This window comes from Paenibacillus lacisediminis (assembly GCF_046567315.2).
The window spans coordinates 461,371-519,041 of record NZ_JBKIAX020000004.1 but is presented as its reverse complement, the minus strand read 5'-3'; the positions used below and the strand labels follow the sequence as shown (position 1 = coordinate 519,041).

38 protein-coding genes and 3 riboswitches (2 of these 41 only partly in view) are annotated in these 57,671 nt (G+C 55.7%); of the genes, 34 read left to right on the top strand and 4 right to left on the bottom strand.

Annotated elements, in window-relative coordinates; genetic code table 11:
- The 9 genes from dhaL to ACLD72_RS11030 form a co-directional block, all read left to right on the top strand.
- Window positions 1-516 carry the 3' portion of a dihydroxyacetone kinase subunit DhaL gene (dhaL, locus tag ACLD72_RS11070; protein ID WP_410997031.1) on the top strand. 129 nt of this gene lie to the left of the window's left edge, so 516 of the gene's 645 nt are visible here — the last part of the coding sequence; its start codon lies off the left edge, out of view; the stop codon is at window positions 514-516.
- A 13-nt stretch (window positions 517-529) separates the two neighbouring features.
- Window positions 530-1,528: a dihydroxyacetone kinase subunit DhaK gene (locus ACLD72_RS11065; RefSeq protein ID WP_410997033.1), complete on the top strand. Its 999-nt coding sequence runs from the start codon at window positions 530-532 to the stop codon at window positions 1,526-1,528.
- A 220-nt stretch (window positions 1,529-1,748) separates the two neighbouring features.
- Window positions 1,749-2,384 (top strand): 3-hexulose-6-phosphate synthase, encoded by a 636-nt coding sequence (hxlA, locus tag ACLD72_RS11060; RefSeq protein WP_410997045.1) that lies wholly within the window; start codon window positions 1,749-1,751, stop codon window positions 2,382-2,384.
- A 94-nt stretch (window positions 2,385-2,478) separates the two neighbouring features.
- The gene (hxlB, locus tag ACLD72_RS11055) at window positions 2,479-3,042 is read left to right on the top strand and encodes a 6-phospho-3-hexuloisomerase (protein ID WP_410997047.1); all 564 of its coding nucleotides are present in this window, start codon (window positions 2,479-2,481) and stop codon (window positions 3,040-3,042) included.
- Window positions 3,043-4,058: 1,016 nt separating this feature from the next.
- On the top strand, window positions 4,059-5,189 hold the full coding sequence (locus tag ACLD72_RS11050; protein WP_458475758.1) for a glycosyltransferase family 2 protein: 1,131 nt from the start codon (window positions 4,059-4,061) through the stop codon (window positions 5,187-5,189).
- Window positions 5,190-5,193: 4 nt separating this feature from the next.
- Window positions 5,194-6,438 (top strand): oligosaccharide flippase family protein, encoded by a 1,245-nt coding sequence (locus ACLD72_RS11045; protein WP_458475757.1) that lies wholly within the window; start codon window positions 5,194-5,196, stop codon window positions 6,436-6,438.
- Window positions 6,419-7,645: a glycosyltransferase family 4 protein gene (locus ACLD72_RS11040; RefSeq protein ID WP_410997050.1), complete on the top strand. Its 1,227-nt coding sequence runs from the start codon at window positions 6,419-6,421 to the stop codon at window positions 7,643-7,645. Before ACLD72_RS11045 ends, ACLD72_RS11040 begins: the two co-directional genes overlap by 20 nt.
- On the top strand, window positions 7,611-8,498 hold the full coding sequence (locus tag ACLD72_RS11035; protein WP_410997052.1) for a glycosyltransferase family A protein: 888 nt from the start codon (window positions 7,611-7,613) through the stop codon (window positions 8,496-8,498). Before ACLD72_RS11040 ends, ACLD72_RS11035 begins: the two co-directional genes overlap by 35 nt.
- A 25-nt stretch (window positions 8,499-8,523) precedes the next feature.
- Entirely contained in the window at window positions 8,524-13,002 is a 4,479-nt protein-coding gene (locus ACLD72_RS11030; RefSeq protein ID WP_410997054.1) for a hypothetical protein, read from the top strand.
- A gap of 4 nt (window positions 13,003-13,006) precedes the next feature.
- Here the strand turns inward: ACLD72_RS11030 and ACLD72_RS11025 are convergent, their stop codons facing one another.
- Window positions 13,007-13,699: a response regulator transcription factor gene (locus ACLD72_RS11025; protein ID WP_410997055.1), complete on the bottom strand. Its 693-nt coding sequence runs from the start codon at window positions 13,697-13,699 to the stop codon at window positions 13,007-13,009.
- Window positions 13,700-13,825: 126 nt separating this feature from the next.
- Between ACLD72_RS11025 and ACLD72_RS11020 the strand changes: the two genes are divergently transcribed.
- From ACLD72_RS11020 to ACLD72_RS10995, 6 genes are all read left to right on the top strand, one after another.
- Window positions 13,826-15,214, top strand: a complete 1,389-nt coding sequence (locus ACLD72_RS11020; RefSeq protein WP_410997057.1) for a sugar phosphate nucleotidyltransferase — start codon at window positions 13,826-13,828, stop codon at window positions 15,212-15,214.
- Window positions 15,215-15,235: 21 nt separating this feature from the next.
- On the top strand, window positions 15,236-16,315 hold the full coding sequence (locus tag ACLD72_RS11015; RefSeq protein WP_410997059.1) for an ATP-binding protein: 1,080 nt from the start codon (window positions 15,236-15,238) through the stop codon (window positions 16,313-16,315).
- A gap of 38 nt (window positions 16,316-16,353) precedes the next feature.
- Window positions 16,354-16,434, bottom strand: a riboswitch (cyclic di-GMP riboswitch).
- Window positions 16,435-16,651: 217 nt separating this feature from the next.
- Window positions 16,652-17,428: an ABC transporter permease gene (locus ACLD72_RS11010; protein ID WP_410997061.1), complete on the top strand. Its 777-nt coding sequence runs from the start codon at window positions 16,652-16,654 to the stop codon at window positions 17,426-17,428.
- Between the two features lie 203 nt (window positions 17,429-17,631).
- Window positions 17,632-18,369, top strand: coding sequence for an ABC transporter permease (locus tag ACLD72_RS11005; protein WP_410997386.1), 738 nt, complete (start codon window positions 17,632-17,634; stop codon window positions 18,367-18,369).
- Between the two features lie 96 nt (window positions 18,370-18,465).
- Complete coding sequence (locus ACLD72_RS11000; RefSeq protein ID WP_410997063.1) at window positions 18,466-19,623, top strand: ATP-binding cassette domain-containing protein; 1,158 nt, start codon at window positions 18,466-18,468, stop codon at window positions 19,621-19,623.
- A 560-nt stretch (window positions 19,624-20,183) separates the two neighbouring features.
- Window positions 20,184-20,576, top strand: coding sequence for a VOC family protein (locus ACLD72_RS10995; RefSeq protein WP_410997065.1), 393 nt, complete (start codon window positions 20,184-20,186; stop codon window positions 20,574-20,576).
- 60 nt (window positions 20,577-20,636) lie between these two features.
- Here ACLD72_RS10995 and ACLD72_RS10990 read toward each other — a convergent pair whose 3' ends face one another.
- Window positions 20,637-26,102 carry a S8 family serine peptidase gene (locus ACLD72_RS10990; RefSeq protein WP_410997067.1) on the bottom strand — a complete coding sequence of 1,822 codons (5,466 nt, stop codon included), beginning with the start codon at window positions 26,100-26,102 and terminating at the stop codon, window positions 20,637-20,639.
- Window positions 26,103-26,715: 613 nt separating this feature from the next.
- Window positions 26,716-26,823, top strand: a riboswitch (glycine riboswitch).
- Window positions 26,824-27,030: 207 nt separating this feature from the next.
- Here ACLD72_RS10990 and sdaAB point away from each other — a divergent pair.
- The 15 genes from sdaAB to ACLD72_RS10915 all read left to right on the top strand — a co-directional run bounded on the left by sdaAB (window position 27,031) and on the right by ACLD72_RS10915 (window position 44,965).
- The gene (sdaAB, locus tag ACLD72_RS10985) at window positions 27,031-27,696 is read left to right on the top strand and encodes an L-serine ammonia-lyase, iron-sulfur-dependent subunit beta (protein ID WP_251590991.1); all 666 of its coding nucleotides are present in this window, start codon (window positions 27,031-27,033) and stop codon (window positions 27,694-27,696) included.
- A 19-nt stretch (window positions 27,697-27,715) separates the two neighbouring features.
- Window positions 27,716-28,597, top strand: a complete 882-nt coding sequence (gene sdaAA, locus ACLD72_RS10980) for an L-serine ammonia-lyase, iron-sulfur-dependent, subunit alpha (protein WP_410997069.1) — start codon at window positions 27,716-27,718, stop codon at window positions 28,595-28,597.
- An 808-nt stretch (window positions 28,598-29,405) separates the two neighbouring features.
- Window positions 29,406-29,996, top strand: a complete 591-nt coding sequence (locus ACLD72_RS10975; RefSeq protein WP_251590641.1) for a TetR/AcrR family transcriptional regulator — start codon at window positions 29,406-29,408, stop codon at window positions 29,994-29,996.
- A 51-nt stretch (window positions 29,997-30,047) separates the two neighbouring features.
- Window positions 30,048-31,391 carry an HlyD family secretion protein gene (locus tag ACLD72_RS10970; protein WP_458475756.1) on the top strand — a complete coding sequence of 448 codons (1,344 nt, stop codon included), beginning with the start codon at window positions 30,048-30,050 and terminating at the stop codon, window positions 31,389-31,391.
- Entirely contained in the window at window positions 31,388-32,650 is a 1,263-nt protein-coding gene (locus ACLD72_RS10965; RefSeq protein ID WP_458475755.1) for an ABC transporter permease, read from the top strand. Before ACLD72_RS10970 ends, ACLD72_RS10965 begins: the two co-directional genes overlap by 4 nt.
- A gap of 114 nt (window positions 32,651-32,764) precedes the next feature.
- Window positions 32,765-33,454, top strand: a complete 690-nt coding sequence (locus ACLD72_RS10960; protein ID WP_251590638.1) for a response regulator transcription factor — start codon at window positions 32,765-32,767, stop codon at window positions 33,452-33,454.
- Entirely contained in the window at window positions 33,427-34,626 is a 1,200-nt protein-coding gene (locus tag ACLD72_RS10955) for a sensor histidine kinase (protein ID WP_458475754.1), read from the top strand. The genes ACLD72_RS10960 and ACLD72_RS10955 overlap by 28 nt, the downstream gene beginning before the upstream one ends.
- Window positions 34,627-34,733: 107 nt before the next feature.
- A complete protein-coding gene (locus ACLD72_RS10950) occupies window positions 34,734-35,438 on the top strand; it encodes an ABC transporter ATP-binding protein (RefSeq protein WP_410997075.1) in 705 nt (234 codons plus the stop codon).
- Window positions 35,435-37,960, top strand: a complete 2,526-nt coding sequence (locus tag ACLD72_RS10945; protein WP_410997077.1) for an ABC transporter permease — start codon at window positions 35,435-35,437, stop codon at window positions 37,958-37,960. The genes ACLD72_RS10950 and ACLD72_RS10945 overlap by 4 nt, the downstream gene beginning before the upstream one ends.
- A gap of 576 nt (window positions 37,961-38,536) precedes the next feature.
- Window positions 38,537-39,301 carry a methionine ABC transporter ATP-binding protein gene (locus ACLD72_RS10940; protein ID WP_410997390.1) on the top strand — a complete coding sequence of 255 codons (765 nt, stop codon included), beginning with the start codon at window positions 38,537-38,539 and terminating at the stop codon, window positions 39,299-39,301.
- Window positions 39,294-39,974 carry a methionine ABC transporter permease gene (locus ACLD72_RS10935; protein ID WP_410997079.1) on the top strand — a complete coding sequence of 227 codons (681 nt, stop codon included), beginning with the start codon at window positions 39,294-39,296 and terminating at the stop codon, window positions 39,972-39,974. The genes ACLD72_RS10940 and ACLD72_RS10935 overlap by 8 nt, the downstream gene beginning before the upstream one ends.
- A gap of 114 nt (window positions 39,975-40,088) precedes the next feature.
- Complete coding sequence (locus tag ACLD72_RS10930) at window positions 40,089-40,955, top strand: MetQ/NlpA family ABC transporter substrate-binding protein (RefSeq protein ID WP_410997392.1); 867 nt, start codon at window positions 40,089-40,091, stop codon at window positions 40,953-40,955.
- 182 nt (window positions 40,956-41,137) lie between these two features.
- Entirely contained in the window at window positions 41,138-42,424 is a 1,287-nt protein-coding gene (locus tag ACLD72_RS10925) for a LysM peptidoglycan-binding domain-containing protein (protein ID WP_410997081.1), read from the top strand.
- 128 nt (window positions 42,425-42,552) lie between these two features.
- A riboswitch (FMN riboswitch) is annotated at window positions 42,553-42,723 on the top strand.
- Between the two features lie 237 nt (window positions 42,724-42,960).
- Entirely contained in the window at window positions 42,961-43,950 is a 990-nt protein-coding gene (locus ACLD72_RS10920; protein ID WP_410997394.1) for a DMT family transporter, read from the top strand.
- A gap of 592 nt (window positions 43,951-44,542) precedes the next feature.
- On the top strand, window positions 44,543-44,965 hold the full coding sequence (locus ACLD72_RS10915; protein WP_410997085.1) for an SRPBCC family protein: 423 nt from the start codon (window positions 44,543-44,545) through the stop codon (window positions 44,963-44,965).
- Window positions 44,966-45,474: 509 nt separating this feature from the next.
- Here ACLD72_RS10915 and ACLD72_RS10910 read toward each other — a convergent pair.
- Window positions 45,475-47,610 (bottom strand): glycoside hydrolase family 52 protein, encoded by a 2,136-nt coding sequence (locus ACLD72_RS10910; protein ID WP_410997087.1) that lies wholly within the window; start codon window positions 47,608-47,610, stop codon window positions 45,475-45,477.
- Window positions 47,611-47,749: 139 nt separating this feature from the next.
- Between ACLD72_RS10910 and ACLD72_RS10905 the strand changes: the two genes are divergently transcribed.
- From ACLD72_RS10905 to ACLD72_RS10895, 3 genes are all read left to right on the top strand, one after another.
- Entirely contained in the window at window positions 47,750-48,736 is a 987-nt protein-coding gene (locus tag ACLD72_RS10905) for an AraC family transcriptional regulator (protein WP_410997089.1), read from the top strand.
- Between the two features lie 64 nt (window positions 48,737-48,800).
- A complete protein-coding gene (locus tag ACLD72_RS10900; protein WP_458475766.1) occupies window positions 48,801-49,238 on the top strand; it encodes a beta-xylosidase family glycoside hydrolase in 438 nt (145 codons plus the stop codon).
- 396 nt (window positions 49,239-49,634) lie between these two features.
- The gene (locus ACLD72_RS10895; protein ID WP_410997091.1) at window positions 49,635-54,977 is read left to right on the top strand and encodes a choice-of-anchor I family protein; all 5,343 of its coding nucleotides are present in this window, start codon (window positions 49,635-49,637) and stop codon (window positions 54,975-54,977) included.
- Between the two features lie 362 nt (window positions 54,978-55,339).
- Here the strand turns inward: ACLD72_RS10895 and ACLD72_RS10890 are convergent, their stop codons facing one another.
- Complete coding sequence (locus ACLD72_RS10890; protein ID WP_410997093.1) at window positions 55,340-56,986, bottom strand: glycoside hydrolase family 9 protein; 1,647 nt, start codon at window positions 56,984-56,986, stop codon at window positions 55,340-55,342.
- Between the two features lie 487 nt (window positions 56,987-57,473).
- On the opposite strand from ACLD72_RS10890, the gene ACLD72_RS10885 reads away from it, so the two are divergent.
- Window positions 57,474-57,671, top strand: partial view of a spore germination protein gene (locus tag ACLD72_RS10885; protein ID WP_410997095.1) — the beginning only. 1,359 nt of this gene lie beyond the right edge of the window; 198 of the gene's 1,557 nt are visible here — the first part of the coding sequence; its start codon is at window positions 57,474-57,476; its stop codon lies off the right edge, out of view.

Sequence of the window (57,671 nt, the reverse complement as noted above, 5' to 3'; positions counted from 1 at the left end):
AAAGGCTTCTCCATCGCCGGCGAGGAGCTTAGCAAGCAGCCTGACACCGATATGAGCACAGGTTTTCTTACGATCAGCACCGTGTTGGTCGGTAAAATCGGCGGCTCAATGGGCCCATTGTACGGCGGTTTCTTCCGCGGCCTGGCCATGGCATCCAAAAATGAGCCGATCATCGATGCGGTGGTCATGGGGAACATGCTGCGGAAGGCTTACGACCGGATCGCCATGTTGACGGACGCCGTGGTTGGGGACAAAACGCTGATCGATGTGCTGGACCCGGCGGTGCGGGCATATGAGGAAGCCGCGGCCGGCGGCGATTTGGAGGCTTGTCTGGGCCAGATGCGGGAAGCCGCGCGGAGCGGGCTCGAAGCGACGAAAGGGATGGCGGCTAAACTCGGCCGCGGCAGCCGCCTGGGAGACCGCGCGATCGGGCATCAGGACGCGGGCGCAACTTCCTGCTATATCATTCTGGAGGCCTTGGCCGAAGCTTCTCTCCGGCTGGCCAAAACCGGTTAAGGAGGGCATAAGAATGCAGCGTTTTGTAAACCATCCCGATCTGATCGTGGACGATATGCTGAAAGGATATGTCAAAGCCCATGGAGATACGGTCAAACTTTCGAACCGCAATGACCGGGTGGTGAAGAGAATACAAGCCCCGGTGGAGGGCAAGGTAGGCATTGTCACCGGCGGCGGCAGCGGCCATGAGCCGGCTTTTCTCGGTTATGTCGGCGAAGGGCTGGCCGATGCGGCCGCGATTGGCGAGGTCTTCGCTTCACCGCCGGCCCAATCGTTTTTTGACGCCATCGTCGAAGCCGATTCCGGCCAAGGGGTGGCCTGCCTGTTCGGCAATTACGCGGGCGACAACATGAACGTCAAAATGGCGGTGCAGCTTGCGGAAGACGAAGGGATTACCGTGAAGTATGTCACCGCCACGGACGATATCGCTTCCTCTCCGCCGGAAACCCGGGAGAAGCGGCACGGCATCGCCGGCGGCCTGTTCATGTGGAAGGCCGGGGGCGCGCGGGCGGCGCTGGGCGGCTCGCTGGATGAAGTTGTAGCCGCTGCGCAAAAAGCCGTCGACAACACCCGCAGCATCTGCGTCGGGCTTGGCTCCTGCACGATTCCGGCGGCCGGTTCCCCCAATTTCACCATTGAGGAAGGAAAAATGGAGTTCGGGATCGGCCATCACGGCGAGCCGGGGATCCGGGTGCAGCCGCTGGGGACGGCGGACGAAATCGCCGCGGAAATGACCGAAGCCATCCTGCGGGATTTTGACTTTGGCGGGCCGGAGAACCTGGCTGTCATGCTGTCCGGTTTGGGCGCTACCCCGCTGATGGAACTGTATGTGCTTTACGACAAAGTAGCAGAGATCCTGACGGGACAAGGGCACCGGATCGAGCGCACGTTTATCGGCAATTACGTCACGTCTCTGGATATGAACGGCGCGTCGCTCACGATTGTGCGCCTGGACGAGGAATTGAAGGAGCTCCTGGATTATCCGGGGCAATGCCCTGCCGTCAAATACTAATAGTGCGAGTTCAAATAGTGTAGTTCAAAAAGTCAGGTTTTCAGGACCGAGAAGGTTGGATGAAGCTAGGGACTGAGTAGCGGAGCGTAGGTGAGCCTACGTGAGCAACGGAAGGCCCGGCTGAATTCAAGATTCGACGCCCGATCCACTTCATGAGCTGCTTCGTCATGGAAAGATGACTTTTTGAACAACCTCTAAAAATTGGAGAGGGGATAGGAAGATGAAACTACAACTGGCATTGGATGAATTGAAACTGGAGGAAGCGCTGGAATTTGCCGAAAAGGTGAAGGACTACATCGATATTATCGAAATCGGCACCCCGTTCGTCATCGCCGAAGGCATGAACGCGGTCAGAACGTTTAAGGAGCGTTTTCCGGACAAAGAAATTTTATCCGACGAAAAAATTATGGATGGCGGATTTTTTGAATCGAAACTGGCTTTCGATGCCGGGGCCGAATATGTAACGGCGCTTGGGGTTACCGATGCGCTGACGATCCAAGCCTGCCTGAAGGCGGCGGACGAGTTCGGCAAGCAACTGGTGGTCGACATGATTTGCGTGGACAATCTGCCGGACAAAATCAACGAGCTCGAAGGCTTAGGCGTTCATGTGCTGGCTGTCCATACGGGGGCTGATCAACAGGCGGCCGGCAGACGGCCGATCGATGATCTGAAGGTGATGAAGGCCCATGCCAAATCGGCCAAAATCGCCGTCGCTGGCGGCATCAACAGCAGCACGATCGACAAATATGTCGCGCTCGAACCCGACATCATCATCGTGGGAACGGGGATCACCCATGCGGCCGACCCGGTCAAGGAAGCGCGGCTGATTAAAGAAGCAATGGCGCGAAGAGTGTGAAAATGCTTGTGAGGATAGTGAGTTGAATTGTAAGTAAGTAAGTAAGTTTGATGAAGATGGGGAATACAGTGAAAACGTAGGGAGAGATGCGGTAATGAAACCATGCGGTAATTTGCTGGCGATATTGGAAGAGCTTGCGGAGGACGCAAAGCAGGTTGACGGTGGGGAGGTCGAAGCGGTTAAGGACCTGATTGCCAAGGCCAAGCGCGTGTTCGTGGCGGGGGCGGGCCGTTCCGGGTTCGCCGCCAGGGGATTCGCCAACCGCCTGATGCATTTGGGGTTTAGCGCTTATTTTGTCGGGGAACCGACGACACCGTCGATTCAGCCGGGCGATCTGCTGATCATCGGCTCCGGCTCCGGCGAAACGGCCAGCCTGAAGGCAATGGCGCAAAAGGCGCTCGACCAGGGGGCGACGCTGGCCACCTTGACGATTTTTCCGGCGAACACGATCGGTTCCTTGGCTTCGGCCTGCATCAAAATTCCCGGCGTCACCTCCAAGGTGGACCGGGAAGCGGGCAAAGCGGCGTCGATCCAAACCAAAGGCTCCTCCTTCGAACAGCTAAGCTGGCTGATCTACGACAGCATCATCATCGACTTGAAGCGGGAGACCGGACAAACCGACGAAGACATGTTCGCCCGCCATGCCAATCTGGAGTAAAGCAGGATTCGGGCGTCGGGTCCTCGGATAGTTGAATATTGCGCAATAAAAGCCCTTAAATCACCCTCGGGGAGATTTAAGGGCTTTTTGTGGGTACGGGGGAGAACCCACGGCCTGCGTTTTTGTAAAGTTCCTGGAAATAACGGTGAAAAATGGACCTATTTCCTCCCAAAAAGGGTATACAGCAGAAATAAAGGAATTTTTGATCGCTATTTTAGATAGATGGCGTCAAACAGATGCTTTTTCCCAGCTTAATCCCCAAATAACGACGAAAATTTCCGCTATTTTGCCCAGGAGGGGGGTAATCTCAAAATAAGTACACAAATTGTCTCTATTTCCAGTAGAGATTTGTTTTGCCCATCAAAGGGACCGCCGGAGGAATTCGTTCCAGCGGTCCTTCTTACAGATGACATTGCCATTGGATATATCCAATAGAATTGGAAATTGAATGGAAAATACAGCCGTTTGATTGGATATTTCCAATAGATGAGGCTCGGCAGGGCGGAAAACGGGAGATTTGGGCGTAATCTATTGGAATTTTTCCAATGAGAGTTCAAAAAGGAGTATGGTTTCCGTCAATCTATTGGATTTTTTCCAATCAAACTACCTGTTCCCCTCCTAAACTCAAGTAATCTTTCTTGATTACCGCTCCGGGCTGCGTTAAGTGATACGCTCCAGCTCGTGGATGCCTCGCGGCGCGTCAAGTTATTCTCCCAAGGTTTACGACCGATTTATTTCATCCTGTAAAAAAGCGGGGTTTTTGCCCCAAATCGCCCCCATGACTCCTCACCGCAAGATACGAACATCGGCCTGGTGGCTCCAGGATGGGGCAGTCCTCGTTTACGGCGCCGATAGTTCAACAATTTTCCGCCAGGGTTCGCAAGTTATCTTATCAAATAAGCTCATAAATTGTTAAAAAAGCGCAAATAAACTTCATAGTTCCTTTATATTTTGACACAAATCTTTTTAAAATTCATTTCGCACAATGGAAAGGAAAGGTAATGGAGGTTTTCATTGTGAGAGATATCGTAATTTTCACGGACCGCGAGAGAAAAATTTCGTTTACGGAAATTGACCGTTTTTATGCGGTTAAATATTTCGCAGAACCGCGCGCGGACATCCTGCTTCAACCCGTGCTTTGCTGCATTATCGATTATGCGGACCCCGAACGGGCTATTGCCGCCTCCAATACCATCCGCGCTTCGTTGCCGGAGGTTACTTTGCTGATCATCACAGATATGGGAGCCGCGTTAAGCGATAATGATCTCATCCGTATTCGCGGGGTGGGAAGAATCAGTCTGATCCATTGGAAAGAGAATTACCGGAGCAAACTGCTAATGGAAATTCAGCGGCATTTCCATCCGGAGTTTCTCTCGGAAGGCCCGCATACCGCTTTTATCCTCTCCGTTTACAATGAAGAACAGCGCTTTAGGCATGTGCGCCGCTTTTGCGAACGTCTGCAGACCTATATTCAGGCCCATCTCATCGAGGGCTCGATTTATTTGATCGACGATGGCAGCGAGGACCGGACATTGGAACTGCTTGAAGGGATTGAGCGGGAGACAAACCTGGCGGTAGGCCGGATCAACGATAATGATAACGAAAACGTCATTCCGTTGGTGAACGCCAGAAAATTGGGGAGAAATACCCGCAAGGCCGGCACCTATCTTGAAGGGATGCGCACCATCGAAGCGGATTATTTTGTGTTTGTGGACGCCGACGATTCCTTTTTTATCGAGGATATTGCCCGGATGATCAATATTGTCAAAATGGGCTATTACGACATCATCATCGGCACAAAAGACAACTCCGCGGAGAACCGGCCGTGGTTGAGGTTTTGGATCAGCAAATGCAAACAGATTGTGTCCAAGCCCTTTTTGCCCGCGGGAGTCATCGACTCGCAGACCGGTCTGAAGGTGATGAGCGCCGTCGCCGTGCGGCGGATATTCCCGCATTTAAAAGAAGAGCTGGGCTTGGCCGTTGATTTGGAAATGATGTTCATCGCCAAGAAGCTCAAACTTCGGGTGCTGCAGCTGCCCGTCGAGTGTATTGACCGCGACGGCTCGCACATCGAGGTGTGGCGGGATTCCGTCCGGTTTGTGCGCTCGCTGGTGGATATTTGGCGCCTTGATCGGCGGATTAGGTAGCCCTATGCTGCGGAGATGGCGTGCGCTCGTTTTTCCGTTGTTTAATGTGCTGCTGAATGCCTTCAATTTCTTCTTCCATATGGCCGCAAGCTGGTATTTGACCCAGGATCAGTACGGGCAGGTCAACGCGCTGTTGGCTTTGTTCGCGCTGCTGTCCGTACTCGGCTTATCCGTCCAGCTGCTAGCGGCCAAGCTTGTTTCGCAAAACGAAGCCGGCGGCGGGTTTCCGGGGGGAGCGCTTGTTCCGGCGCTGACCGCTGCCGCTGTTTTTGCTGCGCTGGGCGGCGTCCATCCGCTGCTCGTTCACTTGCTCAACGTGGACAGCGGAGCGCTGATCCTGTTGTACGCAGTGGTGTCCATGCATATTCTGGTCAGCCTGTTCAGAGGGAGCATGCAAGGGCGCGAGCGGATGCTGGCGCTGAACGTCAATTTTTACCTCGAGGTTGGCGGCAAGCTTGCTGTCATCTTCCTTTGTGTCCCGTTGGGGCTGGAAGTCTGGAGCTTGATGCTGGCGCTTGCCGCGGGCATGATTTTAGCGCTTGTGCACGGTTGGCTTACGGAACGAAAAAGCGCCGGACCCGCATCCGCCGCGGACGGTTCGCTTCGCGGCAAACCGCTGAAGAGCCTGGGCCGGGAATGGATGGACACGCTGCTCATGAATCTGTTCATATTGTTTTTCACGTCGATTGATATGCTCGCCGTGCAGCGTTATTTACCGGCCGCTGCCGGCGCATATGCGATTGCGCTCAAGTACAGCCAGCTTGTTTATTTTGTGGCGTTCAGCGTGATCACGGCATTTGTGCCCAAACTTGGTGCAAAGGCGGGAGACAGCGCCGCGCTAAGGAAGCTGGTTTTACTGTTCGGGGGATTTATGCTGAGCTGCGCGGGGTTTGTTTATGCCGGTTCCGCCTGGTTGTTTCCGTTGTCCATCCCGTTGCTGTTCGGTCCCGGCTATCAGGCGGCAGAGCGGTATCTTCCGCTCGGAGGCGCGGTGTACTGGCTGCTGGCGGCCGTGCTGTTTTTCGCGCATCTGCATGTGCTGACCGGGCGCAGACGTTTTATGCTGTGGCTGGCGGCCGGGGCGGCGGCGCTGCTGCTATGCTTCGGCCTCCGGCACCGCACACCGGAAGATTTGCAGCTGGCGCAGCTTACCGTATACGGGGTGTTTGCGGCCGGTTTTGCCGCCGATGCCGCGCTGGGCTTTAGACGGATAAAGGGGAGGGCTATGTATGAGAAATATCCGCAGTAATTCCGGGGAAACGGTCATTTTGCTGCTATCGTGGCGGGATGTCTTCTCTCCTAAAAGCGGCGGGGCGGAGATATTCACGCATGAAATGCTAAAGCGCTCGGCGAATCCGCGCTTGCGTTTTATTCATTTTTCGCCGCGTTTCCCCGGCGCCAAAACGCGGGAAGAGGCGGACGGTGTAACTTACCTGAGAGCCGGCAATACGTTTAGCGTGATCGTGCATGCGATGCTGTACTACTGGCGTCACCGCAAAACCATCGATTTTGTCGTCAATCAATGCAATACCCACCAGTTTTTCACCCGGTTTTGGGTGCCGGGGGCCAAACGCATCTTTTTCATTCACCAGCTAACGAGAGAAATCTGGCTGCAAAACCTGGGTCCGCTGCTGGGCGCCGCCGGTTATGTACTGGAGCCGTTGCTGCTCCGCTTGGCCAGAAAAGACCGGGCGCTGACGGTTTCTCCCTCGACCCGCAACGATTTGGTGAAGCTGGGCTTTCAGCCCGGCCGGATCCAGATCATTCCCGAAGGGATCGAATTCGAGCATTGGCCCGAGCAGCGCTTTTTGCCCAAGCAGCGGCGGCCTACGTTTCTGTATGTGGGGCGGTTCGTCCAATATAAAGGCATCGATCTGGCGATTCAGGCTTTCGGGCAGTTCAAGCAAAAATACCCCTACGCGGTGCTGTGGATCGCCGGAAAAACCGACAAGGCGTATGTGCAAAAGCAGCTGCGGCCGCTGATGGAACAGTACGGCTTACGGAGCGCGGAAACGGACGACCGTAAGGAAATCGCGCTGGAGGCGGACGTTTTCTTTCACGGTTTTGTCTCGCAGGAGAAGAAGCTGGAGCTGATGAGCCGCTGCCACGCGCTTGTTTTTCCTTCGCAGCGGGAGGGCTGGGGGCTGACCGTGACGGAGGCCGCTGCGGTCGGTACGCCGAGCATCGTCAGCAACACGGCGGGACTGATTGACGCGACCGATTTCGGCAAATGCGGCTATTTGACAATCCATGGAGACGTGTACGGTTTGGCGGCGCAAATGCAAAGAGTGGTCGAAAACCCCGACGAATATGAAGCGATCCGCCAGCGGGCGCATCAATTTTCGCGCCAGTTTCATTTCAACAATACCGGAGCCGTGTTCGGCCGCTGGATGGACAGCTTGACGAAAGGAGAACAGCATTATGAAGAAAGCGGGGATCGTGTTTACGACGTATAATAATGCCTCTAGTGTGGAGGCGTGTCTGGACAGCTGTATGCGCCAAAACTACCCCGGACTGGAAATCTTTATCGCGGATGACGGCTCCTCGGACGATACGGTCGCGGCCATCCGCAGCAAGGCGTCCGCTGCTCCCTATCCCGTTACCCTGCTCGAACTGCCGCATGGCGAACGCGGCGTGGCCCGGGTCAAGGCAGTGGAAGCGGCACGCCAAGCGGGCGCCCATTATTTGCTCGTGATCGATTCCGACATGATTTTGGAAGATCATTTGCTGCGCGGCGGGATCGATTACTTCGCTGCTCATCCGGAAGTAGGCGCGCTTGTGGTGCCTGAACAGGCGTTTACGCATGCCGGCAATTTTTTTTCCAAAGTCAAGGTGTTTGAACGGAATGTCGTCAACAATGCCGGGGAAGAGCTGGGAAAAAGGTCGATCGAGGCGGCGCGTTTCTGGAGAATGGAAGCTTATCTCTGTACCGGGGGATTTAAGGCGGAGCAGATTTCGTTTGAAGAGATTCAGCCCACCCTCCGCTATATTGAGCAGGGCGGGATTGTGCGGCGCGCGACGTTCGGCAAACTCTATCATGATGAGAAAAAAGTGCTGCTGCGCGAATTGCTCAGAAAAAAAGCTTACTATTTTTCTGTGATGGACCGTACGTTGACTTCCGAGCCAGGAGGCTTCCGCAAAGCGCTGGAACGCTGGTATTTCTTCCGTCCGGTGCTGTACCGTCCGGCCAACCTGCGGAAATATGCCAAGCATCCGGTATTGACCGCCGCCATGTTGTATATGTATGTGTGCTTAAGTTTTATTGGAATCGCAGCTTTGTTGAAATCACGGTTGTTGGGGGGCAAATAGCTGCCGCGGATAGAGGAGGACACCAGTGAAGCGGTGGATTTACATATATCGCTACGATTTGATCGCCGCCGGAGCGATCCTGCTGATTGTTTTATTGTTTCTGGCGCCCATTTACGGCCGGGGGCAAATCGTGTTCAGCGATTTGGCTTTTGGCGGCCGTTCGGACCGTTACATGGAGGAAATTGTCGGCGTTTGGAATGAGCGCTGGTCTACGTCGACCCTGCTCAACGCGCCGAGACTGCTGTATATTTTACCGTTTTATGCATTGTCTCTTGTCTTTGGAGGAAGCGGCCCCGTCCTGCTCAAGTCATTTGTCACCTGTCTGCTGCTGGTATCGGCGCTGTCGATGTACCTGTTTACGAAACGGCTGGTTGGGGTGTACTATTCCGCCGACTTTACGCTGGTACGCATGATGGCCTTGCTTCCGGGGGCGCTGTTTTACGCGCTTAACCCTTGGGTTGTGTTTCGCATTCAGCACATTTATTTATTGTGCGGCTACAGCTTGTTCCCGCTTGTGCTGATGCTGTTCTTCAGCGCGTTTGATCCGAAATTTCAGCGCCAGCGGATCGAAAATTACGATGTTCGCAGGCTGTACCGCCGCAACGTGGTTGACTTGTTTCTGCTTGCCATCGTTTTTACCGTCAGCGCGGCGGCGATCCACTACTTTTTTTACGGCCTGATCTATTTGGGGATGTTTGCGGTGTTACTGGCGATCAAGCTGGGCTGGGTTTACCGCAGCGGCGGCTGGTCCGTACTTAAGGTGCTGTACCGGAACTTTCTGCTCAAAGGAGTGATCTTTGGCCTCTTTTTCGGGCTGCTCAGCTTCTATTGGCTGTCCCTGTATTTCGGCAGCATCTTGATGGATGCGCAGGTGTCCCAGAACAACATCAATGTGGTCGACACCTTGTCCCTTTTCAGCAGGAACAGCAGCCTGGTCAATGTGCTGTACTTCATCAGCTACTGGTGGCCGATGTTTCCGCTGGAGCGCTTGCCGCTCTCCTTCTACGTTGGCGGCGGCGTGCTGCTGGCGCTGATCGCCCTAAGCATGCTGACGGCGTCACGCCGGTTTTCCATCATTTTGATGTTTACGCTGCTGACGATGGTGTTTGCGCTCGTGGCGACAGGGGTTAAAATCCCGTTGTTTGCCAAGGCGTTTGTCCTGCTGGTGACCAAGACGCCGATCATCGGCACGATGTTCCGCGATCCGAACAAAATCGTCGGACTTCTCGCCGTCAATTTCAGCGTGCTTTTGTCCTTTGGCGTCATCCGGGCGTTGGAGTGGCTTAAGCCGCCGCGCGTTTCCTGTGTTGTGAGAACGGCGGGGGTGCTCATTGTGCTGGGCTGTTTATGGATTTACGTCAATCCGCTGCGCGAAGAGTTCATTAAAGGCTACTACAAGCCGGTGCAAATTCCCGCGGAATACGGCGAACTGGCCGCCAAGCTGACCGATCCTAAGCAACTCGGGAGCAAGGCGCTTTATTTCCCTATCGCCGACAATATGATTCAGAGCTATAACGGTGTAGCTACACCGGAGTGGAATCAAGGAAATACGTTCATGGAAAAAGCGACCGGCGACTTTCAGGTCTATTCTTCGCCCAAAAACACCTTGTTTCACCATGAGGGGAACGCGCCGAGCATTACGTATTATATGAATTTTCTTCAATACTTGCTGGATAACGGGCTAAGCAGCAAGCTGGGCAAGCTGTTTGCGCCCTTCGGCATCGACCAGCTTGTCTATCATCAGGAATACGCCGGACAGGAAGAACGGCAGGCGTTTAACCAAGAGCTGCTGAAGATGCAGGAAGGCTTGGACAATACGTACAATAACCAATATTTCTCATTGTATCGGCTGGAACATGCGCTGCCCTACATGTATGTCGTCCCGCGCAAGGTGGTAACGCCTTACGGCTTCAGCCGCATGGAAAGCTACAGTCATCAACCCGGTTTCGACTTCTCCGCTTTCGCGGTGCTGTTCACTGGCTTAAACCCTTCACTGCCGATTTTGCCGACCGTGAACCAAGGGGATTATCTGGAGGCCGCTTCCTTTGATGATCTGATGTTGTCCCAGCTTCCCGCTGAATACTACTTGCGTCCGTTCGATGCCATCGAGGACGGGAACGCTTATCTGAAATGGTCGAAAACGCTGGTTTCCAACAATGATTGGCTGTGGTATTTGGCCTCGCAAAATATCGGCAATTATCCTTTTGATATGGACCTGAACGCCGGTACCGCCGTTACTTTTGCTACCAGCAAGCTGGATGTCGCTCCTTATATGATGGACCGGATCAAAGGGAAGACGGTGCTTGATCTTGACGGCATGCTCAGCGGGAACCAATTTTTTACCGCCGATAACCCGGACCTGTTCAAGATTCAGGCGGCTCCCTCAAGTACGGCGGAGCGGTTGCCCAAACTGTACGGAGAGATTATGAAAGGAGAACCGAAGAACATCTGGCAGGTGGCCAAATCGGGTTTACTGGAGGCGAAGGAAAACAACCCGTATCAATTTTCCATAACGGCGTCAGGCAAGGGGACAAACCAATTGCATTTCAAGGTCCGTTTTTACGATGAAAACAAAAATGAGCTCGGCATCCATTATGTTGTCGCTCCCACGACGGAAAGCGACTTTGACGGGGCCCGCTTTTACGGGGAATTTATCACACCGCCCGGCACCGCGCGGATGCGGATCGACCTTTTGACCCGGCAGCGGCCGGAGCAAAATACCTATTGGCGGATACATGCGATTGATCTGGCCGATCTCGGGGCGTATAAGAAACCAAACACTTTTGTCATGCATAAAACGATGGACAAGCAGCAGCTATCGCGGATCTACGCGCGGGTGCTGGTCAACAAAGCGGGGGGGAGCATCCGTGTTACGCTGCCGGACGGGACGGTCGATGTGCCGACCAAAGACGACAGCATCAATCAGTTTCAATGGGTGGACTTGGGACAGCATCTGCTGCCGCAGGGGGAGGTGAATGTTTCGGTAACCAATGTTCAGGGATTTAATGCCGTCAATACGCTGGCGATTGTTCCTGACGAGAAGCGGGAGGAACTGGCGCTTCCCGTGGAGCGGGCGATCGAACGGGCCAAGCTGTTTTTGGTGCTGGAGGCGGAGCACGATTTTATGGGATTGGGGAACGTGCAAAGCGAAAGGGCATACCCGAAATTGAGCTTGGGCCGCGGGATCAGCTATCAGGAAGGAGAACTGCGCAGAACCGTGGAAATTTTGCGGGACGGCGATTATTCGGCGGCGCTGCTGGCCAATTTGCCGTCCGGTCACCGCGGCAAGTTGACGGTAACCTTGACCAATCAGGCGACCGGAGAAGTGATAAAACGCACCGTACAAGCGGCAGGCCCGAGTATACTACGAGCAGAGGATACGGTGGTCGAAACCGATCATTTGCGGGAGACCTTCACCAAAAAGCTGCTTCGCTTGCCCGAGGTATTGACGGATTACGGGCGCCAAGAAATCCGGGATTTGCACTTGGCTAAAGGAACTTATACGCTGTCGATCGTGTTTGACAGTTCGGTTCCGTCGCTGAGCTCGCCGGCGGATTTTCAGCTGCCGAAGCGTGCATCCGGCCAAGCGGTGCAAGCGGCGGCCGCTACGGCGGATGCTCCGTTGGATGCGCCGTCCGATATGCCGCCGGATGCGCCGGCGGGCGCGGAAGAGGCGTGCGTCCGTATCCCGCTGGGCCGCTCGGAGCTGAAAGCTGCGAAGGGCCAGCTGGAAATCCGTTATTCGCCCACCGCTTCCTGCGCCTGGTACACCTATGAATCCGCCTTGATGCCCGCGGAAGCGAATGGAGAGTACTTGGTAAGCTTTGACGCTGTATCGGAGAATGCTCCCGGCCGGCATTTGAAAGTGGTGTTTTTTAACGATCAAGATGAAGTGATTGCCACTTCTTACGTTGATGAAGTCGAAGAGAGCTACAAAAACAAGTGGAACCATTATGAGCAGATCTTTACCGCGCCCGAAGGGGCGGCGGGGATGCGGATTCAAGTGCTGGCGAAGGGGGATCGCCGGGACAAAGGATTGTTCCGGATGAAAAATTATTCAGTCATTCCGTATAAGGACATGATTCTGCTCGATCAATTTATTCTTTTTGAAGGGGACGGCAGCGAAGCCTTTTTCACCTCTCCGCCGCATCCGCCCGAGGTGACGGTTCAGCGCGTAGATGCGATGAGCCGCAAGTTCACGCTCCACAATCCGCAGCATGAGCAGGTGCTGATCAATGAGAGTGAGTCGCCCCATCCGCTGTGGGAGTTTGAACTGAACGGAGAGAAGCAACGGGCTCGCATCGCCGTAAACGGGGTAACGACCGGGTTCATCACGAGCGGGAGCGGAAGCGGCAAGATCGTCGTGATTCTCCGCCGCTTCTATCTAGTTGGAATCGTTTTGCTAGTGTTATGCATGGCGGTTGGTGCGGTATGTATTTTTGCGTTTGGCAGGCTGTTCTTCCATAAGAATTATCAACAAGGCCAAAGGCGGTTTTTTTCGTAAAACCTTATAAAGCGTACTTGTACCCGGCCCCCCATACGGTCAAAATGTGACGCGGATTTTTCGGGTCGGGTTCGATTTTTTTGCGCAAGCTGGAAATATGCACATCGATGGTGCGGTCCAAGTAGGCGCGGTCGCTGCCCTTAATCCGGTCAAGCAGTTCGTTGCGGGTGAATACTTTGCCGGGAGAACTGGCCAACTGTTTCATAATTTCAAATTCAATATTCGTCACTTCGATCTCTTCGCCGTTTACAAATAAGCTGCGTCTATACTCGTTAACGGCGATTTCGCCTTTTTTGGCCGGAATGTGCGAGGCGTCCAGCGATTCCCGGGCGGTCTGCGATCTTCTGAGCAGCGCTTTGATTCTGGCATCCAGCTCCTTTAGGCTAAACGGCTTGCACAGAAAATCGTCCGCCCCGTTTTCGAGCGCGCGAATCCGTTCATCAAGCAGGGTGTTGGCCGAAATCATCAGAACCGGTGCGGAAGTATGAGTGTGAAGCGCCCGGACCAGCTCGTTGCCGTCCATCTCGGGCAGCATCAGGTCGATGATGATCACGTCGGGCTCATCTTGCTTCAGCATTTGCATCGCTTCCTGGGAATGATAGAAGCTATTCACCTGGTACCCGTTCTCTTCAAGGAAGAGAGCGATCATATCGGTTAGATTTTTCTCATCATCAACAAGTAGTACTTTAGTATTCATCCATAAGTCACCCTCCTATTCTATGAAATGATAAAGGAAAAATTAATATTTGCAATATATAAAATAACAAAAATGATTAATATTTGAAATATTGTGACAATCATCAATTTAAAGGTGGGAGAAAAAATGCGTCTAATTTTATTGTCAGGCGGTGCGGGGAAACGGCTATGGCCTTTGTCGAACACGAACCGCCCAAAGCAGTTTTTGCCCGTGTTGCGGCATGAGGGGAAAGCGGAAAGCATGCTGCAGAGGGTTTGCCGCCAGCTTACCGACGTGGGGTTGGCGGAGGCGTTGTTGTTTTCGGCCGGCCTAGGACAAAAGGAGCTGATTCAAGGGCAGGTTGGTGATCTGGCGCCGATTCTGGAGGAACCGGAGCGGAGGGACACCTTTCCGGCCATCAGTTTGGCCTCCGCCTACTTGCATAGTAAGGAAGGCTGCGATCCTGACGAAATCGTAGGGGTTATGCCGGTCGATGGTTATGCGGAGGATTCCTTTTTTCAAGCCTTGGCCAAACTGCCCGGTGTGTTGGCGGGCGCTGGCGCCGATCTGGCGCTTTTGGGCGTTGCTCCCGACGCGCCTTCGGATAAATTCGGTTATATTGTCACGCAGCAACCGGCCGAAGCGGACGGAAGCATGCGGGTCCGGGCGTTTGTGGAAAAGCCTTCCGCGGCTCGGGCCCAAACGTTAATTGACGAAGGAGCCTTGTGGAACTGCGGCGTGTTCGTGTTTCGGCTTGGATTTTTGCTTAGCGGGCTTAAGCAAAGGGGCCTGCCGGCAGATTACGATGAGCTGTTCGGCATGTATAAGCAGCTTCCCCGCCAAAGCTTCGACATCGAGGTGGTAGAACGAACGAAGCATATTGTAGCCGTACCTTATCAAGGCCGCTGGAAAGATATCGGCACATGGAATTCGCTCTCGGAAGAAATGGAGCAGCAGGTCAGCGGGAGCGGTTATGTCTGTCCCGATTCATCCGGCTCCCGTATTGTCAATGAGCTGGATATCCCCGTAGGCGTATGGAGAGTACCCAACATCGTTGTGGCCGCAGGACCTGACGGGATTCTGGTCACCGACCGGGAAGCGTCGACCGGCATTAAAGATATGGTGGATCAAGTCGAAATCACCCCCCGTTTCAAAGAAACCTGGTGGGGCCGGAAGACGGTGCTGACCGCAAGACAAGCGGGAGAAACGGAATCAGTGACCAACCGGGCCGTTATTTCCGCAGGCCGTTTTATCGGTTATCATGAACATGAGCGGCGCAAAGAAATCTGGATCGTGATTGCCGGCGCGGGCGAAGCGTGTATTGACGGCCAACCGTTTCCCGTAGAAGCGGGAAGCGTTGTTGTCGTTGAGCCCGGCATGAAACATGCGCTGTTGGCGTACAGCGATCTGGAATTGATCGAATTGCAAATCGGTCTAAAAATCGAAGACAGCGACATTATCCGTTATGCCGCTCCTTGGATGGCGAAGGAGGGAAAGGGGGAAGAGCAAAACCATGAAGTGCCGGCCAGGCGGTAAAACCGGACAAGCGGTTGGCGAATGAGAGAAAAAATGGCTGAGGAACAACACGACATTGATACGTACTACTTGGAATCATTTCAGGAAGGTATCCTTAAATGCGATACTAGGGGTATGATCGTGTTTATGAACCGCAGGCTCAGAGTTCTGTTCGGCTTGGAAGAGATGACGGGGCAGGACATTTCGGTTTTTACAAAAGCGATGGATGCGAACATTCAGCAGGAGGAGCATAAGCTTACCAAGATAATACAAGCGTTTCGGAAAGGAGAGGTGAACAGGAACGAAGGGAAATTCCTATATGCCAAAGGGCCTAGGTGTTTATTCTCGTTTTATGTAAATCCGGTATTGGATGAAGCGCAAACAGCGTGCTATGGGTATTTATTAGTATTTCGGGAATGCGGCGAAGAGGAGGCGGCCGATAAGCAGAGACGCGAAATGATCAGCGTGGTCTCCCATGAATTAAGGACACCCCTGACGACGCTGCTGGGCTATGTGGAAATGTTGATGCAGTACGATATTTCTCCGCAGAACAGGCGGCGCTACATGGAAATCATTTTTGCGGAAGGGAAGCGGTTGTCCAATCTGCTTGAGGATGTTTTGGACAATGAGCGGCTGGAATCGGGAGTGCTTAACTATCATAAAACTTATGTACCGCTGATGGAGCTCATTTACGAAGTGGCTGAACGGTGGAATTTGAAATCATCGCATCTCATTCACGTGGACTCCGAGGTTGAAGACGCATTTATCTACGCGGACCGGATCAGAATCACTCAAGTCTTTGACAATTTAATCAGCAATGCGCTTAAATATTCTCCCGGCAAAGAATTAGTATCCATCCGAATCGCGGAAGAAGCAGGCGATTATGTCATCGAGGTGACGGATTGCGGAATAGGAATTCCCGCGGAAATGCATGCGCGGCTGTTCGATAAATTTTTTCGAGCCGGCCATTCCGGCTCCCGCCAAATTAAGGGCAACGGTTTGGGACTTTATATCGTCAAAAAAATTGTAACAGACCATGGAGGGACAATTAGCGTAACCTCGGAAGTAGGACGAGGAAGCACATTCCGCTTGCATATGCCAAAACCCGTTCACTTGGATTAAGTCTTATTTGTACATATAAAAACAAAAAAAGCCTTCTGTTCGGTAGCTGGCTGCCATCCTTGCGGGAAGGCCCTTTAGCTTTGCGTCGCTGCCTTTCGACAGGTTTGCCGTTTATCGTAGCCGCTTTTTCACAAAAAACATCGTATCACGATTCCAAAAAACATGCAAACCATTTCCTGGTAAGCCGGGTGCGCAAGATTTCTCTTGCCACCCTTGGAATATTAAGGTATGATAGTATCCTTCTTGCAAAATCGCCTTGTCTGAAGTGGACGGGTCCGCCGTCTATGAGGGGATTCATTTCCCTCTAATTATGCTTATCGGAGGTGTTTTAACCGCATGCTTTATTTCACGCTGGCTTCCAAAGCCTATGCCCGCAATTTTCAGTATCGCGGAGCCCATATGGTGCACAACCTCGCGAGTGCGATGTTCGGATTTATGTACGCGTGCATCTGGATCGGTCTGGGGAAGGACCACTCGCTGGGAGTGTACGGAACGCAGGGGATGGTGAATTACATCGCCTTCACCCAGGCATGTCTGTGGATCACCAGTTTCATTACTAGTGGGCTTGGCATACCCCAATCCGTCAGGACCGGGCAAATCGCGCTTGACCTGATGCGTCCCGTCCATCTATTCAGCCATACGATGGCCAGGGAATGGGGGCAGATCGCCTACCAGTTCGTTTACAAATCCATCCCGATTTATCTCTTGTATTTCTTCGTTTTCTCACTGCAAGTTCCGAATCAATGGACCGCCATGCTGTTCACCGTGTTAGGACTGCTCGGAGCCTCTTATTTGTCGATTTGCATAAACTATTTGATCGGCGTAAGCGCCTTGTGGACGACGGAATCGTCCTGGCTCTATTGGGCCAATAGCGCGCTGATCAATTTGCTCGCCGGCTTTTTCATCCCGCTGGAATGGCTGCCCGGACCGCTGGAAAACCTCGCCTGGATGTCGCCTTATCCCTACCTGCTGTATGTTCCCACAACGATTTATCTTGGAACAGGAAGCGGCTCCGCCTTATGGGGAACGCTGGTTTGGTGTGTCCTAATGACCGCCTGCTGTCTGCTGGCGACTCGGCTGCTGCGGCGGAAAGTGGAGGTGCAGGGCGGATGAACAAAAGGAAGAATCCTGGCGCTGAAAACGGGCAGAAGCCGAAGAGCAGGATGGGCGGCACACGCGAAATCGACGGTAACATTAACGGCGGGGGCGACAGCATCGCCAGCGTCACTACCGGACCGACCCGGCCCACCGGCGCGAAGCCAACGTCCTGGCTGAACCTGTACCGGCTGCTGATCCGTACAAGCATAAAAAGCCGGATGCAATACAAGTTCAATTTTTTGCTGGGCACGGTGCTGGCAGCGTTGATCCAAATCTCCGAATTTTTGATGATCGCGATCGTTCTGGACAAGTTCGGCGCCATCCAGGGCTGGTCGGTTTACGAGATCGGGTATCTGTTTGCGGTGATGACGTTGTCCAAAACGCTGTACCGCACGTTTGCCGATGAGGTGCATCATCTGGAAAAATACCTGGTCGGTGGAGAGCTCGACCAGTTGCTGACGCGGCCGATGCCGGTGCTGCTCGCTTTAATGCCGCAGAACTTCCGGCTGATGCCCGGCGAACTGCTGCAGGGCGGTTTCATCCTGTGCTGGTCGCTCGGCGCGATGATGCGCGGCGGGCAAGTCGGCTGGACCGCGGTGCCGTTTACGCTGCTCATTATCGTTACCGGCGCGGTCATTTTGTTTTCTATCGGACTCGCCACGGCTACGCTCGGTTTCTGGACGACCCGGATCAGCGAACTGCAAAATTTCACCGAGGATGCCGCCCACACGGCGGCGCGATACCCGCTTACCCTGTATCCGAAATGGATGTCTTCGCTATTTTTGTTCGTGATCCCGGTCGGCTTTGTCAATTACGTACCATCGCTGTATATTTTGCGGGGCGAATGGGGGCCGTGGATCCTTGCGGCGACGGCCGGGGCAGCGGCGGTTTGTCTAGCCGCCAGCCTAAGGTTCTGGCAGTTCGGCATCACTAAATATCAAAGCACGGGAAGCTAAGCGTCCAGGGAGAGCAAGTACGGAAGGCCGAAGTACAAGGAGCTAACCGTACGAGTGAGCGAAAGCATACAGGAACCGAAAAGGAGGGAGCGGCTTATGATCGAAGCCAGCCATTTATATAAAGAGTTCAAAACGCCTGTCGTGCGGGAGGGGAAGCTGTCCGGACTGCGCACGTTGTTTTCACGGGAATACCGGCTGAAAGAGGCGGTCCGGGGCATCAGCTTTAACATCGAGCGCGGGGAATTTGTCGGCTACATCGGGCCTAACGGGGCGGGCAAGTCGACGACGATCAAAATGCTCACCGGCATTCTGCACCCGACCTCAGGCACGGTTACGGTCGGCGGCCTGAACCCCCACCGCGACCGGCGTCGAGCTGTCCGCAGGTTGGGCGTCGTGTTTGGGCAGCGCAGCCAGTTATGGTGGGATTTGCCCGTAAAGGATTCCTACGACATCCTGGCGGAAATGTACGGTGTAAGCCCGGCGGAAAAACGGGAGCGCCTCGACCGGTTTGCCGAGCTGCTGGATCTGCGCGAGTTTTGGATGACGCCGGTGCGCAAGCTGTCGCTGGGCCAGCGGATGCGGGCCGACATTGCGGCCGCCATGCTGCACGACCCGGATCTGCTGTTCCTCGATGAACCGACGATCGGCCTTGATGTGCACGCCAAACGCAACATCCGGCAGTTTTTGCAAACCTTAAACAAGGACTTCGGGAAAACGATCCTGCTCACCACGCACGACATGGACGATATCGAGCAGCTGTGCAGCCGCGTGATGGTGATCAATCACGGCCAGCTCGCCTATGACGGAACGATCCGCTCACTGCGGGACATGATCGGCTTGCCAACGGTATTCCGCGTAAAGTTCCGCGGCGGCTTTCGGGTGCCGGAGCAATGGAGAGAGGCGGGACATGTTGCCGGGAACCAGGAGGAAGGGATCAAGGCGCGGCATGTTACCGAGAACCTGGAGGAAGGGATCGAGGCGCGGCATGTTGCCGGTTCCCCGGATGGCGCTGCCCGGGCCGGATTCGTTCAGGCCGCGGCGGGTTCGAGGGCCGGCCGGGCCTCGCTCGACCCATCCGGCCTGCCGTTTCGCGTCACCGGCATAGAGGAGAACATGGTCATCGTCGAAGCGGACCGGCGCGAGATCGGCACCATGGAGATCATCCGGGAGCTTGGCAGCTGGGGAGAAATCGACGACGTCGACATGGAGGAGCCCGATTTCGAGGAGGTTATCCGCAGCTTTTCGGCGTCGTAGGTTCGCTGAGCTGCTGCTGGCCGCGGTGACTAGTGAAGCGGGCCGTCGAAGGGCAGCGGCAACGAAGGCGGCAGGACTGTGACGACTCTTGCAGTGACAGCTGGAGCGAGGAGTACTCGTGTAGCGACAACTCATTGTAAAGATGATTGGTGTAGCAGTGACTAGTGCTCGGCTGCGGGTCCAACCACATCCGGCAAGCGGCTAACGGACCGGAGCGACGTTATTTGTCCCCAAATAGGGAGTTTTAATTTCTAACGGACAGAGGTGCACTTATTCACTCAAAAAAAGCTGAAAACGGGCTCTGTACTGCCAAATAAGGTCTGTGGTGTCCGTTACATTCTCCAGACTGCTGATTTTGCCGAAATAGCGGCGCTGGTGTCCGTTAGAATCGGCAGACGCCGACGTTTAGGATAGGTGAAGCCCAGTCTCGGATAGATACAGCCAATCTCCCATAAACTATGTCCGTTCGAAGGAAAAAATAATGAAGAAGCCGGCTATGAGTTACGAAGTGATAGTTACGAAGTGATGTTGTAAAGTTACAAAGCGATAGGAGTGAAAACGTGAAGAAGATAGGGCATGTTACGTTGCTGGTGAAAAATTACGATGAAGCGATTGAGTTCTACACGAAGAAGGCGGGCTTCGTCCTGCTCTCGGACAACGCGTTCGGAGGCGGGATGCGTTGGGTGACCGTTGCTCCGGCTCAAGATGCCGGAACAGCGATCGTTTTCGTTGAGGCCGATACAGCCGGCAAAGCGGCCAGAGTCGGCAGCCAAGCGGCCGGTCACGTTTTTCTGACCGTTCAGGCCGACGATTGTTATCGCGATTACGAGCACATGAAGGCAAACGGGGTCAAATTTTTCGGCGAGCCAAAGGAAGTGCCGTGGGGGATCGAGGTCGTATTCGAGGATCTTTACGGAAATCGCCTGGACTTGGTCCAACATAACGGAATGTAAGCAAAAAACAAGGCGGCCTTGGTTCGAATCTCTCGAGCCAAGGCCGCTTGCTTTTCCCGCTTACTTGATCTTGATCGTGTGAACGGCGGTGCCGGTGGCGCCGCCATCATCGATGACCGTCAGCGTGACGGTATAGGTTCCGGCGCGGTCAAAGCGGTGCTTCACTTTCGCCCCGGACGCGCTGCCGCCGTCGCCGAACTGCCAGCTGTAGCTGACGATGCTGCCGTCCTCGTCCGAGGACCGTCTGCCGTCGAATTCAACCTGCTTTCTCTTCTGCGCGTGATCAACGGCCTTGATCACGGCTTTGGGGGCCAGATTGTCGTCCGGCGGATTTTGCCCGGGGTCATCCGGGTCTTCCCCGGGGTCTTCGCCCGGATCTTCACCCGGCGGGTTGCCGCCCGGCGCGGCGACGAACAAACGGCCCGCGGCCTGGAAGTCGCCTTCATTCCCGGCTTCGTCCCGTACGCTGACGACGATCACCCCGCCGTCAATCACAAGCGATGCCGGCGTGACATAAACGCCTTCATAATGCCCCGGCGCAGTTTCGTCCAGAGCGATTCCGTTGCCGCCGCTGCTCGCCAGCGACACCGGCAGCTCGATGCGGAACGAGGCATCCAGCCCCGGAACGCTGTCAAAAGATACAGCGAGCGCTTCGCCGGCTGTCAAATGTACGTCTGCGGCCGGGGAGAGGCCCGTGATTTCGGGCAGCTCAAGATCGACATAAACGGCCCGGGTGACCGTCGTTTCGTTGCCGGCCAGGTCGGTGGCCGTAACCGTAACGAGATTTTCGCCGGCATTAATCAGCAAACGGTGGGCGAAGGAGCCCGCGTCTCCGGCGGCAACCTCAGTGCCGTTAACGGTTAGCTTGCTCAGATAATCGTCCAGCGCGGTACCGGCCACATTCAGCACTTCCGAATTGGTGCGGAATCCGTCTCGCGGCGAAACGATGTCGAGCTGCGGTGCGGCGTTATCGAGCGTCACCGTCAACGGGAGCGAACGGTCGGTCGTTTTGCCGTTTACGATGACCTCCGCGCTCAGCTTGTTCACGCCGGGATGCAGTTCGATATTCAAGCTGAACTGCCCGTTTTCCACGGCCGCCGTACCGGCCGGTTCCGTGCCGTTGTACAGCTTAACCGTCGCTTCATTCGCCGGCGACGTTCCCGTTACGGCAATCGTCGGCTGATTCGTAAAGGAGCCGGCCGCCGGCGAAGTGATGACCGGCGCGTTCACCGGGTAGCGCACGATGGCGCGGATCATGATGTTGCCGTCTTCCTCGTCCGTCTGGCTCCAGACGCCGCTGACCCGCTGCCAGCTGCGGCTGGCGTTCGGACCGTTCTCATCGGCCGCCAAACCCGGCGCGCTGGTGCCCGCCAACGTTTGGAGATACACGATGTAGAAATCGCCCTCGACCGTCACCGGCTCCGGCAGCGCAAGCGTTGTCCACTGGTCGTTGCGCAGCGCCGTGCCGTCAAACGGTCCCGCCAACTGGCGGCCCGGCGAGCCGTCCGGCCCGGAGGCGTCGAATACGGCGTACTGGAACGCCGTTCCGCCCGGTACAGGCCATTGTTCGTTCCAGAACCGGATAGAGGCGCCAGTCACTTGTGCCGCACCGGATTCCGGCGTCATCCTCACCGCCCAGGCGTTGCCTGTGGAGTTAAAGGACCAGGCGTTTTCCGCCGTGCCGTCGTCATAGCCGATTTCGCCCGGCAGGCCGATGAACGGCTTCAGCGCGAGCGATCCGTCGGCGCTGCCGTCCGGCGGCACGGTGACGGTGATCGTGCCGCTGTAATAGTCGCTCGCCGTCACCGCCAGCGTGTACGTTCCTTCCAGCACCTCCAGCGAGAAGCCGCCGTCCTCTCCGGTACGCTGCGGGGCGATCGCCGCGTCCTCAAGCACGATTACGGTAGCGTCAGCGATCGGCTCGCCGCTGCGTTCGTCGGTAATCGTACCGGCAATTTGCCCTTTAGGGATCGCCTGCAAATTAAAGTTGGCTTTCGCGCTCTTCTGATCTTCAATCTTGACCGGCAACGTTTGCGGGTAATAACCGTAGGCTTCCGCTTTTAACGTATAATCGCCGGCCACATGGGTCAGGCTGTATTTTCCGGACGCGGGGTCCGTTTTTACGGAACGTCCCGTTTCCACGACCGTCACGGTTGCGCTGGCCGGCAGGCTGCTGACGCCGGCTTCGCCGCTGCCCTCCGTTTTGCCGGCTGCTTCGTTATATTCGCTTTTGGTGGTGCGAATCAGCTTGTAGGCGGAGCCGGGTTTGTCCGCTTTGGATTTTTGCGCGTTGATCTCGGCAACCACGTCTTGGGCAATCTCCGTCTCCGGCGCATTCACACTGAGCACCTGGACGTTGTCGATATACCAGCCCGCCTTCGTGACGCTGTTATCCGTCTTCAGCCGGAAGCGGATTTTTACCGCTCCGCCGGCATATTCGTCCAGGCTGTAGTATACCGGGCTCCACTGATTGCCATTCGTGCTGTGCGAAAATTTGCCCAGCTGGATCCAGGTCGCGCCGCCGTCGGAGCTGGCTTCCACGTACCCATAATCATAGTTGCTTTCGATTTCAAACCAGTGATCGAAGGCCAGCGTGGCGTTGTCCACTCCGCTCAGATCGATGGCGGGGGACACGAGCGAGTAGTCCGCTCCATTCGCGTAGGTTCCGTCAAGATCCGTGCCCCACACGTTCGGGGGAGATACGGCGCTGCTTGGACCGGGCGCGGACGGTGTGCCGCGTTCCCATTTGTCCTGCGTGCCGCTATGGGTCCAGCCGCCGTCATCGCCGCCGTCAAAATCGTCGCTGAACAGACTGACCGGACGTTGGATCGTCAACGCAATTTCGTTGGATTTTTTGCTTTCGTTGCCGCTGTAATCGGCCGCGGTGACGGTATAGTAATACGTGGCTCCGGTCACGGTGGAAGCGTCCGTATAAGCCGTTTCCGCCGTCGTGGCGATCGCTTCGTAGCCCGTTCCCGAAGTCACGGAGCGATACACCGTATATTCTTTCACGTCTTCATCGGCCGGGGCAGACCAGGAAAGCTCCGCGCTGCCGACGAAATTGACGGAACCGCTGAGCCCGCCGGGAGCCGCCGGAGCAGTGTCGTCCGGAGCTTGCAGCGACAGGTCGTCAAGGTACCAGCCGGCTTTTTGCACCGAACCGTCGGACGTTAGATTGAATTGCAGGTAAACCTGCTGGCCGGCATAAGGGCGAAGGTCGATATATTGCGTTTTCCAACCGCCGCTCGTTCCCGTAAATTCGGCTACCGGCGCGAAAGCGTAATCGCTGTCTTCGGAGGCGATATACACTGTGCCGTAATCCCGGTTACTTTCAAGATCGTACCAATGTTTAAAAGAAAGCAGCGCCCCTTCCGGACTTCCGGTCAAGTCGATCGGAGGCGCCAGCAGGTAGGAGTTGGCGTTGGCGGCGTAAGTGCCGGTCAGGTTCGTCGCGTACACTTTTTCCCCGGAATGGGCGCTGCCCGGGCCGCTAACCGGCGTTCCCCAGGCCCACGTGTTTCCGGTTCCGCCGGTCGCATATCCGATCGCATCGGTCTCAAAATCCTGCTCGTATCCGGGCTGAATTCCGGCCGACACGGTCACGGAATACGGGTCGCTGTCAAAGCCGTTGCCCCCGTAATCGCTGACCCTGATGTAATATTCGAGCCCCGCGGTTCCGACCAGGAAGGACGGGACGGTGGCTTCATAGACGCCGTCCTGGCTCGTGCCCGACACACGCGTCGCCGGCAGGTATAAATAATGGCTGGTTCCTGCCTCCCGGGCGTAAAATTCAACCGAGGTCACAGCGATATTGTCGGTCACATGGGCGGTTAACGTTACGTCGAAACCTTCATATATTAATGATGGCGGAGTATGCTCCAGCACCGGCTCTTCGAAATCGTCACCGGCGGTTACGACCCGGCCGGACACCGATCCGACCCCTTCGAGCACGGAACCGACAGCATCCAGCGCGTTAACGATGCCATGGCCGTACCCATTGTTCGGCGTGCTCGGGAACTGGCTGTCCGTGCGCGGTGTCGCCGTGTCGGTCAGGATTTGTTCGAGATCGTCCACCGTCAGCGAATGGTTGGCCTGCAGCAGCAGCGCGGCGATCGCGGTCGTATGCGGACCGGCCATCGAGGTGCCGTTCCAGCCGCCTTCATAATCGCCGCCGGGTACGGAGGAGCGGATGTTGACGCCCGGTGCGGAAACCTCCGGCTTGATCTCGCCGTAAGGCGAAGGGCCAAGTAAGGAGAAACCGGCCAGGTTGCGGTTGATGTCCGTCGCCCCTGTGGCGAATGCCTCCGGATAGTTGGCCGGATTGGCGACGGAACCGGGACCGCCCGGATTGGTGAGAGTCGTATTTCCGGCGGAAAATTCGGGGAAAATCTGCGCGTCCCGCCAGGCTTGTACAATCGGGCGGAACCAATCGTCCCGCTCTGGCCCCCCGCCCCACGAGTTGTTGACAACATCGGGAGCGAGCTCGGGATGGAGGTTGCCTTCCGCGTCCACCGGAGCGAGCAGCCATTGCCCGCCGTCCAGGATGATGGCGTCGGTGGTCGACGGGTTAAAAATGCGCACCGCGATCCATTTTGCCCCGGGCGCTACGCCGATCTGGTTCGAGCCGTCGGGCTCCGATCCGACCATTGTGCCCATCGTGTGGGTGCCGTGCCCGTCGCTATCCACCGGCAGCGATGCGTGGCTGTGCGGGTCGTACCAGTTCAGCTCGGGATCGACGATGTTCCCGGAAGCATCGAACCCGCGCCATTTAGCGCGCAAAGCCGGATGGGTGTATTCTACGCCGGAGTCGAGGTTGGCGACGACGATCCCGCTTCCGTCAATGCCTTGGGCCCAGACCTCGGGGGCGTTGACCTGGGCGATGTTCCATTCGACGCTGCTCGGCTTGACAGCTGCCGCCCCGGCGTTATCGGCCACGGCATCCTTGATGGGTGTCCCTTGACCGGCCGCCGCCTCCTGCTTGTCGATTTCCACCTTATCCAGAAACCGTTCTTCGTTGGGGAGAATCTTTTCTACTTCAGGAAACAGGGCGACTTGGTCAAGCACCTCTTTTGTGCTTGTCACCGCCATGGCGTTTACGATAAAGTAGCTTTTATAATCCTTAACCTCTCCGGACTTTTGCTCCTGACTCAAATAGTTATCCAGGCTGACCTGGGTGCGTGAAGCCGTTTCACGCAGGGCGCTGATGACGGAAGTCCGGGCCGACATTTTAGCGGCCGAAGGCGTCGCTTTTTCGGTTGCGGCTTTTTGCAGGGCCAGCTTGGAAACCGAGGCTGTATCGGTTTGTTCTTTTAATTTAACGAGATAAGTCACGTAATCGTCCTGCTTGAACTGCGTCGTCAGTTTGCCATCGATCTTGGCTTCGGCGATGTGCGGCGCGCTGGATTTTAGACTGGTTTTGGCCGCAGCGCCGTTGGTTTCGGCATAGGTCACAGGAACAAAAGTAAGCACAAGGAGGATCGACATACCGAGTGAGAAATTTTTACGGAATCTTTTGAATCGGATCAACTTCTTCACTCCCTTTACTAGGTTAATGGTTCTTTCGAGAAATCCTCTTGTGGCAGCCCGGAGAATTGCTGGCTGTCAGTTAAAACCGGACACGACCTGAGCGACTTTGCGAAAAAAAACGAATGATATCTACGTAATTCCAAGCATCACCTCCTTTTATGGGAGAAAAATTAACATGAACAAATCTCTGAGTTGGGAAAGAGAGTCACTTCGGGTAGCGGGCAGTAGAAATTTGGCGTTTGGGCCCGGTTTATAACACAGGCCGAATAGGACATAACCAAAACGTGAAGCGGAAAACGGTGAGGTATCGGCGATAAATTCAGGCTTTCGTTGAACTACCGATGATGTTGAGGTTGGTCGAATTATAAAATCGATAGGAAAAGTAGGTTATTTTCAATAAAAAATAAAAATAGGTAAATAATGGTTTGTTTTGGAAATAGTATATCTTTGAAAATGAAAATGTACAAGTAGGATTTTGCGAGAATATACATATTTTCATAGAAAAATAGGAATATTTTACTATATTATTTGGCGTTTAGTTGAAAATGTATGTTAGATATATTGACATATAGTGTTTTTCGTTTTACATTAATTACAAAATGATAAGGAGCGAATGAGGGTCATGGGAGAGTCCGCTTGGGAAAGGCGGCACCGAAGGAGCAAATAGCCGGCCATGCGGGGCGGCTTTGAATCTCTCAGGTACAAGGACCATGGCCTGACGCGACTCTGGAGAGAGCGAAAGCCACCCAAGGGGTACGTGTTTCCGGCTCACGGACACATTAAACTCTCAGGTAACGGGGACAGAGAGAAGGCAGCAGGCCTTTTTTCTGTCCTTTTTAACGTTGAGGACTGTCATGTTAGGGAAAACTGAAAGTAAGATTTTTGCAAAATGGTGAAAACAAAGATTTGGGGAACGGGGAAGATGACCATGCGGTTTAAAAATGTATTTTCGATTATTGGTCCGGCGATGATCGGGCCGTCCAGCTCCCATACCGCGGGGGCGGTGCGGATTGGGCGTTTTGCGCGGCAACTGTTGGGAGAGGCGCCTTACGAAGCGCGGATTTGTTTCTACGGCTCGTTTGCGGAAACGTATCAGGGGCACGGCACGGACCTGGCCATCGTCGGCGGAATTTTGGATTACCGCACGGATGACGAGCGCATCCGGAACTCGCTGCAAAACGCGGAAGAAATGGGGATGAAGCTTGATTTTACAACCGGTGTTCAGCCGGGGACCCATCCCAATACGGTAAAAATCGCGCTCACCGCCGGAAACGGCAAGGCCGAGGTGACGGGGGCGTCGATCGGCGGCGGGAACATTGCGATTCAGGGCATCAACGGGTTTGAGGTCAAGTGTTCGGGCGAACTGCCGACGCTTGTGATTGAGCATGCCGACCGCCAAGGCATGTTGGCCGGCATCACCGCGCTATTCAGCCGGGAGGACGTGAACATCGGCTATATCATTACCGACCGGAAAGGAAGGACCGAAGAAGCCCTGACCGTCGTCGAAGCGGATGGCGCGATTCCGGGCACTCTTATTGATGAGGTTAAAAAGCTTCCGCACGTAAGCCGGGTGGCTTACATCGATTTAACATAAAGTGAAGGAGTAGGTAAACATGCGTTTTCGGAATTTGCGGGAGCTCGTCGCTTTGTGCGACAAGGAGTCCCTGACGATTTCGCAAGTCATGCTGCAGGATCAGGCGGCGGAAAGCGGCCAGAGCGAAGCGGAAATCATGGCAGCGATGGCCGAGTATTATCAAATAATGAAAGAGGCCGTGCGCAAAGGTTTGACGGAGCAAATCACCTCAACGAGCGGGCTGACGGGCGGCGATGCCAAAAGGGTAAACGAATACCGCGGCAACGGGGAGCCCGCCGTGGGGGACATCGCCTGCCAGGCGATGGCTTACGCTTTGGCGGTTTCCGAGGTTAACGCTTCGATGGGGCGGATCGTGGCCACCCCAACGGCCGGTTCCTGCGGCATCATTCCGGGGGTGTTCGTCAGCGCCCAGGAGCGCTTCGGCTGGGAGGATGAGCAGCTTGTGCGCGGTTTGTTCTGCGCCGGGGCGATCGGGTACGTGATCGCCAACAATTCGTTTATCTCCGGCGCGGAAGGCGGATGCCAGGCGGAAATCGGCTCCGCGATCGGCATGGCGGCGGGCGCGATGGTTGAGCTGCGCGGGGGAACGCCGGAGCAGGCGGTGCACGCCGTCGGCTTGGCGCTGAAAAATACGCTGGGCCTGATCTGCGATCCGGTTGGCGGCCTGGTGGAAATCCCCTGCATCGTCCGCAACGGCTTCGGGGCGGTAAATGCGCTCGCGGCCGCCGATATGGCGCTTGCCGGCGTGCGCAGCGCGATTCCGTCCGACGAGGTCATCGACGTCATGCTGGAGGTCGGCTCCGCGATGCCCAGCCGGCATCGGGAAACGGCCCAGGGCGGCCTGGCCCAAACGCCTACCGGCCGCAAAATTATGAAGGAGCTGCGGAACCGGAGAAAATAAGCAAGTAAGAGTCCTGGTCCTCGTAAAAGAGGGCCGGGACTTTTTTGTGTTGAGGCTGCAGAGGCGCATCGCAATGTGTGATCGGGGCGTTGCCGCACGGGACGTGGCCGCACTGCGATTGCCGCACTGTGATGTGTCGTACTGTGATGTGTCGTACTGTGATGTGTCGTACTGTGATATGCCGCACTGTGATGTGTCGTACTGTGATGTGTCGTACTGTGATGTGTCGTACTGTGATGTGTCGTACTGTGATATGCCGCACTGTGATGTGTCGTACTGTGATGTGTCGTACTGCGATGTGCCGCACTGTGATGTGTCGTACTGTGATATGCCGTACTGTGATGTGTCGTACTGTGATATGCCGCACTGTGATGTGTCGTACTGTGATATTGCCAAACTGCGGTGTTGTCGAGTTGTGGTGTTGCCTGCCGCACCTCGTTGATGAGGCTGCGCTTCTAACGGACTCCAGCGACCTTAAACCGCCCAGAATGAAGGCGAAAAAATTCTAACGGACCGAGAAGACGTTATTTCCTTCAAACCGGCGTAAAACATGTCATTTTGAACCAAATAACGTCATCTGTGTCCGTTAGAGCGGGAAATACCAGGGAAATAAGCGAATAACGTCTCTCCTGTCCGTTACGGGAGCTGTCGTTTGAAGCACTTCATCTCAGGTCGAGAAATTTTCGAAATTTTTTTGCAAAAAATACCTTGCCATCCGTCTTTGGAAGGAGTAAAGTAAAAATCGACTAATTGACTATATTCATATTTCGGTCAATTGGTCATTTCTTGGAGGGAGGCGCGATGGGGATTGGCTCAAATCAACCGGCGGGAATTGGTGATTGAAGCCGCCGTGAAATGTTTTTCGCTGTTTGGCTATAAGGCGACGACGATGGAGCAAGTGGCTAAAATCGCCAATGTAGCCAAGGGGACCATTTATACTTTTTTCACCAACAAGGAAGAGCTGTTTGATGAAATTCTACTTTCCATCATTGCGGATATGAAACAGCTCACAGCGCAAAAGGTGGATGTGAACAAGCCGTTTTTCGAGAACCTCTATCAAAGCATGGATGCCTTGCTGGAGTTCAGACGCGAGCATGAGCTGTTGGCCAAACTGTTTCAGGAGGTGCGCAATTTCGGCACCCAGCAGGCGCGGGAAGGCTTGGAAAAAATCGAAAACGCCATTCTGGATTATCTGGAGCGGCAAATCACGCTGGCCGGACAGCGCGGTGAAATTCGCGCTTTTGATCCGAAGGTCGTCTCTTTCGTCATGCTGAAGTTGTACATAGCGTTAACGTTGGATTGGAGCAAAAACCACGAGCCGCTGGACAAGGAGCAGATCAAGGAGTCCTTGCGGATTTTGCTGGCGGGAGGCCTGTCGGCAAATCGGCCGGTCTATTAACTATTAACGGTTCAAATTTAAGCGAGATGATATTTGGAGGGGTAGAGGAAGATGGAAAAACTAAAAGTGCTGATTATACCCAGGGTGTTAGTTTATGTTGCGATCGCTTTGCTCATTGCGGGTGGGGTCTGGATTCTGAACTCGAACCAGATCACTTCCGGCAGGGAAAAAGCGAACCGCCCGACGGCGTTTATCGAGGCCAATCAATCGAGCGCGAGCTTTAAAGTCGGCGGGCGGATCGTCGAGCTGCTGGTGGAGGAAGGCGATGAGGTCAAAAAGGGGGATATCCTGGCCCAGATCGAAAGCGATGAGGTCAAAGCCAAGGTATCCCAGGCCCAGGCGGCGGTGGCCGCGGCCGAAGGCCAGATCGGGCAAGCGGCAGCTTCCGTGAATGCGGCGAAATCGAAAAGAGCGGAGGGTGAAAGTGCGGTTTTCCTGACGGCGGAAACGATCGACAAACAGATCGCGCAGGCGCAGGCGGTGGTTCAGGCGGCCCAGGCCAAGGTTAATGGACTCAAAGCGGGAGCGCGCCCGCAGGAGCTGAAGCAGGTGAAAGTCCAGATGGAAGCGGCCAAAAAAGCTTACGATATCGCCAAGGACAATTTGCAGCGGACCTCAAGCTTGTTTGCCGAAGGGATAGTCAGCCAGGCCGATATGGACAAAGTGAACCTCTCCTATACGCAGGCGGAAGCGTCTTACAACGCCGCGGTTGAACAAAACAACTTGGCGAAAGAAGGCGCCCGCCAGGAGGAGATCGACGCCGCCGAAGCCCAGCTTGAGCAGGCGAAAGCAGCTTTGGCGCTGGCCGAGGCCAACAAGGCGCAAATCGAGATTAAGCGGCAGGATGTGGATGCGGCGGCGGCGATGATCGAGCAGGCCGAGGCGGCCCAGCGGACGGCCGAGTCCGGCAAGAAGCAAGCTTCCGCGGCGCTGCAGGAAGCCCAAACTTATTTGGGTTACACGAAGCTGGTTGCCCCCGTAGACGGGGTTATCGTGTCCCAGTCGGCGGAGCTCGGCGAAATCGTAGGTTCCGGGTTCCCTGTTTTCACGGTTCAGCAAACCGATGCCGTTAAGACGGCGAAATTTTATCTGCCCGAAACCGAGATGGCCGGCCTGAAAAAAGGCGATATCGTTAACGTGAAGCTCGTATCCGACGGCAGCATGCAACAGGCTAAGGTTGTTACGGTAGCACAGGCGGCGACGTTCGCTTCGCAAAAGGCGACGCAAAATACGGGGGATCTGGACATTCGCTCCTTCGGCATTAAAGTTCAATTTATCGATTTGCCGGACACCGCTGCGACCGGGATGACCGTGGAATGGTACGGCAAGGACGGCGAAACCTCCGGCCAGGGAGGAACTGCGGATCAAGCGGACAAAGCGGGTGAAGCCCAGTGAACGGAAGGATTACGTTAGGCTCCATGCTGGCGGAAGAATGGAGGAATATTTTCAGAGACCGGGTGGTTTTCGTCATCCTGTTGATCGGGCCGATTTTTTATACATTTTTTTTCGCCTCCCTTTACAGTCATCGGGCTGTTTTGGATGTGCCCACGCTCATTTACGATGAAGATCAGAGTCAATTAAGCCAGGAAATCATCCAGGCGCTGGATGCTCATCAGTCGATCAAAATCGTTGGGGAAGTCCATTCGAGCCAGGAACTGCGGCAAGCGATCGATAACGGCAAAGCCAGAGCCGGGGTGATTATCCCGGCCGATCTGGAAGCCAAGCTGAAGCGGGGAACGCCGACACCGATCATTGCTGCGGTGGATGGCACCAATCTGATGATCACGAACGCTGTCGTCAAGGGCGCCAACGAAGTGGTCACGACGTACAGCTACGGGACGACAACGAAAAGGCTGCAGCAGCAAGGAATGAAGGATGAGCAGGTGAGCGCGACATTATCGATCATCCCGTTCACCTCGCGCACGCTTTATAACCCGACCTATGATTACGTGGATTTCCTCGTAACCGGGATGGCGGGAACGACGCTGCAGCAAGTGATGTTCATGGCCGTTGGGATGGCGGTTGCCCGGGAAAAGGAAGAGCGGACCTGGAGCCGCTTCGCCGTCTGGAAGAGAAGCCCGTGGAAAATCATGTTCGTCAAAATGTTCCCCTATTGGCTCATTGGCATTTTGAACGTGTTTGTTGTCATGAACATTTTGACTTCCGTTTATCAACTATCGTTCCGCGGATCGGCGTGGTCGATTTTATTGATCGCCGTGGTCTTCTCTTTTACCGTGGCGTCCATCGGTTATTTCCTTAGCCTGGTTTCTCCCAACAAAATCACGGCGCTGCAAATTTCGATGCTGGTCGCGCTTCCTTCGTTTTCATTGTCGGGACATTCCTGGCCGATGGAAGCGATGCCCAAATTTCTGCAGGTGATCGCCCATGGCCTGCCGCTGACCTATTTTCTTGAGGCGGTGCGCGCGGTGATGCTGAAGGGGTTGACGACCGCCCAGATTGTGAAGGACTGTATCGCAACCGGCTTGATCGGTTTGATCGCTTTGCTGGCGTCGCTGCTGTATTCCCGCTTCATCTCGTTCAGACATACTGCGGATCACGATGCGGACCAGGAACTGCCGCTGCCGGCTCCGGCGTTCACGGAATCCTCGCAGCCGCCGGTGATGGCGGCCCAAACGACGACAACTCCGATGTAGGATGGACGATGCACTAATTTGTTGTTATGTAATTCGTCACCCCTTCCCCGCCCTGATTGTGTATAATGATTCCATTCTAAACATGACGGCGGAAGGAAGGGGAGCATACATACCATGACGACCATTCTGATCGTGGAAGACGATATAAGCTTGAACAAGGGGATTGCGCTAACGCTGGCCCAGGACGGGATTTCGATCGAACAGGCCTATGATTTGGCCGGCGCGGAGCGGCGGCTTGCCGCCGGGGGCGTCGATTTGATCGTGCTCGACGTGAATTTGCCGGACGGGAGCGGGCTTGATTTTTGCGAAAAAGTAAGGGCGGGGTCGCGCGTGCCGATTATTTTTTTGACCGCCAACGATATGGAGTCGGACATCGTCATGGGTTTTGAGCTCGGCGGGGACGATTACATCACCAAGCCGTTCAGCCTGATGGTGCTGCGCTCCCGGGTGATGGCGGTGCTGCGCCGCTGCGATTTCGGACAGGAGGACAAGGTTGCTGTTCCCCCGTTTCTGTTCGACTTCGGGAGAATGGATTACCGCAAGCAGGGGCAGAGCATCGCCCTCAGCATCACGGAGCAGAAACTGCTGAAAACGCTGGTAGCCAACCGGGGGCAAATTTTGACGCGGGAGCAGTTGATGGACGCCGTGTGGCTGCGGGAGGCCGAATTTGTGGATGAGAACGCTCTGACGGTGACGATCAAAAGACTGCGCGCCAAAATCGAAGACGACCCGTCAGCGCCGAAGTACATCAAAACCGTATACGGCCTCGGATACATATGGGCCGACGCGGGGGTTCGGCATTGACCGGCGGCGGATTTGGCGGAGCAGCCGGCCAGGGCGGGCAAGGCGGACAAGGCGGGCAAGCCGGCCAAGGCGGGCAAGGCAGACAAGACGGCCAAGGCAGACAAGGTGGACAAGGCCGAGCTGGCGCGCAAGCCGGGTCCCCGGGCCGGAACGCCCTTGCTTTCACCTCGGTCTATGCGGCGTACGGGACGCTGTTCGGTCTGCTGGTGCTGGGTTACCCGGTTGCGGCCTGGTATTTGGCCGGGGAGGTGTTCGGCCCGCCGCTCTGGCTGCCCGTGTCCTTTGCCGTCGCGATGTTCCTGGCGGCCGTCTCTTTCGCCCTGATCCTGAGGGCCAGAGCAGCAGCCGCGATCCAAGCGGCCTTCGACATTGTAGACGCGGCGATCGGCGGACAGCGACGGCTCACCGGTTACCAGGAAACGAATCTTTCCGCGCTGGAAAACAAAGTGTTCCGCTATGTCGAGCTGACTCGGGCGCACGAACGGCAAATCGAAACGGAACGAAGCAAGATCAAAACGCTGATCTCCGACATTTCGCATCAGACGAAAACGCCGCTTTCAAGCATCATGCTGTACGGCGAGCTGCTGGAGGAAATCCCGGATCTGCACGAGGATGCCCGCCAGTACGCGGCTCAGATCAAACTCCAATCGGCGAAGCTGGACTGGCTGATCGGCTCGCTGGTCAAAATGTCCCGGCTCGAGGCGGGCATGATCTCCCTGCAAACCGCCGTGTCCCCGGTGATCCCCACGATTACGCAAGCCGTATCGCATGTGTATGCGGCGGCGGAGCGCAAAGGCACCCGGATCGCGATTGACTGTGATCCGGCGGCCGCGGCGAAGCACGATCCCAAATGGACCGCGGAGGCACTTTTCAACCTGTTGGAGAATGCGGTCAAATACAGCGAGCCCGGTAGCGGCGTGCATATTTCGGTTCAGGCGGGCGAAATGTTCACCCGCATCGATGTCGCCGACCAGGGCATCGGCATCGCGGAGAGTGAATGGAACGATATTTTTAAACGCTTTTACCGCAGCAAGCAAGCGGCGGGGCACGAAGGCGTCGGGATCGGCCTGTATCTGGCCAGGAAGATCGTTACCGCCCAGGGCGGGTACATCAAGATGTCGTCCAAGCCCCAGGAAGGATCGGTGTTCTCATTATTTTTGCCCGTGGTGTAGGAATGTGACAGTAGTGTTATTATTCAGACACCCGGGAGTCAGATTGATCTGCTACATTTAGTCCTGTACGTGCGTACAGGTTTTTTTATTGGGGGGAGGAAAAGGACATGCCGATTCTGCAAATCGATGGGCTAAAGAAATATTACGGTCAAGGAAGCACCGCCGTAAAGGCGTTGGACGGAATCGACCTAAGCGTCGAAAAAGGCGAATTTGTCGCGATCGTCGGCACGAGCGGCAGCGGGAAAAGCACCTTGCTTCATATGCTGGGCGGGCTGGACCGCGCGACCGAAGGCAAGGTGTACGTCGACGGAAATGATATTTTTGCGATGAATGACGAGAAGTTGACGATATTCCGGCGCCGGTCGATCGGATTTGTGTTTCAGAGCTATAATCTGATTCCGATTCTGAATGCCTACGAAAATATTGTACTGCCGATCGAACTGGACGGAGCCCGGGTGGACAAGGGGTATGTGGATCAGGTTATCGGCGCGCTTGGCTTTGGCGATAAGGTGAACAATTTGCCGGCGAATTTGTCTGGCGGGCAGCAGCAGCGGGTGGCGATTGCCAGAGCGCTGGCGACCAAACCTGCGATCATACTCGCGGACGAGCCGACCGGAAACCTGGACAGCAAAACAAGCCAGGAAGTGATGATCCTGTTGAAGCAGATGAGCGAGCGGTTCAATCAGACGATCGTGATGATTACCCATAATGAAGAGATCGCGCTGACCGCGGACAAAATCGTCCGGATCGAGGACGGCCGTATCGTTAGCCGCTCCGGCCGTGCCGGGGGGCAGGAGGCGGGTTCGAGATGATGGCGGCGAACAACCGTACAGCGGTCGCCCGCATCGCCGGGCGAAGCCTGAAGGCCAACCGGCCGCGCAATCTGATCATCATCAGCGCCATCGTGCTCACGACGCTGCTGCTCACCTCCGTGTTTACGATGGCCTTCAGCCTCAACAAATCGATGCAGCTGACGAAAATGAAAACGTCCGGCGGCGATTTTCACGGCAGCTTCAAATATTTGAAGCCGGAGGAGGCGGACCGGCTCCTGCAGCACCCGGCGATCAAGGAGTACGGCAAATCCGTGCTGGTTGGGTTCGCGGCGGGCGATGCGTTGCGCGGCAACACGCTGGAAATCAACCATATTGACGAAAACGAGGCCAAGCACAGCTTCATCCAATTTACGCAGGGCGGTCTGCCGCAGGAGGAGAACGGAATCGCCATGAGCGCCTGGGTGCTCGATATGCTCGGCGTGCCCCGTGAACTGGGCGCCAGGGTAAAGCTCGATCTGGATATCGACGGCCAGGTGGTCCCCAAAGAGTTTGTGTTGTCGGGGTATTTTCCGGCGGACCGCAACTTGTCGATGTCGGGGCTGGCTTTTGTATCGGAGGCGTTTGTGCAGCGGAATATTTCACAGATCGACCCCGAGCGGTCGCGGCTGAGCGGCAGTTATGTCAATACGATCCGGCTGGACGTCATGTTCGGCAATTCCTGGGACATCGAGAAGAAGCTGCAACAGGTGCTGTCCGACACCGGGCTTGATGTTCCTTACGGAGTCAACTGGGCTTACACCAGCGTAGCCCTGAATGAGGACCCGATGAATGTGATTCCGCTCGTCATCCTGATCTTGATTATTATGCTGAGCGGATATTTGCTGATCTACAATATTTTTCATATCTCCGTTGTGCGGGATATTAAATTTTACGGGCTCCTGAAAACGATCGGAACAACGCCGCGGCAGCTCAGAAGGGTCATTTCCATTCAAGCGAACCGGCTGTATTTGACGGGCCTTCCGGTCGGGCTGGCTTTGGGCTACGGAGTCGGCGTGTGGCTGCTGCCGCTGCTGCTGAGCTTGTCCGATGGGACGGAAACCGTAAATTCGGCCAACCCGTTGATTTTTCTCGGGGCTGCCATTTTTGCTTATTTGACGGTCCGGATCGCCGCCAGCAAACCGGGCCGGACCGCAGCGCGGATTTCGCCGGTCGAGGCGGTGAAATATTCCGGGATCGGCAGCGGGGGCTCAGGCCGGAAAATCAAACGCTCGCTGCATGGAGCCAAGCTGTCCAGGATGTCGTTTGCGAATCTGTTCCGGTACAAAAAAAAGCTGCTGCTCATGCTGGCCTCCTTGTCGTTAAGCATTATTTTGTTCAGCGTGATTTATACGGTCATCTCTTCGTTTAGCGTTAACAAGTACTTGAACACTTATATTTCCGGAGACTTTGTCGTCAAAGAGGATGCCGGAGGCCTGGGTGGCGTGCCCCAGCCGGATACCGCCGCGCTTACGGAAGAGGTTTGCCGGGAGCTTAGCGGGATCGACGGAGTCAGCGGCGTGGATAAAGTGTACTATAGCGCTGATATGCTTAAAATGAGCGAGCCGATCCGGCGGACCCTGGAACCTCTGGCGGCGAAGGAAGTCCCCGAGCAGCCCGCGTTCGCAATGCTTCTGAAGAGCGGAACTGTCCCGCTGCAGCTTCATGGCATTAGCCAAGGATGGTACGATGTGCTCGACAAACACGAGATCGTCGCCGGTACGTTTGACCCCGTCAAGTTCGACTCCGGGAATTATGTTCTCGTTACGGAAGCGGTGCTGGGTTCGGATCAATATGCGAGCTATTATCGGCCGGGAGACCGGATTAAGCCGGACGGCATGAAGAAAAGCTATAAGGTTATGGCGGTGTTGAAATCGGGCGCGCTGTATGCGGCGGGAACCCAGTTTTACATGACGGGCGGCTTTAATGCGTTCTGGCCGGCGGACGAGTTCGTGAAGTCGGTTAAAAAGGACCCGATCATTTTATCTGCTACCTTGCATGCCGATCCGGCCAAGCTCGGTGAAGTGGAGGCGGCGGTAAAATCCATTGCGGCGTCCAGTCCCAGTCTGTTCGTGAAATCCCGGGAGGATTACAAACAGGAAATGCAGGGCTTTATCCGCATCTTCCAAACGATCGGCTACAGCCTGAGCTTTGTGATCGCTCTGATCGGGATTTTGAACTACATCAATACGGTGATCACCGGCATGATTTCCCGCCGTAATGAATTCGCCATTTTGGAGAGTGTCGGCATGACCCGAAAACAACTGAAGAAAATGCTTTTGTTTGAAGGGCTCTACAGTGTATTATTGACGAGCCTGATTGTGGGCACGGCGGGCTTGGGATTGACGTATGCGGTAGCCAAGGGAGTTACCGACAATATCGCGTTTGCGGAATTCCGGTTGAACCCGCTGCCGCTGGCCGCCGCGGTGCCGCTGCTTCTCGCCATCGCTTTGATCGTTACGCTGGCCGCCTACCGCCGGATGTCCGGAGCGACGATTGTGGAAAGGCTGCGGGAAGCGGAATAAAATCATCAATAAAATACACCCCTGGAGTTCATCGGGATAAACGGGCGTTTTTCCGGTGTCTGCTCTATGGGGTGTTTTCATTTGGAAAGGGATGCCGTGAGGCGGTTCCCTATTTAGACCATGGCGAGGATCGAGCCCGGCCCCATTTCTTCTCCATGCCGACCCCCTGCCGGGGAATAGAGGTAATTTATGTCGTTATTTTGTGATTGCCCCCTTTCGCCGAAAAATAGCGGACTTTTTTACCGTTATTTGAGGACTGAACTTGGAAAAAACACTTGTTGTTTCCCGATCTTTTTAAAATAGAGGTAAAAAATTCCGTTATATTCGCTCCACGCCCTTTTTTGGCGAACATAAGGCCCTTTTTTACCGCTATTTCCATGAACTCCTCAAAAACGCAGGCCGTGTGTTTCCCCTCATACCCTCAAATAGCTCGGAAAGTCATTCTTGTAATAGATAATATAAAATGGTGACACAGATAAAAACGTAAGCTATAATCGGAAGGTGAATAACATGTATAACAGTAGATTTAAATAACTAGTACAGTAGGCTTGGCGTAAAGAAAGGGGGGAGGGGCTTATCATCACCCTGGAGCATGTGGGCAAAACATACCGCTTGCCGGACGGTCAGTTGGAAGCAGTGAAGGACGTATCCCTTCAGGTTGAGAAGGGGACGGTTCATGGCATCATTGGAGCGAGCGGGGCCGGCAAATCGACGCTGCTGCGGATGATGAACGCTTTGGAGCTGCCCGACCACGGGAGAATTACCGTCATGGGACGGGAACTGACGGCCCTCCCGGAAGCGGAACTGCGGAAGCTGCGTCAATCGATCGGGATGATTTTCCAACAGTTTCATCTGCTGAACAACCGGACGGTCAGCGGCAACGTATCGGTACCGCTCGAATTGGCCGGGTCCGCAAGACGCGAGCGCGCCGAGCGCGTGGATGAATGTCTGCGGTTTGTCGGCCTGCCGGACAAGGCGCAGCAGTACCCGTCGGCCTTAAGCGGCGGCCAAAAACAGCGGGTGGCGATCGCCCGGGCGCTGGCGAACCAGCCGGATGTGCTGCTCTGTGATGAACCGACCTCTGCGCTCGACCCGCGGACGACGGCGGAAATTTTGGAGGTGCTGATGCACATCCGCGATACCCTTGGCGTGACGATCGTGATCGTGACCCATGAAATGGAGGTCGTCAAAAGCATCTGCAACACCGTGTCCGTGATGGAGAACGGGCGGCTGACGGATACGTTTCGTCTGGGGCAGCGCCGGGGTGCGGCGGACATGTCTGCGTTTACGATGTCTTACCGGGAGCAACTGCTTGGGGAAACGGGGGAGCGCCATGTTTGATTTTACCGTGATGTGGCATGATGTGCTGCAATACCGCACCCAGATTGGGGAAGCGATCGGCGAGACCTTTATGATGGTCGGCATCTCGCTGGCCGCGGCCATTCTGCTCGGATTTCCTGTCGGCACGCTGATGTTTCTGACCGGCAAAGAGCAGCTGTATGAACATCGCGGCTGGTCGGCCGTCCTGAACAGCGCCGTGAACATCATTCGCTCTTTTCCGTTTTTGCTGCTGGTCGTGTTTATGATTCCGCTCACCCGCCTGATCGTGGGCACCGCGATCGGCACACTGGCTGCTTCCGTTCCGCTTGCGATCGTGGCGGTTGCGATTTATTCGCGGTTCGTGGAGCAGTCGCTGCTGGAGGTGCCGCGCGGTGTGATGGAGGCGGCGCGGGCGATGGGGGCCTCGAAGCTGGCTATCATTTTCAAATTTTTACTGGTGGAGGCCCGTTCCGGTCTGGTGCTTGGACTGACCTCCTCGACGATCAGCTTTATTTCTTACTCGACGGTCATGGGGGTGGTCGGCGGCGGCGGGGTCGGCGATTTTGCCATCCGGTACGGATACCAGCGCTTTGAAACAGAGTTGATGGTTGCCGTCATCGTGTTGATGATTATTTTGGTGCAGGGCATTCAGTTTGCGGGAAGCGCGATTTCCCGGCGTTTGGACAAACGCTAATTTTTTCGTGGGGAAGCCCGGATTTACTTATAGCGTTAAACAGTAACGGGCCCCAAAGGAGCAACGAAGACAAATAGCATGAGGGTTGAAGGGGGATTTTTTTTCATGAAAACGATGAAATGGATGATGAGCCTGGCGCTGCTGGCGCTAGTGCTGACCGCGTGCGGGAGTGGCAGCGGACAAAACGGGGCGGCGAAAGGCGCCGGAAATGAAGCGGGTACGAACGGAGCGTCTCCGGCGGCAGCACCCGCGGAAACAACAACGACGACTTTGAAGGTAGCCACCTTGATTCCGCCAATGACGGAAATTCTTGAACTGATCAAGCCGCAGCTTAAGGAGGAGGGCATCGACCTGGAACTGGTCGTATTGTCCGATAATGTGCAGCCAAACGATGCTTTGGCCAACAAGGAAGTCGATGCGAATTTTTTCCAGCACGTTCCTTACATGGAACAGTACAATGAAAGCAAAAATGCCCATCTCGCAGCGGTTCAGCCGGTGTATCACGCGGTCTACGGCGCTTATTCCAAAAAGTACAAATCGATGGAGGAGCTGCCGGACGGGGCGACGATCGCCATCGCCAATGACCCTTCCAACATTGCCAGGTCGCTGATGATGCTGGATAAAGCGGGGATCATCAAGCTGAAGGAAGGAGCCGGGCTTGAAGCCACCCAGGCGGACATCGTGGAAAACAGTCACCATTACAAATTCGAAGAAGTCGATTTGCTAATGCTGGCCCGGATGCTGGATGACGTCGACCTGGTGCTGATGACGCCGGCGTATGCCAGCCCGCTTGGACTGACGCCGAAAAAGGACGCTTTGCTGACGGAAACCGTCGATTCCGCGTTTGCCATTACACTCGTCGCCCGTGAGGACAACAAGGATTCGGAGCCGATCCAAAAGTTGGCCAAAGCGATTTCCAGCCCGGAAGTGAAACAGTACCTGGAACAAAATTACGGCGAGATCGCATTGCCGGCGTTCTAAAAACGGGGCCTGGCACCAAAGAAGGGCCTAGCCTTAAGCGTGCGGTGTTGCGCTGTATGACGTCGGTCCAGCACGTCGGTCCAGCACAGAGGTTGGCACATCGGCGGACTGCCGGCGGCATAGGTCAAACTCCCTTCCTCATAAAATAATGGCAGCGAATTTTTTGTGAGGGAGGGAAACCGATGCAGATTCATGTCGTTCAGCGGAACCAATCCATATACAGCATCGCCGATACTTACGGCATCCCTTATGGCGATATCGTGGAAGCGAATGAAATCCCGAATCCCGACCGGCTTGTGGTAGGACAAACTCTGGTTATTCCGATCGTCGGCAGCTATTACCGGGTTCAGCCCGGTGACAGCTTGTGGTCGATCGCACAGCGGTTTGGAATCAACTACCGGGAGCTGGCTCGGGTGAACGGTATTTCACCGGACCGGACGTTGTCCGTCGGGTTTCGGCTGTACATTCCGCCCCGTCCGAAACGGAACGCGGAGTTTAACGCCTATGTGGAACCCCGGGGCGGGACCGTGGCCCCGGAGCTGGAGGAAGGGGCGCGGGAGGCCGCTCCACATTTGACTTATCTGGCGCCGTTCAGCTTTCAGGCGCGGCGGGACGGATCGCTGAAGGAGCCTTTGCTGGACAACTTCCCGGCTATCGCCAGAGAAAACCGGGTCGTGCTGATGATGGTCGTTACGAATCAGGAAAATGACCGGTTCAGCGATGAGCTGGGACGGATTCTGCTGAACGACATCGCCGTGCAGGATCGGTTTTTGGACAATATCGTGACGACGGCCGGCAATTACGGATTCCGGGATATTCATTTCGATTTCGAATTTTTGCGGCCGGCCGACCGGGAAGCTTACAACGCCTTTTTGCGTAAGGCAAAAGCCCGTTTCGAGCAGCAGGGCTGGCTGATGTCGACCGCACTGGCGCCCAAAACGAGCCGGGAGCAGCAGGGACTGTGGTATGAAGCCCACGATTACCGGGCGCATGGGGAAATCGCCGATTTTGTCGTGATCATGACCTATGAATGGGGCTACAGCGGCGGACCGGCCCAGGCCGTGTCGCCGATCGGTCCGGTGCGCAGGGTCATCGAATATGCGCTGACGGAAATGCCGGCAGGGAAAATTATGATGGGGCAAAATTTGTACGGCTATGATTGGACCTTGCCCTTCGTTCCTGGCAGCGTAGCGCGGGCGGTCAGTCCACAGCGGGCGATCGGGATCGCGGCCCGGCATAACGTGGCGATCGAATACAGCGCACGGGCGCAGGCTCCTTTTTTCAGGTACACGGATGAGGAAGGAAAACAGCATGAAGTGTGGTTCGAGGACGCCAGGTCCATCCAGGCGAAATTCGATTTGATCCAAGAGCTGGACCTCAGGGGCATGAGCTATTGGAAGCTGGGCCTCAGTTTCCCGCAAAACTGGCTGCTCATCGAAAGCAACTTCGACGTGGTGAAGCGGTCGTAACATGAGATGGTCTTGAATTTTCACGAATTTTCAATTATAATTTTCATGTGACTTTTGTAACAGTGGCATCGGGTTGATTGCGGTATGCTGAAACCAACCCAACATTTTTTAAAAAAATTCAAATGAATATGGATCTTCGGGGTAAGGTGAAATTCCTGACCGGCGGTGAGGTTCCTCTATTCCATGGCGAAGAGAGGGGCTTAAGCCCGCGACTCGTTTACCGCGTATTGTCTGCGGTTGGCGACTGACTTGGTGCGATTCCAAGGCCGACGGTAAAGTCCGGATGGGAGAAGATCAAACAAGCAAGTTTGAACAGAGCTTTTCTTTGCTCTGCCCAGGCTTATTTGGTCGCCCTCGCAACCCCTTTTTCACGAAAGGATTGCGGGGGTTTTCTGCGTAGACCCCATATTCAAGAAGGGGACATCACTATGAAAAATGCAAGTGCAAGCGGTAGAGTTAATGGGGTAGGAGCGGGGACAGGCAAGGTTGGTTTGCAGGCCGGCGGCAACGCCGGCACGCTGGCGGGAGCATCCGGAATGGCGGGCGCGTCAGGGAAGGCGGCAACATTGGCCGTGAACGCGGCCGCAAAAGGAACAGCGAAAACCGGGTTTTGGCTTGTCGTTCTGGGAGCCGCCCTCTGGGGTGTCGACCCGCTGTTTCGGATCATTTTGCTGAAGTCGCTGACTTCGGCGCAACTTGTTCTGATTGAACATATCATCATCGCTTTGGTGGCCGTTCCGGTGTTATGGAAAAACCGCACCGATCTTAAAGGGCTGGGCTGGCGTCACGCCGGAGCGCTGCTCTTTATTTCCTGGGGCGGGTCGGCGGTCGCCACCATCCTGTTCACGATGGCTCTATCGAGCGGTGATTTGAACGCCGTGCTGCTGCTGCAAAAAATGCAGCCGCTGTTCGCCATCCTGCTCGCCGGTTTGATATTGAAGGAGAAACTGCCGCGTCACTTTGCCGGATTGCTGGTGATCGCTTTGGCCGGAACGTACCTGCTCACTTTCGGATTTACGGTTCCGATCGGGCACTGGCGCGATTTCGTGCAGGTCGGCAGCCTGCTTTCGCTGGGAGCGGCCGCGCTTTGGGGCGGTTCGACCGTGATGGGCCGGCTGATGGTTGGAAAGATGAAGTATGAGACGGTCACGTCGCTGCGGTTTATTTTGGCGCTGCCGCTGCTGCTGGCCATCGCCTGGAACGAAGGGGCGGCCTGGAATCTGCCGTCCGGAGGCTGGCAAATCGCCGCCGTTTCGCTGAACATGCTTGGACAGGCGCTGCTGCCGGGACTCCTGAGCTTGCTCGTCTACTACAAAGGATTGACGACCACAAAGGCGTCGGTGGCCACGCTGGCAGAGCTAAGTTTTCCGATGGTCGGGGTGCTCGTCAACTGGGTAGCGTTCCAGCAGATGATTACGGCAGCCCAAGTGTGCGGATTCGTGCTGATCTGGGCGACACTGTTCATCATCTCACGTCAGGGCGGATCGCCCGCCGCGGAGACGAAAACGAGCAACGCGGGGGCTTAACGGTGATGAGGGATTAACTTGTTTTTTAACTGACTCAGGTTTTGGGGACCTCCATTGCGGAGGTCTTTTTTGTTGCCAAGAGGAATTTGGGGAGTATGGGGCTTTGGCTGGTCCGGTACCTTCTAAGGGCATATGTATGATTGCGCGCGGGTTAGTAAACATGCTGACCGGTGATTCTATTGGATATATCCAATAGAATCAGTTGAAATTCGCAGAAAAGAGCCCATCGCGGCAAATCTATTGGATTTATCCAATGGGACATAGCTTCAGGACTGAGGAGAAGCTAATAGGGGCAGGCGCGATTGAACCCATATAATGTTAAAGAGCGAATTATGAAAATATTCATCGGACAACCTGTCATGGAATGCGGGATCAGCTCGAAAAAGTTCTGGGAAAAAGATCCATATACGCTCGATTATGAAATTTTGGCTTAGAGTGTTGCGACTTTAACACGGAAGCTTTGAAAAGTTGCCGGACGGGAACCCGTCTGTTATGATCTTAAAACGGGCATAGGGTGGGACTTTCACCAATACAACAATCTGGTTTTCTTATTCTGCCCAAACATAACAGGTAAGCATGAGGAGGGATCGGTTTGTCGACGCAAGTATCACGCATCATGATTCAAGCGCCTGCCGGCAAGGTTTGGAATGCGCTTACAAAACCTGATCTAGTCAAGAAATGGCAATATGGCGCCGATCTGATTACCGATTGGAAAGTTGGCGGCGAAATCCGTTTCCGCAATGAATGGGACGGAAACGTCTTCGAGCAATGGGGAAAGGTGCTGGAAGTGGAACCTTATCGGCTTATCCGGTATTCCCTGTTTGCCCCTCAACCAGGACTTGAAGACAAGCCGGAAAATTACTTTGTGATGAGCTATATCTTGAGTGAAGAGGGCGGCGGCACGCTCCTGAAGATCGAGCAACAGGACAACCGCCCGGGCGCGGAGGACGAACCATCGCAAGAAGAAGGGGAAAATGCAGTATTGGCCATGCTTAAGGCCGTCGCTGAAGAATAGCGAAACTCCCTCAAATAGGTTCAATAAAAACATCCGTTTTAAAAGAAAGATCACCGGTTACCCTGATTTCTTGGCCAGGATAACACGGCGATCTTTTTTCATGTCCATAAAAAATAATCATAGATGTGCAAACCCTTGCTTTAGGTGCGGGGAGGCGAGGATAGGGGCCAGCCACTGCCTCTGTTGCCGGATTAGCGGTAATTTGTGGCGTTATTTTTGAAAATTTCCGCTTCTGCGTGAAATAGCGGAACTTTTGGGCCTTATCTGGGTAACAATCTTGGGAAAAGCCCCTCTTCGTCCCCTTACTCCCAAAATAGCGGTAAAAAATTCCTCTATTCTAGCCAATTCACCTTTTTGCCGAAAATAAGGACATTTTTTACCGTTATTCTCCCAGCCACTACAAAAACGCAAGCAGTGTGCTCCTACTCCATGCCCCAATCAAAGGATAAGACGGAGCGAATTTCTCCAGCGATTTACGTACGGCAACTCCCAGCTCGCCCCCGCACCGATTACTTTTCGTCCAACCACAAAATGGCGGTTACGCCGCGCGGGTAGTAGCGGCTGCCGCAAATGACGCCGGCCATGATCTGGTCGCTCCAGCTCCAGTAGGCGTTTTGCTCGGAGGTGAGCCAGGCGGCGTGCGCCGCGTCGGCGGCTCGGCCCCGCTCATCCCACGGCAGCCCGAGAATGCGGCGGGCGATGAACTGGCACAGGTAAATTTTGCTGAGCCAGGAATTGTTGCTCGTCGAGGACAGCTTCCAGCCGCCGTCTTCGAACAGGCAGACGCCTGGTTTCAGCACAGCGCGCAAATGCTCCGACAGCGCCCCGATGTAAGCGCCGAAGCGCCCGCCTCTATCAAGCGCCTCCTCGCATCCTGTAAACAGCGGGAAAATCAGCCCCTCGATCGCCGGAATGATTTTCGAATCATTATTCTCCTGAATGACGGCGGGAATGTAGCCGCCCGGCTGCATGTGAGCTACGGTCGTCCGCGCGCACAGCTCGGCCTGCCGGCCGGCCAGCGCCGCCTGCTCCTCGCGGCCGCTTCCCCGCAGCAGCTTTTCCATCGCCAAATATGCAGCCCAGCTTTTGCCCGCCAAATAAATGTTATTGCGCGCCTGGCCGAGCGACACGTCAAGGCTGTCGTACGTGGTGATCTCCGCGCCGCCCATCGTCCGCGAGCTGTCGAGGCCCATGATCCCGGTCCGTTTGGCCGGGTCCGGATGGTCACGGTTCACCATGCTTTCCAGACATTGCTCAAGCACGCCGAGGTTTTGGCCCAGCCAAGCTTTGTCACCCGTCTGACTCACGTAAACGGAAGCGCACAGCACCCAGTTGACAAGCTGCTCATGCGTCATGTGCGAGAAGCAGTCGTCGATCGCGTGCAGCTCATAAGCGGAGTAGCCGGGCCGGGAAAACGAATTGGCCACGCCCATGTCATGCGTGAAGCTGATGCCGCCGGGATACACGGTATCATCGCCCGGGAGGCGGACCGTATCTTCGTAGCTGTAGCGGCTGGTGAACAGGTCGAGTTCGTTTTTGACCGTCCATGGGTTCATTTTCAGCTCAAAAAACAGCTGGTCGACCGTCAGATCAAATGTGTTCATCATCCGGTATTCGCCCTCATTGACGATCCACAGCGGCTCGCCTCCGTGGTCAAGCAGTTCGCTGGACCCGTAATAGCTGCGGATGGCGTGCGCCAGCATGAAGCGCTGATCCTCGTTCAGATGCGGAGCGCTGACGAGCTGTTCGGCCTGGCGCGCGGCTTCGAGCTTACGGTCGAACTGCTCAAGCGCATAAGCGGCCACTTCCTCGATATTGCCAAAAAACCGCGTGTAATAATAAGACGCGTCCATCCCGGTAGTGACGTAGCCGCCACGGTAAAAACAAAGCACAAAGCGGTAGGTTGCTTTTTCGCCGGCAGGGGTGTCCATCAAGAGTGCGCCCACCGGGCCAAGTCCGAACCGTAAGTTTTCCGGCACCTTTGGCTGCAGGATCGCTTCCATCGTGAAAAATCCAGCGCTCGTCACCCGCGGATCGTTTGTGGCGATCGCCGTGTTCCGGCCCTGGCCGACGCCACGGATTCGCCCATCGGTCGTATCCTCCAGGCGGCGGATCGAGGTATACGGATCGGTGTTCTGGAAGCCGAAAAACGCTTTGCGTGCCGCTTTGCCGCGCGTGTTGTCGACCGTGATTTCGGCCAACACCGCGGGGCAAAGCGCGAAGCGGAGCTCCTCTTCGGATGCTGACTTCGGATCGGGCACCGGCCCAAACGGCGAGTACAGGCGGAACGTCAGATCGCCGGCCTGCCACTCATCGGTCGCCACGCCAAACTTGCGGGTGATCTCTCCGCGCGCAAACGCAGCGATGATACCGCTGTCATTTTTTTGGACGGAATGTTGGCCTTCACCGCTATTCTCGTCCTCCTCCGTCGTATAACGGTCGCGCTCGTCCTGACCTTCCCCGAAAAACGGCAGGGCCCGGTAGCGCTCTTGACCGTCCTCCTGCAATCCGATGTATATATTCTGGTTGGGCGGGCTGCCCAGCTCAAGATCAAACCCGCCGCTTTTGCCGGGATACCCTAGTGTGAAGCTGGCGAAAGCGCCGACCGGCGAGTGATGCGCGTTGAAAAAAATATTTTTACCCAACTTGATTACCTCCTGTTATTTAGGTGAATGGTATGTTAGTTTGATTATATCAAGGGATTTTGGCGTCTCCCATGTCCAAACCGCCAATCAATTTACCCAAATCAATCAGAAAAAATGACGGTAAAAGGAGAATCGGTGTATGAATATATCCGGAGAGCATCAAGTGGCCGAGTTTATGCTGCCCGATATGGATTCAACGTTTCGACTGTTTGCCGCGCATCTGCGGACAGTGACGAACGAATGGTCTTATCCGCGGCACAGCCATCCGTTGTTTGAAGTGAATCTGCTCTTGGCGGGGAGCCAGGAGATGATCGTAAACGGCCAGCGCTACGTGCAAAAGCCGGGGGATTTGCTGCTGCTGCGTCCCGAGGATGTGCACGAGAGCCGGGCGGCGGGAACGGGGCGGATGACGTACTATTGTCTGCATTTCAACGTGGATGACCGCGTCATGCGGGAGGTGCTGTGCCGGGGTGAAGCGGTGCTGTACGCGGCGGACAGCCCGCTGGCGCAGAAAATCCGCCCCAGCCTGGACAGGCTGATTGCGCTCACCTCGGGCGGCGCGGGCGTGAAGCTGGCCGACAAGATGCGGACCTTGTCGGCGCTGTTTGAGCTGTTCGCCGGCCTTAGCGACAGCTTGGCGGAAAGCGGCGGTGCCGGCGCTTCCGGCAGCCGCACGCACCGCGTCGCCGCGGAGATCGCCGCCGGTCTGGAGCGTTGCGTCGAGACGCCGGACGCCTGGAGCCGCCTGGCCGGCGCTGAAGCGGCCGGCGGCGAACAAGACGAAGGCGGCGAAGCTGTAGGCGGCGATGGTGATGGCGGCAGCGGCAGAGACACCGGCGCAGACGCAGACGAGGCGCGCGAAACCGTGGCGGCCGTGACCGCCGGCCTCGGGTACAGCGCCTCCTCCTGCAACCGCATCTTCCGCAGCGTGTACGGCATGTCCCCGCGGCAGTACCTGTCGGCGCTGAAGCTGAAAAAAGCCAAGCTGCTGCTGATGGAGCCGGAGCTGTCGGTGGAAGACGTCTCGCAGCGGCTCGGCTACAAGGACATCGCCCATTTCAGCCGGCAGTTCAAGCGCTGGACCGGCGAGCCGCCCGGCAAATTCCGCGGGAGATACCATATTTGAGGCACCGGACGCGCGGCACGGCCGGCTTACCGTGCTGTAGAACCACCGCTTCCATTATTAAGTCATCCTGACCCGGACAGGCGGGGAAACGGTCCTTATTTTCCGCCGGCGGTTGGGCTCTTTGCAGAAGGTGGAGCATAGCGTCCCATGGGCATGGGCAGAAGACCGGGTGATTCTCGGCGTTCCGGCCGACGCGGAAAATTACGTCTTTACATACCGTCATTCGGAACGGGAGGAAGAGCGGGCGATCCTGGGCAAGGGCGAATACAGCATCCCGGCGACCGGGGTGGCCGGCGGGTTCACCGGCGTATTCTTCGGCCTTTACGCGGTCAGTCGCACCAACACTCCCGCAGTTCCGGCCCGCTTCGACTGGTTTGATTACATCCCGATCGGGATGGCGGAAGGCGCGATCAAGGGTAACCCGGAAGTGCGCTGTTTGCGGACGCCGGGAAAAAGTTGTACCGCTAAAACTGTCGACGGTTGGGGGCTCTGGATTGTTTGAAACTAGTTTTATGGTTGGGTCTTGTGGTCGATGTGCCGCCGTTATGAGGGACCAAGTGCAAAAGTGCATTTGATCTCGCGTGATGTGCCCTTACCGAGGTGGTTCGGATGCAAAAGTGCAGTTGTAATAAGTGAATTTGGTAAATTGTAGTTGATTATCTGAAAATGAACTGCACTTTTGCATTTGATCGGCTATTTCGGGGCATTTTCGCGAGAATCGCCTGCACTTTTGCATTTCGCGAACGCCTTTGGACGTTTTTTTGTCACCATTCAACGCCCAGGCTACGAATCTATTAACAATCATTTTACAAAAATTCAGAAAAACAACGTTTTCCGATAACACTTCCCCGCTAAACTTCTATGGAAATATGATAGATGAAGTTAGGGAGGAATCGGATTGAAGAAGAGAGGTTCGAAAACGGTTTCTACATTGTTGGCTGCGGCGTTGTTCATCAGCTTGGCAGGTCCGGGCGGATGGGCGGCCGCCGAGGAAAGCTCCCCGGCGACGCAGTCAGCTCCCGGTTTGGAGACGGCTGGAGGGGATGGGGCCGGTGCGGACACCACCCAGGCGGAGGATAACGCCGCCGACATGAATACAGCGCAGGCAGAGGATAACGCCGCCGACACGAACGCCGCCCAGTTGGTGGATGCAGCCGGAACCGGTGGCAGCGCCGATCCGGCCTTGCTTGCCGCGGCTGACGGGCTTGGCATCTCCGCGCAAAACTTGCCGCAAGCCGTTGCCGGCTCGCCTTATTCGGCGACGATCGCCGTTTACGGCGGGGAACCGCCCTATGGCTTTGCTGTGGACGGGCTCCCAATCGGCCTCGCTTTGGATGCGGCAACCGGAATCATTACGGGAACCCCGGCTGCCGGTACAGAGGGCAGCTATGAAATTAAAGTAACCTTGACGGACAGCGCGGCCGAACCGAGCCGGGCAGAAGCTGCTCTGCAATTTACGGTTACCGCGGGCCAGGAACCGGCCCCCCTGGAAGATACGCTGCAAATCCGCAAAATTGCTGCTTATTCCGTGGGTGCGCCTAACGAGGACGGCGGTGTCGCCGAAATCGTGAAATACAACAAAGACAATGGAAAATTTTATCTGGTGAACGGGTCGTCCGAACCGCCGAGCATCGATATCGTTCCGCTCGCGGAAAGCGGCACGCTGGCAAAGGAGAAAACGGTTGATGTCGTTAATCTTGCGGAGAAAACCGGCGGTTTTACGTTCGGCGATTTGACGAGTCTCGATATCAATACGGTCACGAAACGGATCGCCGCCGCCGTGCAGGAAGCTGATTCGGCCAAAGCCGGCAAAATTCTCGTGTTCGACTATGACGGGAATTTGCTGGATGAATTCGAAGCCGGCGTTCAGCCCGACATGGTCAAGTATACCTCGGATGGCCGGTACATTTTGACGGCGGACGAGGGAGAGCCGCGCGAAGCCGGGATCGACCCCGAAGGCAGCGTTACGATCGTCGATACGGTGGAGGGGCAAGTCCGCCACGTGAAGTTCGACGACCCGACCGTGATCGATGATCTGGTGCATATCCGGGGCCAGGCCGATGCCAATGGTATGATTACCGGCAGCGGCGCCAAGGAAGATGCCGTCTTCGACCTGGAGCCTGAATATATCGCGCTCTCCGGCGACGAGACGACGGCATACGTGTCGCTGCAGGAGAACAACGCGGTCGCCGCGATCGATGTCGCGAAAGCGAAGGTTCTCTACGTTCGCGGGCTTGGGTTCAAGGATTTAAACGATCCGAACAACGCGTTGGACTTGATTGAAGATCAAATCATCAACCTGGAAAACGTACCGTTCAAAGGGATGTACATGCCGGACGGTATCGACGCCTATACGGCAGACGGAAAAACCTATCTGTTCACGGCCAACGAGGGCGATGCAACCGAATGGCCGGGCCGCACCAACGTAACCAAGATCAAAAAGCTGACGAGTGTCGATCCGGACTCGGAAGCGGGACGCTTTTTACAAGAAAGCGGTTCGCGGTATGGCGATGTGGAAACGGCCAGCGATATGGGAGCAGACGGGGTTTATCTGTATGGAGCCCGCTCGTTTTCGGTGTGGGATGCGGACACCATGCAGCAAGTATACGACAGCGGGAACGACTTTGAACGGGTGACGGCCGCACGTCTGCCGGATTATTTTAACTCCAACCACAGCAAAGCCAATTTTGATAAACGGAGTCCGAAAAAAGGCCCCGAACCCGAATACGTCACCGTCGGCCAAGTCGGCAGCAAAGCGTTTGCTTTCACCGGACTTGAGCGAATCGGCGGGGTGATGGTTTATGACGTAACCGATCCGGAAAATCCGGTATTTGCCAACTACACGAACACGCGCGACTTTAACGCGGGGATGAATACTGATACCGGGCCGGAAGGGCTGGAGTTTGTGCCGGCTACGGAAAGTCCGACCGGGCTGCCTTTGCTGCTTGTCGCCAACGAAGTAAGCGGCACGGTAGCGGTTCTGGAGCTGGAAGTGACGAAGGTGAGCCTGGATAAAACCTCGTTAACGCTAACCGCAGGCGGTGCGGCGGAAAAATTGACGGCGACGGTGACGTCGGCCGGCGGGACTGTAGGGAGCGGGGAGAAAGTCGGCTGGTCGACTTCCGATTCATCCGTCGCTGCCGTTGATGCGGACGGAACCGTTACCCCGGTGGCTGCCGGGCAGGCGGTGATTACCGCGCTAAGCGAAGACGGCTACGGCGTGGCCGAAGCGAAGGTGACGGTTCAGCCTGCAGAGGATGGCGGGAACACCTGGAAGCTGACGGTGATGCATACAAACGACTCGCATGCCCATTTGGACGATGTGGCCAGACGCGCCACGCTGGTGAAGCAAATCCGCGCCGAGGGCGGCGACAACCTGCTGTTGGACGCGGGGGACGTTTTTTCCGGGGATCTGTATTTTACGAAATGGCAAGGACTTAAAGATCTCGAATTCATGAACTTAATGGGCTACGATGCCATGACCTTCGGGAATCATGAGTTCGATAAAGGTACGGGGGGGCTGGCCGATTTCATCAAAAAAGCCCAGTTTCCGCTGGTCAGCTCCAATATCGATTTCAGCAAGGACGGCAACATCGCACCGCTCGTAAAAGCGCCGGCCAACATCGACGTCAGCGCGCCGAAAACGCCGGAAAATGCGGGTATTTATCCTTATGTCGTGCTTGAAATAGGCGGGCATAAGGTCGGGGTGTTCGGCCTCACGACGGAAGATACGGCCGTGACCTCCAGCCCGGGCAAAGACGTGACGTTCAACGAAGCGGTTCAAGCCGCCGAAGCGACCGTCACCGCCATGGAGCGGGACGGTCTGAACATCATCATCGGCCTGTCGCATCTCGGGTACGCGCGGGATCAAAAGCTGGCCGCCGAAGTTGAAGGCATCGATTTAATCGTTGGCGGTCATACGCATACGAAGCTGGACTCGCCGGAAATCGTGTCCGACAGCGTTCATCAAACACCGACCGTTATCGTTCAGGCGAACGAATGGGGTAAATACCTCGGCCGGGTGGACTTGGTGTTCGATGAGCAAGGTCAGGTTCTGACGGGGCCGGGACAAACGTCGGGGAGCCTGGTTCCGGTGAACGGCCAGGTTGCCGAAGACGCCGCCGCGAAGACGATGCTCGATCCTCTTAAGGCAGAGCTCGAGGAATTGAAGAAGCAGGTCATCGGGACGGCTGCGGTCGTTCTCGACGGTGAACGCGTCAATGTGCGCTCCAAGGAAACGAACCTGGGCAACCTGATCGCCGATGGTATGCTGGCCAAAGCGCAGCAGCTCAAAGGGGCGCAAATTGCCATCATGAACGGTGGCGGCATACGTGCTTCCATCGACCAAGGTGAGATCACGATGGGAGAACTGCGGACGGTGATGCCGTTTGGCAACACGCTGTATGTGCTGGACGTCACCGGGCAGCAGTTGAAGGACGGACTGGAGAACGGGATCAGCGGGGCCAAATTGACCGACCTCCCTGGGAAATTCCCGCAAATCGCCGGTATGAAGTTTAAGTGGGATCCCGCCCAGCCGGCAGGAAGCCGTGTCTTTGACGTACAAATCAAGCAAGGCGACACCTATGTTCCCTTAAATCTATCTTCCACTTACCGGCTTGCGACCAACAGCTTCGTGGCGAACGGCGGTGACGGCTACAGCTCTTTTGCCGCAGCGATCGCCGCTGGAGCCTATCACGAGGATCTCGGGTATCCCGATTACGAGATTTTTATCGAGAATATCGAACGGCTGGGCGGCACGGTCTCACCGGTTGTGGAAGGCCGGATCGTCGAGCAAGCGAAGCCAAGCGGCGGAAGTGGCGGAAGTGGCGGTAACGGCGGTGGAAGTGGTGGCAGCAGCGGCGGCGGGAAGGGTTCGTCAGGATCCGGAGAGGCGCCCGGCCCGGGAATGGCTGAACCCGGGGAATCCGCCTCGGGAAAAGCGGCATATGAACTTGTGAGCGATATGCTGCAGGTTGAAGTTACCCGCGGTGACGACGGCCAGACGGTAAATCAAGTTTCCGTTAAGCCGGATGTGTTGAAGACCGCCCTTGCGGCAGCCGCTTCAAGCAGCCAAGGCGAACTGACGGTGGAACTGACGAACCTCAGCGGCGGAACCGTGCTTTCCCTGCCTGCGGATACGCTCCTTTCGGTTAATAAGGAGGGGAATGGAAACAGCGAGGTAATACTGGTCATTCGCACCGCGCTGGCTAGCTACCGAATCCCGCTTCAGGCGATCAGCGCGGGCCATTCCGGTCTAACCGGTTCCGGCGTTTCAAGTTCATCAGGCTCAGGCGCTTCCATACGGATTTCCATTTTATCGGCCAAAACGTCCGAACAGACGGAGATCGCCAAGGCTGCCGCAAACCAAGGAGTAACCCTTACGGGCTCTGCGGCAGTTGAATTCAAAGTAGTGCTTCTCACCACGGACGGTCAGGAGCGGGAAATCACGGATTTCGGGAATACGTACCTTAGCCGGACGATCCCGCTGCCGGACGGAGTTGATAGTGGTTCGGTTACGGCAGTCTTGTACAACAAGGCGGCTGGAAAACTTGTTTTCGTTCCTGCAGTTAAAGTTACGGTGGACGGCAAACCTGCTTTAGAGTTGAAGCGTCCGGGCAACAGCCTGTACACACTGGTCAGCGGCAAAAAACACCGGTTTGCCGATGTAAACGGGCACTGGGCGGAGCAAGCCATCGGCGAATTGGCGTCCAAACTGCTTGTGGAAGGCGTGAGTGAAACCCGCTTCGAGCCTGGACGGGAAATGACGAGAGCAGAATTTACGGCACTGTTGGTTCGCGGGCTCGGCTTGACCCCGGCGCAGGAGTCGAACGTATTCAGCGATGTAGAGCCGGGTAATAGCCTGGCCAGTGAAATCGCGGCCGCGGTGGAATACGGTCTCGTCACCCCGGATGCAACCGGCACGTTTAAGCCGAATGAACGCATTACCCGGGCGGAGATGGCCGTGATGGTTGCGAAAGCGATGCGGCTGGTTAAGGGCGGAAACACAGGTGCGGATGGCAAGGTTTCTGCCGGAACAAGCGCCGATACGGCGTTGCTGGCCCGGTTCACGGACCGCTCGGCGATCCCCGACAGGGCTGCGGAAGACGTAGCCTGGCTGGTTGAGCAAGGGATCATGCAGGGCGACAATTATGGCGCCTTTGCCCCGAACGGTCATACCACCCGCGCCCAGGCGGCCATCCTGCTGATGCGGATGCTGAAGGAGCTGCGGTTTATCGATTAATGTACCAATAGCAAGGCAAAAAGGGACGCGGCTGTTTTACTGCCGCGTTCCTTTTTGTTCACCTTATATTGATAAAATTTCGGTCAAGGTAGAGGGGGATGCGCAGGTAGAGAGGGGAGGAGAAGGGGGACATCCAGAATCAGGGGGCTAAGGGACACCAGAGCCGTTATTTTCGGAAAAACGGAAGTTTGCAAAATGTAACGGACACAGACGACCTTATTTACCTCAAATCGTCCTGGATGAACGGGTTTAGAGCGAAATAGGGCCGCCTGTGTCCGTTAGCCTGGGAAATACTCGGGAAATGAGCGGATAAGGTCGTTGGTGTCCGTTAGAGCGGCGTCCATCCAAAATTTAGCCCCCAGCTACTTCACAAAATGGGACACCACAAATACCGCCGGGGAGTTCCAGTAGATCGTCACTTCATTACTGGCGTAACTGAGCTCGTTGTCGATGAAGCAGGCGGCCGGCGCTTTGCCCTGCAGATGCTCCTGCATGCAGTCGTCGTTCAGCCCGCGGTTGGGGCCGCCGGCCACCAGCCCGGGCACCGGTTCCTCCACGCCGTCGCCGACAGAAGGCCGGTGGTGCGGATGGCGGACTGCCCGGTGGCCAAAGCCGGTGACATAGCTGCAGCCCAGAACGTTGCGGCCGAGCAAATAGTGCACATGCTCCAGCGCCAGCCCCCGGTAGCGGGCTTCGCCGCTAACCCTTGCGGCGATCAGCAGCAGCATCGCCCGGTTCAGAAGCACCATGTTGCTGCCCCAAATATAATCCTCCGGCCGCAGCGAAGTCAGATAACCGTCCTCGGCGCAGCGCTGGGCCAGTCTTTCGGCCTCCTCAAGCAAACCGGCCTCCAGCGAAGCACGGAGCGTACCGTCAGCCTTCGCTTTTTCGCTGAACAAGTAGGCGATCGTGCCGTAGCCGCCCATATCCGCCCAGCCCAGTTCGTATTTCGGAAAAGATTCCGCCGCCAGCTTCCGGAACGCTTCGTGATAGGCCGCTTCCCCTGTCGTCCGGAACAGCTCACCGGCGGCCCAAAACCGTTCGTCAAGATCGACCTGGTCCCCGTATTCGCCGGTGGCGACGTCGGCCGGGTTTTTGAAGCCGGGGTTTTCCGGCGAAGCGGGATGCCGCTCCAGCCACTCCCAGGCCCGCTCCGCCGCGATCAGGCAGCGGCCGGCGAACGCCTCATCGTACGGCCGGTACACCCGCGCCGCCAGCGCCATGACCCCGGCGAAGCAGCCGGTCGCCGCGGCGGAGACGGGCATAAAATACAGCTCCGCCCGGTCGTCCTCGGGCATCACGTCCAGCGCCGGAAATTGCTTTGTCGTGAGCTTGTGAAACGCTCCGCCCGTGCGCTCGTCCTGCATTTTCAGCAGCCACTCGAGCTCGTAGCGGCATTCGTGCAGGACATCCGGCGCCAAGCCGTCCGTTTCCGGCAGCGGAATCGGCCTTTGGAACGCCTGCGGCGCAAATTCAAACGCCAGCAGCAGATCGGCGGCCGCCTTGGCCCCCGGTCCGGTGTATTTGCCGTAATCGCCGGCGTCATGCCAGCCGCCGGAGCTGCCTTGCTTCCGGTCCGGCTCGCCGTAAACGATGCCTTCCGCCGTATGGCAGGCGGCATGTTTCCACGGACCGGCATACGGCTCCTCCAGTTCCATGCCGCAGCGGAAGTAATAAAAAGATTTGAGCAGACCGGTATGAAGTTCTGCATACGGATTGTTGCCGATCACAAACGAAGCGGACGTCTCCCCATTCAACCTTACAAAATAGCCGCCTTCTTCCGAACAAGCGGTAAAATCCCCCCGGCTGACGGTGATCCCCGATGCTTCATCATACAAAGGCGGTCCGGTTTCTCCATGGTAAACGGCTTGCCCATCCGATTCCCGGACGATCTCAAACGTCCCGCCTTCGCCTGCACAAATGAAGGTTTTACGCGTATCCGGCGAATACCCGATCTGGTTCACCGCAATGCCCCACGCCGCCATGCTGTTCCCTACAGGTTCACTCATCAAAATCCCCTCCTTAAAAAGGTAGTTTAAAAGTCAACTTTTGAAGATTTAAGAAAGGGTAGGCATCGGAGCGTTTCTTCCTTAAATCGCAAGAAAAACTTCATCTTAGGGCGGTCTGTCTTCTTTGATTGTTCATCGATAGAGTTTTTCTTATCACGAAGCAGGTCAAGAAGTGGATTCGACATCGAATCTTGAATTCAGCCGGGCCTAAGCATATGCTTCCGAAGTATGTTTCCTGCGGAAACATTTCAGGTGCTCACGTACCCAAAACGTACGCTCCGCTCCTGACGTCCCTAGCTTCATCCGACCTAAAGCGTTTTGAAAAAAACGCACTTCGTAAGCATAATCTTCGGTGCTGAAAAGCCGACTTTTAAACTTGCATTTTGGTCGTAATCGCTTTCACTCATCTATCCCCATATTTACATGGCCCGTGAATCTTGGCAAGGCTACAAAAAGCTGGAATCATGAATATTTTGCAAATTTTGGAATGAAACTAAATGGGATTACGTATGCGGAGGTGCCGGGGATGAGCAATGACACGCCAATATTAAAAAAGCTGGCCCAAAACGAGCAGCAGCTGCGCCAGTCGTTTGACCGCTGCTCCGACATCGTGTTCCGTCCGGTTTCCGTACACGGTGCAGAAATCATGTTATTGATCTATACGGAGGGAATGACGGATACCCAG

What these genes read in the sequence shown, in the direction of transcription:
- ACLD72_RS11065 (WP_410997033.1), top strand. Translation starts at nt 530, where the DNA reads ATGCAGCGTTTTGTAAACCATCCCGATCTGATCGTGGACGATATGCTG.
- hxlA (WP_410997045.1), top strand. Translation starts at nt 1,749, where the DNA reads ATGAAACTACAACTGGCATTGGATGAATTGAAACTGGAGGAAGCGCTG.
- hxlB (WP_410997047.1), top strand. Translation starts at nt 2,479, where the DNA reads ATGAAACCATGCGGTAATTTGCTGGCGATATTGGAAGAGCTTGCGGAG.
- ACLD72_RS11045 (WP_458475757.1), top strand. Translation starts at nt 5,194, where the DNA reads ATGCTGCGGAGATGGCGTGCGCTCGTTTTTCCGTTGTTTAATGTGCTG.
- ACLD72_RS11040 (WP_410997050.1), top strand. Translation starts at nt 6,419, where the DNA reads ATGAGAAATATCCGCAGTAATTCCGGGGAAACGGTCATTTTGCTGCTA.
- ACLD72_RS11035 (WP_410997052.1), top strand. Translation starts at nt 7,611, where the DNA reads ATGAAGAAAGCGGGGATCGTGTTTACGACGTATAATAATGCCTCTAGT.
- ACLD72_RS11025 (WP_410997055.1), bottom strand. Translation starts at nt 13,699, where the DNA reads ATGAATACTAAAGTACTACTTGTTGATGATGAGAAAAATCTAACCGAT.
- ACLD72_RS11020 (WP_410997057.1), top strand. Translation starts at nt 13,826, where the DNA reads ATGCGTCTAATTTTATTGTCAGGCGGTGCGGGGAAACGGCTATGGCCT.
- ACLD72_RS11015 (WP_410997059.1), top strand. Translation starts at nt 15,236, where the DNA reads ATGAGAGAAAAAATGGCTGAGGAACAACACGACATTGATACGTACTAC.
- ACLD72_RS11010 (WP_410997061.1), top strand. Translation starts at nt 16,652, where the DNA reads ATGCTTTATTTCACGCTGGCTTCCAAAGCCTATGCCCGCAATTTTCAG.
- ACLD72_RS11005 (WP_410997386.1), top strand. Translation starts at nt 17,632, where the DNA reads ATGCAATACAAGTTCAATTTTTTGCTGGGCACGGTGCTGGCAGCGTTG.
- ACLD72_RS11000 (WP_410997063.1), top strand. Translation starts at nt 18,466, where the DNA reads ATGATCGAAGCCAGCCATTTATATAAAGAGTTCAAAACGCCTGTCGTG.
- sdaAB (WP_251590991.1), top strand. Translation starts at nt 27,031, where the DNA reads ATGCGGTTTAAAAATGTATTTTCGATTATTGGTCCGGCGATGATCGGG.
- sdaAA (WP_410997069.1), top strand. Translation starts at nt 27,716, where the DNA reads ATGCGTTTTCGGAATTTGCGGGAGCTCGTCGCTTTGTGCGACAAGGAG.
- ACLD72_RS10970 (WP_458475756.1), top strand. Translation starts at nt 30,048, where the DNA reads ATGGAAAAACTAAAAGTGCTGATTATACCCAGGGTGTTAGTTTATGTT.
- ACLD72_RS10960 (WP_251590638.1), top strand. Translation starts at nt 32,765, where the DNA reads ATGACGACCATTCTGATCGTGGAAGACGATATAAGCTTGAACAAGGGG.
- ACLD72_RS10955 (WP_458475754.1), top strand. Translation starts at nt 33,427, where the DNA reads ATGGGCCGACGCGGGGGTTCGGCATTGACCGGCGGCGGATTTGGCGGA.
- ACLD72_RS10950 (WP_410997075.1), top strand. Translation starts at nt 34,734, where the DNA reads ATGCCGATTCTGCAAATCGATGGGCTAAAGAAATATTACGGTCAAGGA.
- ACLD72_RS10945 (WP_410997077.1), top strand. Translation starts at nt 35,435, where the DNA reads ATGATGGCGGCGAACAACCGTACAGCGGTCGCCCGCATCGCCGGGCGA.
- ACLD72_RS10935 (WP_410997079.1), top strand. Translation starts at nt 39,294, where the DNA reads ATGTTTGATTTTACCGTGATGTGGCATGATGTGCTGCAATACCGCACC.
- ACLD72_RS10930 (WP_410997392.1), top strand. Translation starts at nt 40,089, where the DNA reads ATGAAATGGATGATGAGCCTGGCGCTGCTGGCGCTAGTGCTGACCGCG.
- ACLD72_RS10925 (WP_410997081.1), top strand. Translation starts at nt 41,138, where the DNA reads ATGCAGATTCATGTCGTTCAGCGGAACCAATCCATATACAGCATCGCC.
- ACLD72_RS10920 (WP_410997394.1), top strand. Translation starts at nt 42,961, where the DNA reads ATGGCGGGCGCGTCAGGGAAGGCGGCAACATTGGCCGTGAACGCGGCC.
- ACLD72_RS10905 (WP_410997089.1), top strand. Translation starts at nt 47,750, where the DNA reads ATGAATATATCCGGAGAGCATCAAGTGGCCGAGTTTATGCTGCCCGAT.
- ACLD72_RS10890 (WP_410997093.1), bottom strand. Translation starts at nt 56,986, where the DNA reads ATGAGTGAACCTGTAGGGAACAGCATGGCGGCGTGGGGCATTGCGGTG.